Source organism: Thermoanaerobacterium butyriciformans (assembly GCF_017874545.1).
Classification (GTDB): domain Bacteria; phylum Bacillota; class Thermoanaerobacteria; order Thermoanaerobacterales; family Thermoanaerobacteraceae; genus Thermoanaerobacterium; species Thermoanaerobacterium butyriciformans.
The window spans coordinates 1-47,230 of sequence record NZ_JAGGLT010000028.1 but is presented as its reverse complement, the minus strand read 5'-3'; the positions used below and the strand labels follow the sequence as shown (position 1 = coordinate 47,230).

Genomic DNA, 47,230 nt, shown 5'->3' with positions numbered 1-47,230 from the left:
ATTGGCATCACCATTTTGTATAGAGCACTTCTTAGCCTCCTTCTTCCTCTTTTGCTTATGGTGGTTTGCCCTTTATGCTGCCCTGAACTATTCTCGACCAGATTGTAACCCGCAAGCTTCTGGATTTGTTTTGGATGCTCATATCTTGTTATATCGCCAACTTCAGCAATAAATGTTGCTGCTGTTATTACTCCTACACCTTTTATACCTAGCATTTCACTAGCACAAGGTACTTGCATGAAAAGCTCTTCTATTTTGCTTTCTATTTTTTTAAACTGCTTTACAAGCATTTCGTACTGTTCAAGTATAATTTTTATCTCTATCTCTGCCATCTCAATGCCATCCCTTTTACCAACACTTTCACTGGCAGCTTCTACAAGCTTTAAAGCCCTCTTTATACCTACTGCACGATTAACTTCCTTCTTCCAAGCTGCAAGTATTTCCTTGGCTCCAATACCTAATATCTTTGCAGGCGTTGGAAATTCTTTCAATGTTATCAGTGCCGCTTTCCCTTCCCAATCTGCAAAAACTTTATTAAACTCAGGAAAGTATATATCAAGCCATCTTGCAATCCGGTTCTTTATCTTATTTAAGTCCTTTGTAAGCATTTCCCTTATGTTCACTGCAATTCTAAGCTCGCTGTATATACCATCAGGTATATTAGGTTCAACATATCTTCCATCTTTAACTAGCATTGCAATTGTCTTAGGGTCTTTTCTGTCATTTTTAGTTGGCGAGTTATCATCAAATTCCTTACTTCTTTTTACGTGGAATGGATTTACCAGCACCACCTTATGGTTCTTATCTTTAAGAAACTGTGCAAAGCAGAGCCAATAATGGCCTGTTGGTTCCATGCCAACCATTAAATGCTCTTTGTTGCTTTTATTCATAATCTCTGCAGCCCATTTAAAGAATCTTTCCATTCCATCGATGTCATTGCTAAATTCAATACGCTTACCGTATTCTATTCCTCTAAAATCAAAAGCTCTAGCGTGATGTGTCTCTTTAGCAATGTCTACACCTACAATTAATGTCTTTTCTGTTATTTGCAATATCTTTGAATTTTGGTTATACTTCATATTAGGTACCTCCTTGTTATTTGAGAGTCGTGTTCATGAACAATCGACATCTTGTATTTTATCAGGAGGTACTTTTTATTTCAAATCTTATATTTTTTTATTACAGGAATGCTCCATTTCTTATCTTTTGAAGTACACTGTATTTTTCTGTTGACATTTTTTTTAAATAGCTTGCTCTTTGTATTGTTTTTGCTGTTATTAATACATACGCTGATTTCTTTTGTAGCTTTGCTCCACATTTTTCTCTTAGTGGACAATGTTCACATGTTTTTTTATTGAAGGATGGTACTATGTCAAGAAAAAGTACAAATTAAAATGAGCAAGTTATTCCCTAATATTTCCATACGTATTAAATTATGATTTCAAGCAGAGAATGTCTTTATGCATATTTATTGCTTACCCAATAAGTTTTGTTGTTTTCTTCAAGTATTGTGCTTCATACTGATCTGGCGATTTATAGTCGCAGTGGCTATGAGTTCGTACAGTGTTATAAAAGGTCTCAATATATTCAAATACTAGCTTTCTAGCATGATCATAATCTTTGATTTTATATTGATTTAGCCATTCACGTTTGATTAGTGAATGAAATGACTCTATGCAGGCGTTATCCCAAGGACACCCCTTCTTTGAGTAACTGAGTGTCATTTTTGATGCAGCTTTCCTGTATTCCTTCGATACATACTGACTTCCACGATCACTATGGATAACTAGTGGGTTAGTTAACCTTCTAGTTGCCTTTGCTTTATTTATGGTATCTAAAACACATGATACCTCTAGTGTTTTGGAAAGTGTCCACGCTATAATTTTCCGTGAATATAAATCCATGATACTGGTCAGGTATACAAATCCATCTACAGTCCATATATATGTTATATCAGTACACCAGACTGCATTATGAGAGTCCGGATTGAACTGTTGCTGTAAAATGTTCTCAAGAGAACTGCTGAAGTTTGAGTTACGTGTTGTAACTGTATAAGGCTTGATATACCTTGCTTTTAAGCCCATTTCCTTCATATATTTACCTACAGTTCTTTCTGAGATGACCTCTCCAGCTTTATGTAGTTCCTTTGTAATTTTTGGAGCTCCGTAAATATCATGAGACTTTGCATGGATTTCACGAATTTTGTCCTGGACAGACTCTTTCCTTAGCTGCTGTTTTGATGGTTTACGCTTTAACCAAGAGTTATAACCGGATCTGGAAACGCCTAAATAGCGCAGCATTCCGCTGACAGAAACGCGGCGTTTCCCTTTGGAAGCTTCACACTTGCGATAGACTTCAAGATAAATCGCCTCTGTCATTTTCCCAGAATGCTGATGGCTTTTTTTAGCACATCAAGTGCATCCTTTGCATCGCGTAATTCTCTCCGTAGCCTAGCATTTTCTTTTTCTACGTCAGAAGCGTAGTTACCAGAACCACGAGTTGGGATTGTTCCGTTATTGGTGCTATAATCCCTAACCCACTTGCTAAGAGTGCTATAACCTATACCAAGGTTTTCTGCACACCCTCGAAGCCCTAGATCCTTATGCTCAAGGTAATACTCGACAGCTTCCTCCTTAAATTGTTGGTCATGTTGTTTTGCCATGAGAAGTTCCCCCATTCTTTCTATATTTATTGTAATACTTATGCGGAACTTTCTCAATTCAACTTGTATTATTTATATTCTACCATCAATGATTTCAGCAAAGCCTTTTGCCCATGAGTTTAAAACAAACTTTCTTGTTCTTTCATCCAAGTTTAAGAATCTGTCATCCATTGTGATTTGTTGATATTCGTTTGGTTTGAATGCCATGGCTACGTATCGCTCCTTCTATTTCCTTTTGTTTATATTTCTATTTTACCATATTTTCAGTTTATCATGGATGAAAAAATACTTTTGACACCTTAATCAAGTATTTTACAAATACGTTTGCCATGGCTTCCATTTCTTCATGAAGAAGATCTCTTCCTGTTTCCAGATTGTAAAGATATAGCCTTTCACGGAAACGGCTAAAAGTCCTATCGCTGAAAGGTTGACTTTTGAAGCTTGTAATGTGAAGGGCGTATTGGAAACGAACATCACATAGGATGCTTGCTAATAGTTCGTCGTCTGTAAGATTAAACATTTCTTTTAATATTAGGGCTCCAATTATTGCGTTTACAGGACTGTTTGGACGGGAAGCAGGATTGTCACTGTACAATACGGAAAAGCGTTTTTCAATGATTGCTGGAAATATGATTTCAGCAAAGCCTTTTGCCCATAAGTTTAAAACAAACTTTCTTGTTCTTTCATCCAAGTTTAAGAATCTATCATCCATTGTGATTTGTTGATATTCGTTTGGTTTGAATGCCATGGCTATGTATCGCTCCTTCTATTTCTTTTTGTTTATATTTCTATTTTACCATATTTTCAGTTTATCATGGATGAAAAAATACTTTTGACACCTTAATAATAATTGCATAGTATTATTTATTTTATTAAGACATATTATTTACTATGAATGTATAGGCAGGGAGGGATATTTATTGCCACTTAAAAAATATTACAAGATAGCAATTCCTATTTTATTGTTAATATCAGTCAGCATTTGGGGAATATTATTTTTCAATAAAACATTATCTACAGTAGCAGATAACAAAGAGGAAATAAAACCTTTCTTAGATGCGTTCTTTGAGTCCCGAGGCAATGTACTTCTAAGTGGAAACATTAAAGATATAGAGAAATACTACGATGCAGCAAATACATATGGAAAATGGGCATTAGAACATGAAATGAGGCGAATTAATTATGTAAAAGGTTGGTCAGAAAAAAGAAATCTAAAATTCACTGAAGCTCAATCAATATACAGAATTAAAAGCATAAAAGTAGGTGAACAATCTATATGGCTGTATTTGGTAGAAACGATGAAAATGGGATATGAATATAATGTAAAGCCTAACATAATTAACTACATGGGACTAGGTATCCGCCATTCAATACAACTGGTAAAAGTTGATGGGAAATGGGTCATTCGCCGCGATTGGTATTACGATCCTCTGGATGAAGATTCCGCATTCATAGATATCAGCCCAGCCGACGGTATCGCCTCGGAGATATCGCCTGCAAATTCAACTCCGTCAGGTGACAGCCAAAATAAGAAAAAAGGAAATTACGATCGTGAAGGTGCTGTAAGATACGCTGATACATATGCCGGTGCTGCTTGGGGCAGTGGAAACAATTATGAATACAATGAAAAGTATAGAGATTACAATGGTGTTGGCGGTGACTGTACAAATTTTGCTTCACAAGTTCTCCATGAAGGTGGCGGACTTAAAATGGATTACGTGTGGAATTTCAATGGTCGTGATTCAAGCACAGCATGGGCACAAGCTCCAGCATTATTCAATTATCTTATATACAATGGAAAAGGAAGGCTTATTGCACAAGGCACATATACTAATATGGTAAAGCCATCTGACACACATCCATCAGGTGCAATACGAGAACTGCAAAAAGGCGATCTCATATGTTATGAAGAAAAAGGAGAAATTGTTCATTTTGGAGTCGTAACAGGCTTTGATTCTTATGGAATTCCTGTTGTAAACACTCATACATCAGACAGGTATCATGTTCCATTTGATTTAGGTTGGGACAAAAAAGTTATATATAGATTTATCCATATAAATGACTAAAGAGAGGAATAATCCTCTCTTATGTTTTTAGACTATGTCTGATCAAGGCTTGTAAGTACATCATCAAAAACATCTATTCTGCATTTTTGATTTCTTACATCCCAATGGCTGCATATCTCACAGCTTCTTGATAAAGATTCTTCAGTAGACATTGTTGATGTTTTGCTTAAAGAATCATCAAATGTAAAATCAGGACACATTTCACCTACAGCCTTTAATTGCTCACTATTAGCCATTTAAATCACCACCTGTACTTCTTCTTATTTCACTTTCAATGTCTTCCGGAGTCAATCCTGTAGCATCGATTATTGGTGATCTTGTATGAGCAGTCTCATATCCCATCATATCTTTATGCTGTCCTGTTATCACTACCGCATCATAATCGTCTACTCTAATACCACTTAAATCACTATTCTGTTCAAGATTAATTACATCATACCCTTTATTAGACAGATATCTTTTAACATTTGAAAGCTGACTCTCAACTGCTATTCTTTTCCCCATTGAAACACCTCCTATAGCGAATACATAATTAGTATTAGATTAATATGTGTTTTTATTCGTATAGGAGAACTATCAATAGTGAAATTAATATTAAAAAAGCTGATGCTATCAATAATACGCTTCCCCACTCAATCATATATATAAAGTCATTTCTTTTTTCAGGCAGTTCCTGATTCCGAAGTATCTTTTTAATAGTACGCCTATCGTTAAACCAATACGAAATATATAAAAATCCACCAACAAGCCCAACAACACATCCAACTATGAAAAAATAATTGCTGTAGTTAATATACGTCGTATGTATCCCATTTGCAATAATATTAATAATAAGAGTCAATACGGATAAAATTACGCCAAGTACAATCCCTCTCAAAATAACACTCCTTATCATCTTATGTATATTATTTTAGCAAAAATACCTTAAAATATCTATGTATGACCTGTTTACCAGGTCATACCAAATAATACCTTATAATCCTATCAGCATATTCAGCTCTTTTCTCCCATGAATTTTCCTTTGCAATATCGATAAGTCTTCTTCTCTTTTGGTCGTCATAATTTTCCAAAGCTTTTTTTATCATATTAGCAAATTCAGCTTTTCCATCTGCAGTATATATGCCTTCACATCTTAGTATAGACGGTAAATTTGAAGAAACAACTGGTTTACCAGCACTTAAGTATTCATACATTTTTATAGGATCAACACCTTCTGTCATAGATGTTACTTTAAAAGGAATTATACATACATTAAAATACTGTAAATAATTCGGAAGTATGCTATACTTTTTTTCACCTAAATAAAAAATGTTATCTCTTTTTGGCAGCCTCTTCACATTTAAATTCGGACCAATATATACAAAATTGTATTCAGGACATGCTAAACTGATATAGTTAACAATATTCCAATCGATCCACGATGCCAATGCACCAATGTACCCTACAATCGGTTTTCCCTCCGGCAAATCAGATGGCCTTTTTGAAAAGATTCTCTCCGCTTTATTAAAATGTTCAAAATCTGCACCATTTGGCAGTAAGAATGTCTTGTTGTTAACTCTTTTATTTATATTATAAAGTTTTCTAGATGAAGCAAATATAATATTAGCAGCTTTCTGCATTTCTTCAAAATTAAGTTTCCATTCTGAAAATTCGTCTGAGGGATAATCTATGGAGTCAAATATTACATATTTTTTCTTAAACATATTTATATAACTGTAATTGGGAGGATATGAAATCCACAATATAGGAGTTTCTCTTAATTTTATGCTATCAATCCCAACACCGTTTACTAAATATAAATTTTCTTTTAATTCAGTTATTCCTTTCTTGTAACTTGTATCATATGTTTTATTTAAGTAGAATACCGTATAATTTTTAGTAGCCATACAGCTCAATATCTGCTGCGGTCTTTGAAAAAGCCAACTAAAATTAATCGTAGGCGGATATACAATCGTCGCCATCTAAAATCCCCCTATGCAACTTAATTTCTTCTCTATATATCATTGTATTCAAAAAAATTTATTTCGCTCATTATGTCATATCATATATTTTGTATTGATAAAATCACATATTCTAATTATTGTTAATTTATCTACAAAGAAGGATTTTTAAATCAAATGTAGAATATTAATAATTGGCTATTTTGTAAAGGAGGTGTTGACAGAGTAAATGCATATAAAAAAGAAAGATGAATGCATAAATATAATGATTGTACCAAACTCTAAAAGCGACATAAAAAATATTAAAATAAAAAAATCTACTTTTAAAGCTGCTATTATCGCAGCAATGATATTTTTATTGGGGATATTTTCTTCCGCTTTTTATTTTGCCGGTAAATATACATATCTTTATGCAACCATAAAAGAGAAAGATAACATAATAGCTGAGAAAAATAAGACGATTTCTTTGAAGGACCAAAAAATCGCTGAAATGAAAGATCTAAATGATGTTCAAGATAAAAAAATAGCTATGTTAAATGATAATGCAAAAAAAATAAATGATAAAATAAAAAGCCTTGATGAATTAGAACAAAAGGTCAGAAGGATGGTTGGGCTCAGCACACAAAAAACTAGCCGTGGCGGTATAACCCGTGATTCAAGAAGCTTAACGCTTGATGAAAAAACAACAAATGAACTTTCAGATGAAATAGATAATAAGATATATGAATATAAAACACTTATAGATGATATAAATAAAAGATTGGATTATCTTGCTTCACTGCCTTCTGCTTATCCCGTCACAGGATCTATAACATCACCATTTGGAAGTCGTACTTCTCCGTATGGTGAAAGTTCTGAATTTCATCCTGGTATTGATATAGCTGTCGGTTATGGTACTCCTGTTAAAGCAGCAGGAAAAGGAGTTGTAACTTATGCTGGATGGCTTTCAGGATACGGAAATGTGGTCATGATTAATCACGGTTATGGAATCACTTCCGTTTACGGCCATAACTCTCAATTGTTGGTAAAAGTTGGACAAACTGTAAACAGAGGCGATATCATAGCAAAATCGGGTAACACTGGCCGCAGCACAGGACCACATGTACATTTTGAAATAAGACTAAATGGTAATCCAGTTGATCCATTAAAATATTTAGGCAAGTAGAGTACACACAAGTCAAAAGGAGTTATAAGGAGGTGCTTTATGTTTCAAAGGAAAGATGTAAATACATTGGATATTAATACTGAAAAGATTGATACAATAATTGGTAAAAACACTACAATAGAAGGCAATATAAAGTCACAAGGTGCAATGAGAATTGACGGCAATGTAACCGGTAAAATTGAAGTACAAGGCAGTATTATAATTGGTGAAAGCTCAAAGATAGAAGCCGATATAAAAGCTGATAATATTTCTGTATCAGGAGAAATAACAGGAAATCTAACGATAAATAATCAGGTTCAGATAACATCAACCGGAAAAGTATACGGCGATATTGAGGTGCAAAATCTTATTATCGATGAAGGTGCAATTTTTGATGGAAACTGCAAAATGAATAAAAAGATCAATAATAGTGCTGACAACCAACCAAAGAAAAAAGATAATAAATAGGGAGCAAATATATGCTCCTTATTTATTTATAAGTCTATATAATATAGCTGTTGCTTCAGCACGAGTTGCATAATTTTTTGGCATAAAGTGATATGTATCATATCCAGATATTATTCCTCTGTTAGATAATGCCATAATGTCATTTTTAGCAAAGCTATTTCCTATATCTACAAATAGGCTATTTACATATGGTTTATATCCACATGCTTTTGCTATTATAGCAGCAATTTCTTCTCTCGATATATTATTATTAGGTCTAAAACTGCCGTCACTATATCCATTAACTATCCCAAGCTTTTTAGCTGTTGCAATAGCGTCTTTTGCAAAGCTCTGCTGCGTATCCCAAAATCCCTCGCCAGGCTCTTCTTTTATTCCCTTTACTCTTAATAACAAGGTAATGAATTCTGCTCTAGTTATGTAATTATTCGGTCTATATGTACCATCACTATATCCGGAGACATATTTAAGCCTTGCCATATCGTTTATGTCATCTCTTGCCCAGCTTGCAAATATATCTCCGAAATAATCCACCGTATTACCCTCTATAACTTCCCAGAAATCTTGATTCTCATAGCCTAATTTCCAAAAAGATATATCATCAATTCCAATCGATGAAAGATAATCAAGCTTTAATTTAAAACTGTAGGAATTTTCAAACCATACGGTATGTTTTACACCGTTTTTATAGTATATATAATACGGCTCTTTAGATGTATTATCCCACATAACATTCCCACCATAAGTATTTATAAGGCTTTTAACTTTATCCTCCGTCACAGATGTAGTACCACTTAAAGACCAGTCGTAACCATAAGCTGGAAGCCCCATCACTATTTTATCTTTATCTATCGTTGAAAGAGCATACTTGGTGACATTTTGAAGCCAATCGATTGAACAAATAGGACCGCTGTTTCCACCAGACCAATGCTGATCATATGCCATTATAATAATTTTATCTGCTATCTTAGATATTGCCGCATAGTCAAAGCCTCCCGCCCAAAAACTCGAAGGACTATCAGCTGTCATAGCTGGTATTGCAACGGTCAGCAACAAATTGTTTCTGTCTAATTTTGATTTTAGATCTGACAAAAATTGATTATAATTCTGTCTATCAATATACCCAACATTCTCAAAATCGATGTTTACTCCTTTATAATCACCGTCTTTTAAAGCACCAACAATATTATCAATTAAATTATTTCTTGCTGCATTATTGCTTAAAACCGAATGTATCAAGCTGTTATCAAAAGTACCTCCTCTTATGTTATGAACTAACAGAAGAGGAGCAATATTATTTTTTATAGCTTCATCTTTTACTGCATCATCTTCTTCACCATTTAAATTTCCATTTTCATCTATTCCATAGGTAAACGTTATTACATAGTTAATATGTGATTCATTGTTGACAAACGAATTATAAGAGTTATTATCGTTCGAATAATCACGCGTTGCATATGCATATATTTCTCTTGCTGATGCATTTGTTTTAGCAAAATTGAATATAAACAAAGAAAGTATTAAAGAAGATGCTATCAACATAAAAATAACCTTTTTTATATGCATGCCAATATCCCCCTTGTATCATGTTCAACTTATATGATAACATTGGCAAACATATCGCTTCAATAATATAAATTTTCCTTATAAGGAAGAAAGGCCCATAAGGGCCCTCTTTATACTTGAAACATGCTTCTTGTATTATTGATATCTTGTGGGTTTGCATTGCTTACAGGATACCAACCTTTTTGTTTCATTATATTGAATAATTCATAGTGTACATCATGTTCTTCATTTAATATATTTTTTATGCCGGAAAAAACATTTTGATTCGCACTCTCTATACAAGCACTATTATACGACTGTAAAAGCAATATTTCTGATCTCAAACAGTCTGCTGTTATATCTCTTTCAGTTAATGTTTGAGCAGTTCCTGCTGTTGGTTCATTTACGGCATATGCAGTACCATTACTGTTTGCATTGCTTAGATTTTGTCTTGTTGTATTATCAATTGTCTGACTTATGCTACCTGTAGGTGCATAATCATTAGGCATTCCTGTTACATTTATACCGCTTGTTGCTGCAGCATTTGATGATACATTTCTTAAATTCGAATTTGTATACGAATCTATCTGTTTGCTTATGCTGCCACCAGACATGTCCGGCATAGCTGCTGAATTCATGGCAGTAGTATTTACCTTTGCACTTTTTCTAGCCATCTATATCACTCCTATTTCAATAAATTTAATAAAGAGTTGTAATGATTTTGATGCACGTTTATATTTTTTTGAAACACATTTTTAAGCTGTGGATCTGTAACTTGATTCACTGCTGTCTGATATTTCTTTATTATCAATTGCTCTGATGCAAGTTCGTCCGAAATATATCCAAGTTCTTTTTGAGTTAATGCCATATTTTTACCTCCTCTTTTTATATATTTACAGCTTTATTATTTGTAATAGAATCATTTTAATTCAAAAAAAGCGCACAAAGCACCTTTAAACAATTGGTATATATTCGCTATTTTCTTCATTATGAATATCTTTCAAAATATCATTAAGTGTTGAAATACCGCTTTTTATCTTGTCAACTTCACAAGATGCATAACTTAACCTTATATGTGAATCATCAACTTTATTTGAAAAAAACATATTTCCAGGAACAATTGAAACATTTCTTTCTATACATTTTAAATACAGCTTCTTTGCAGAAATATCCTCATTCAACTTAAGCCAGAAATAAAATCCTCCTTCAGGAACATTAACTTCAAAATACTTATTACCTGATAAAAGATATTTCATTTCGTCAAACCGCTCTCTCATAATCTTTTTAAATCTCTCGATATGTTTTTTCCATATACCTTCTCTCAAATAAATCTCAAACGCCCTTTGCATCAAGCCAGATGTTGACAAATCTGAAACATACTTTGCCTCTGCAAAAGAATTTACAAGATTTTTAGGTGATACTATGAAACCTAATCTAAGCCCCGGCATATATATCTTTGAAAAACTCTTGATATATATTACCCTGTCGTATTTATCATACGATTTTAACGGCAAATGTTTGTTTTCACTAAAATTCAATTCATTTGAAAAATCGTCCTCTACTATATATGTGTCGTATTTGTATGCAAGCTCAATCAACTTTTTCATTTTTTCCACAGTATATGAAACTCCTGTAGGATTTTGAAATACCGGCATCGTATAGATTAATTTTGGCTTAAAAATTTTAAGCTTTTCTTCTAATTTATTAATATCAATCCCGTCTTTATCAAGTGCTATATCGACAATTTCCGCACCTCTTGATTTAAACGATGCTATTGCCCATGAATATGTGGGCGATTCAACAAATACACAATCACCAAAATTTATTAAAGCTTTTGAAACAACGTCAATTCCCTGCTGTCCACCTGATATAACTTGAACGTCTTCATAATTAATATTTATCTCGTCTTTCTTTATAAATTCACAAATAGATTTTCTAAACGGCATATACCCTTTTGTATCTTGATATTCAAATGCATATCCTCCATCTCTTTCTAAAACCTTGTTTATAATTATTTTAAAATCATCAACTGGAAACAATTCAGGGTTTGGAGAAGAAGATGAAAAATTTATCATATTTTTACTTAAAAGTATATGTCCATGCTCTAATGCCTTAATATCTTCTCCTGTTAAGTCATTTTGTTTTATGTTTTGTGAAACATATGTTCCGCTACCAACCTTTTTATTTACATAACCGTTTAATTCAAGCAATTTATAAGCGTTAATAACTGTTATGTTATTGACGCCAAGCTCTTTAGCTAGTGAACGTATAGTTGGTAATTTATATCCTTGTGGTATGCTACCATTTTCTATATATTTTTTGAATTGATTGAAAATTTGTATATAAAGTGGTGTATTTTTACTTTTGTCTACCGTAAAATTTACCATTTTAAACACCTCTTGATTTGTTTCGATACAATCTAATAATAACATAAGATATGAAAATTTTGAACAAACTAATATGTAAAAGAAGTTAATTTTTTAGAAGGTGATAAAATGTTTTTGCTTTTAAAAGGCGGTGAAGTCTATTCGCCCAAATACATTGGGAAAATGGATATATTGACATGCAATGAAAAAATTATTAAGATCGGAAATAATATTGCTTTTAAAGATTTGCCAGATATTTCAATTATAGATTTAAGCGGATGCATCGTAGTGCCAGGCTTCATTGATCAACATGTTCATATTGCAGGCGGCGGCGGTGAAGGAGGTCCTGCCACAAGGACTCCGGAAATCAATTTGACTGATCTTACTAAAGCAGGTATTACCACAGTCGTGGGACTTTTAGGCGCTGATGGCATAACTAGAAGCATGTCGGAATTGCTAGCCAAATCAAGAGCCCTTGAAGAAGAAGGCCTTACTACGTATATATACACAGGTGCTTATGAGCTCCCTACGAGAACCCTTACAAATAGCGTGCGGTCTGATATAGCGATAATCGATAAAGTGTTAGGCACTGGCGAAATCGCAATATCCGATCACAGATCGGCTCAACCGACTGTAGAAGATCTCACAAAACTTGCAGCAGAAGCCAGAGTTGGCGGGCTATTAGGAAATAAACCGGGAATTGTGCATTTGCACGTTGGTGATGGCATAAGAGGTCTTACGCCTATCATAGACATCGTTAAAAATACTGAAATACCAATTACTCAATTTATCCCGACTCATGTAAATAGGAACAGCCATCTTTTTTTGCAAGCACTTGAATTTTTGAAAATGGGTGGTCGAATTGACTTGACATCTGATATAAAACCTGACGAAAATTCTAAAACTGCCTTGACACCAGAAAATGCCATAAAAAAAATTATTGAAAATAACCTATCCATTGACAATGTAACCATGAGCTCTGACAGCAATGGAAGTATACCTGTATTTGATGAAAATAAAAAACTAGTCAAAGTCATGGTTGGCAGTACATTGACATTGTATAGAGATCTAAAAGAAATAATAACACAAGGAATACTTCCCCTTGAATCTGCAATTAAAATAATAACTGAAAATGTCGCAAAAGTACTTTTGTTATATCCAAAAAAAGGGTGTATAAAAGAAAATTCTGATGCCGATTTTGTAGTTCTGGACAGAAATTTAAACATTTCATCAGTCATAGCAAAAGGCCAATTTATGATTAAATTTAATGAAATCGTAAAAAAAGGAATATTTGAATAAAAGGACATCTGGCAAGAAATGTCCTTTTACCTTGTCTATGTATAAAATTAATAATTCCTTTTTAAAGCATCATTGGCTATATCTATCATTAAATCTTTTTGTTCACAATCTGGTATAATATCAAGAAACTTGATGGCCTTTTTGACATATTTTAATGCAAGATCTTTAGCAAAGTCTATACCCCCGCTCAATTTCACCTCTTTGACTATACGGTTTACATCTTTTTTGCTTAACTTATTCTTCAACAAAATGTCCTCAATAGCTTTTTTATGACTAGTACTAAGAGCATAAATCAGCGGCAAAGTATAAATACCATTTAATACATCACTTCCTAGTGGCTTTCCTACAATTTTTTCTACTCCTTCATAATCGAGTATATCATCAGCTATCTGAAATGCCATACCAACATTAAGACCAAAGCGCCTCATAGCCCTTGTCAATTCTTTTGACAATCCTGCTTGAGTAGCACCTGATTCACAGCTTATCGCAAAAAGCAAAGCGGTCTTTCTGTAAATTCTCTTTAAATATCTTAATACGCTTATATCTAAGTTATATCTATTGTCAAATTGTTCTATCTCGCCTTCGCATATAGCCTTTACTCCTCTTGCAATCAATTTTAAATTTTCCTTAGAAATGATATCTGCTATGACATTAAAAGCTTGGCTGAATAAAAAATCACCTGTAAACACTGCTGTTTCTTTCCCATATTTGCTTTGAACTGACTCACGGCCTCGCCTCATCTTTGAATCATCAATTATATCATCGTGGACTAATGTGGCCATGTGCATTATTTCAATAGATGCAGCAATTGGAATAATTTTATCTTCGTTGTATTCACCGAGCCTTGCAATCGCAATAACCAGAAGTGGTCTTACTCTCTTTCCACCGGACAATACTAAATCTTCTACAGCTTTTTTTATTGTGGGCGAACTTGTCTTAATATTTGATAAAAGAAAATCATCTATTTTCTTCATATCATCTTTTACAAAGGCATATTTATCAAACAAAATTAACACCTACCACCTAGAATTATATTCTATGTTTTTTATATATTTTCTAAAAAAATTGGCCACAAATCCCGTAAAAATACCCATTATTATTCCTGATATCATTAAAACTGGTAAATATGAGAATATCAGAAAATTATTAATAACAATAGATGCGACTAATAATTGCCCTACATTATGGGCAACCGAGCCAAAAACGCTCACACCAACCAGACTGAAATACCTGCTGTACCTTTTATAAACGATATACATTATGCATGCGCTTAAAATGCCTCCAGATACGCTAAACAAAAATGCTGTTATATTTCCAACAAGCAATTGTGCCAGTAACGTTCTCAAAACAACCACAATGAGAGAATCTTTGAAACCAAACATCAATATTGTTACTAAAGTAACTATATTAGCAAGCCCAATCTTTATCCCTGGAACAGGGATAGGGACGGGAATAAAGCTTTCAACTATATTCAGCACCAATGCCTGTGAAATCAATATAGAAACATATACAATTTTCTTAGCAGACAGTTTCACGACCTCCAATCCAATAAAACACATCATAATTATTATATTTGTTTTTTTATTTTTAATCAACAGATACCAATTATTATGAAAAATTTTTATTTGTTATTTTTATTTGTTAAATAATTATGCTATAATCAAGATGGTAGATAAATTTTAACAGGAGGTTTTTATATGAGCGCTAAAGTAATAGTGTTAGGCGGGGGATTCGGAGGAGCTACTGCTGCGCAAAAGCTTGATAAATATTTACTTAACGACGATGTTGAAATAACGCTTATTGAAAAAAACGATAGTCAGACTTACCTTACAGAACTGCATGAAGTAGCCGGAAACAGAATAAAACCCGAAGGCGTCAAGGTTTCATTAAAAGAAGCGTTAGAATTTACTCGTGTAAAAATTGTACAAGATGAAATAAAAAGGGTTGATATAGAAAATAAAAAAATCTATTCAGACACAGCAGAATATGGTTATGACTATCTAGTGATAGCTTGTGGCAGCGAACCAGCTTATTTTGGCATTCCAGGTATGAAAGAACATGCTTTCACCCTCTGGTCTTTAAAAGATGCTGAAATTATAAACAAACATATTCGCGATATGTTTAAAAAGGCACAGCACGAAACCAATAAAGAAAAAAGAGCAAAACTGCTTACATTCATAGTCGGTGGTGGTGGATTTACCGGAGTGGAAATGATGGGTGAACTTATGGAATGGGTCGATAGATTATGCAAAGAATATAAAATTCCAAGAGACGAAGTTAGATTAACTCTTGTAGAAGCATTGCCTAAGATCCTGCCAACAGTAAGCAGAGAACACTTAGTTCAAAAAGTAGTGAATTTCTTCAATAAAAACGGTGTAGAAATTAAGACAAATTCTATGATTACAAGTGTTACACCCGATAGTATAACACTAAAATCCGGAGAAGAAATCCCTACAAAGACACTGATTTGGACAGGCGGAATTCAAGGAAACAGCTTCGTTGCCAATATCGGCCTTGCTACAGACAAGAAAGGAAGAATTGTTGTAAACAAATACATGGAATCATCTAATCCATATATATACGCTATTGGCGACAGTGCTTCATATGTAGGAGAAGATGGAAAACCTATGCCAGCACTGGTGGAATCAGCACTTCAATCTGCTGATGCTGCTGCATATAATATCGCCGCCTCCATTAAAAATATGCCAAAGAAAGAGCTTAAGCTAAATCTTCATGGAAATATGGTATCTGTAGGAAGAAGATTTGCAATTGCTGAACTGTCTGGCATTGGCGGACTGTCAGGATACCCAGCTACGTTTATGAAACACATAGTAAATATGCATTACTTATTTGGTTTAAGTGGTCTTGGCATGTGTGCTCAATATATAAGAGATCAGTTTATAGATGTACCTGATAAAGGTAAATTAAGCATAATTGAAAACCATGTAGCTGTTACTACAAACATGTTCTGGCTATCCCTCATGAGAGTTTTCTTAGGCTTAATGTGGATCATCAGTGGTATTCAGCACATACAAGAAGGTTGGCTGTCATCAGTTAAATTATCCGCTGGCGCATCAGCAGCTCCAATGCAAAATGTACCTGCATGGTATGGCTGGTTTATGGAAAAATTCATATTCCCTCACGCTATATTCTTCCAGTCAGTAATAACATTGTCTGAAATAGGCATTGGTCTTTTGCTTGTTGCAGGACTATTTACGTTTATTGCTGCACTTGGAACCATATTCCTCCATATTAATTTCTATCTATCAGGTATGGCGACATTCAACAATTGGTGGTACGTCATAACTGCTATAGCAATAATGGGTGGTGCTGGTAGAGCATTTGGCCTTGACTACTATGTAATGCCTTGGCTTTCAAAAGTATTAAAGCACTGGGTTAGAAGGAAAAAACTAAAACTTAATGTATTTTAAAAAAGGCTGTAGGAATTCTCCTATAGCCTTTTTGCTAATTGCATCCTTATGTTAATTTCCACAAAGAAAGCTTACGATAAACAATAAATATCAATAGATTAAGTATTGCCGCACCAAGAAATAAATATTTTGTGTTTATAATACTTGCAATCCAGCCAGATCCAAACATAGACAATGGCACTCCAACCATAAACATTGCACCTGTAATTCCACTGATACGTCCAATAAGATGTGATGGAGTTGTTTCTTGACGATAAGTATATATACATATAGCAAAAATCGAATTAAATATGCCTTCTAGAAACAAAGAAAGTGCTATTAAAAAAATATTACTTGCAAAATACATGATTAGGTAAGCAAAGCCAATAGAAAATATGGCTATCCCTATTAATTTACCAAGCTTTAGCTTTTTAGAAATATAATCTGTAGATAGACTTCCTATTAAACCACCTAATCCAGCAATCGAAAATACCAGTCCAAGTTGAAAACTGCTTAAATGAAATGAGTCTTCTGCAAAAAAGATTACCATTGAATCAAACAAACCACTAGTAGCATTGGTGAAAACAACTATTAATGTTAACAACCAAAGAGAATGGTTTCTCCTAAGCTCAATCCAACCTTCCTCAATATCTTCCAAAATTGACTGATTTTCCCTTTTTGCTTCTACTTGTTTTTTATGACTCTTTAAAAAGGAAAATACAATAACCCCTCCCAACAAAGCAAACATAGTAATTAGCAACCCGTCTTCAAGATTAGAAAGTACTAAAATAAAGCCTGAAATCGCAGGTCCGATGATCCCTATAAATGTTGAAATAAAAGAAAACTTTGAATTGGCTGAAGTAAGCAAATTATAAGGAATAACATCTTTAACTATACTTGTCATAGCATTATCATAGCAGTAAAATAATGCCATAAAGAAAAAACCTATTACATAAAAGAGCGAAATATATTTATGTCCACTTTTTATTGAAATGTACAGTGTGCTTAATAATATTATTTGTATAAATAGCGTATATATTAAAAATCTTTTTCTATCTGTTCTATCAACTAACACACCTATAAATACTGCTAATAAAAGATTTGGCAAAAATTCAACTGCCTTCATAGTTCCCATAATAATCGATGATTTAGTTAATTTATAAATTAATAAAGGTAATACTAATTCATAAACTTTACTGCCAAAACTGATTAATAAATCTCCTAACAATAGAATTAAAAAATTTTTTTGTCTCCATAATAGTTTTGTTTCATCCAGGTTAAAATCTGACAAGTCTTCTTTTATGTCATCATTGTTCAAATATATCACCACCTTAATAAACTATATTAAATTAACTCATTAAGCTAGAGAATTATTGCTTAATGAGTTAATTTTTAACTTAATATATAGTTAAAGTCAAAAATAATAGAAACACATTTGTATTATATTAATTTTTCGTAAGATCAGTAAAATAATTTAATACATCTTTAATCCTTAGTAACACTTCATCTTCATCCTTGCCGGTTATTAGAACCTGCCCTGTTCGCTGAGTAGTATCTATCTTAGTGTCAGGCATTTCCTTACTAGGATCCCAACTGTATTCTACCTCTAAGACTCCTGGCATATCCATTAATAATGAACTATCTGGTAACGACTTTATAGTAGGTGAAACAGAGGGAAGAAAAGTCCAACCTACGCATTGCGAAGTTTTAGCTGGTGTAGATAAAACTTTTTCGCCAAGGGCTAATCGAACAAGAACTTCATATAAATTAATATCATATAAATATTGAAATGCCTTATAAATAAACCCTCCTCCAACACGAGCTCCACATTCACTAAATACAAGTTCGTCATTTTCATCATTTTTAAATAATTCCATATGAAATACGCTATTTTTTAATCCAAGCTTTTGTAAAGCCTTCTCAACAAATTGATGAAATTTATTATAAAGTTCTTTATTTGTTTCGGGATGTAAAGTCACACTGCCTACTATTCCTCCATTTCTTATTCCAATTAAAGGAAAGTTGTACTTTGATGCTGTAAAGCTTTGAAGTTTACCTTCTAAAACCCATCCATCTATATGCCATTCATCACCATATACAAAGCGTTCTATTACCATACTTCTTGGAATTTCAGCAGGATTTTCATCCAATTTTTGTTTGTGAAGTTCTATGCATTTTTCTAACTCTTCTTGGCTATAAGCTATATAAGTATAAGAAGTAGCAGCACCTGCAACTGGTTTAAGTACTACAGGATATGGATATTTCTCGTCAATAACAAAATTTTCGATATCATCGATCATCCAAGAATCAGTCACTGATACAACCCCACGTAATAACTTCTTTTGATAAAATTTGTCTCTAAATGCTACCGCAACATGTGGTTCAATATATGGCTTAGAAACAATGCAGCTTAAAATTGAAGCATTTACTAGAAAATATTCCTCCGTTGTTATAACAGCATCAAAATTGGTTTCATTTGATCTCATTAATGAAAAAAGTGTAGTTTCATCTTTAGAAAGATTCTCTACAAAAATCCTTTTTTCATTATCACCACAAGCCGGAAGTTCACTTATATCTTCCCACGGATCAATAAGAATTGTACTATGTACACCAAGCTTATTGCAAGCATCTACTAAACCTTTGCGATAACCTAACATGAGAATACGATATTGTTTAGTCATAAGTAAAACCTCTTTTCATAATGAAAATAGCGTCATCTCCAATTGAGATGCATAACTAGACAAGAAAGGCAAGCCCCTGAATTGTTTGCCAATTCAACAATAAATGATTTAGTTTATTTCTACCAAATTCATTCATCAAAATTCACCCACTATCATTTAACACATTTCTTAAATAATTTATTATTTCTACAAAATTGTTAAAATTCCTTCTTGATTTGTTAAATTAATCTCATCTTAATGCTATATTAATCCCAAAGAAAAAAACTTAAGCACAAATATGTTTATGTGCTTAAGTTTTTTTACGAGTATTTTGTCAATATCCTCTCTGCTATGACTTCCATAGGAAGAGTTGAGTCCATGCTCATCTTCCTCATCAGTGTGTAAGCTTCATCTTCATCTAATTTTTTTACTTTCATTAAAAGACCTTTAGCTTTCTCTATTTTCTTGCGGGCTTCTATTTGCTTTTTTAAGCTTTCTATCTCATTTTTTAAAGATAAATATTTTTTGTGATTTTCTATCACAAATTCAGTCAAACTTAATAACACCGCTTTATCGATTGGTTTTAGCAAATACGCAAATACTGAATAGTTTTTTACTTCCTCAATAAAACCTCTTTGAATGGTCTGCGTCATCAATATGACAGGTGCCACATTGTCGCTATCTATAATATGCGCTACTTCATAAGCATTCATTCCCACAATACCCATATCTATCAAAACAAGATCAGGCATCAATGAGCGAGACAGCCTAACTGCGCTTCCACCATCTCTCGCTTCATAGACTAGATGACCACTAGACAACAACATTCCTTTTAAAATATTTCTGCTGTAATCATTGCTATCAGCTACTATAATGCGCCACTGGCTCATGTAAACACCTCACTTTAAAACTTAGTAAGGTATTGGTCTATCTCCCACCTTGTAACGTAAGTCCTGTAGGAATCCCACTCAGACCATTTTGCCTCAACATATTTATTGTATATGTGCTCACCTAAAGCATTTTTTATGACTTCATCTTTTTCTAAAATTACTAAAGCTTCCTCTAACGAATCAGGTAATTTATCTATATTTAACTTTTTTAGTTCCTGCTCATCCATTTCATATATATTCTTGTCAACAGATTGTGGTGGCATTACTTTATTTTTTATGCCGTCAAGACCTGCAGCTAACGAACATGCCAATGCTAAATACGGATTGTTAGAAGGATCAGGTGATCTAAGCTCTATTCGTGTTGAATTTCCTCTTTTAGCAGGTATCCTTATCAGTGGGCTTCTATTTCTCCCAGACCATGCAATATAAACAGGAGCTTCAAAACCCGACACAAGCCTTTTATAGGAGTTAACTGTGGGATTTGTTATACATGTAAGTGCCTTTGCGTGTTTCAAAAGTCCGCCAATGTAATAATAGCAATCTTTACTAAGTCCCATTTGATCAGCAGGATCGTAAAATGCATTTTCGCCATCCTTCATAAGCGATTGATTTAAATGCATACCGGAACCAGCAATGCCATATACAGGTTTAGGCATAAATGTAGCATGAAGTCCGTGTTTTTGTGCAATTATTCTTACAACCATCTTAAACGTCATGACATTATCCGCTGTTGCAAGTGCATCATCATACTTAAAGTCTATTTCATGTTGTCCTGGTCCTACTTCATGATGTGATGCCTCTATCGCAAAGCCCATTTCTTTTAATGTAGAAACCATCTCCTTGCGAGCACTTTCGCCTAAATCAACAGGTGCCATATCAAAATACCCTGCTGCATCCTGAGTAATTGTAGTAGGATTTCCTTTTTCATCAGTCAAAAACAGGTAAAATTCACATTCTGGTCCCACATTCATTGTATAGCCAAGCTTTCTCGCCTCTTCTAAATTTTTCTTTAAGACATATCTGGGATCTCCTTCAAATGGTGTACCATCTGGATTATAAATATCACAAATAAGCCGTGCTTCAACACCACTTGTTGTCCTCCATGGAAATATCACAAATGTATCAGTATCAGGTCGCAGATACATATCAGATTCTTCGATTCTGACAAAACCATCGATAGAAGACCCATCAAACATGATTTCATTATTAAGAGCCTTATCTAATTCTTCTATTGGTATAGAAACATTTTTCATTACACCAAAGATGTCGCTAAATTGCAAATGTACAAATTCAACACCACGCTCTTTAGAAATTCTCAATACATCTTCAGCACTATACTTGTTCCCCATAGCCATCCTCCTTAAATTAAAAATAGGTGTACTCAATTAAAGGACCCAATCTCCCTTCATTGAGGACACCATTGCCCATCTAAATATAAGACTTTACAAAATTATAGCACATAAATTGCCACATAACAAGATGATATTTTTATGACACAGTTTCATTTCATTCGTCCTTTTTAATGAGTTCCACGTCTATACCATCTATAATACCAGAGATTAGGTTAAAAAGCCATGTGCCAAGTGCACTGAAAAGTGACAATATTATCCCATAAATTATACCAAAAATGAGCCCTCCAAATATGCCCATCCCAAAAAACTTAGCATCTCCTATGCTCCCGAATAGACCTCCAATTAAACCTAAAACAGCTCCAATTATAATACCATACAACAATGTGAACTTAAAGACAGAAAAAACAGACACTTTTTTGATTTTATAATTCCACATACGCACTCTCCTTTCATGTAGCTTTCAGCTGCTACATTATAATTATATTATACCATAATTTTCTTATGCAAGTACAAAAATTTATAATCTTATAAATTTTTAAAAAAATTACTATATCCATTCAAATTGAATCGAACAAGTCATAATGGTAATACTATTCTTTGAGGTGATTGTATGAAAAATTATCACAAAATATTGTATTTCTTATTAATTGTTGTAGTAATATTTCAATTATCAGCCTGTAAAAATAATCAGAAGAAACCAGTGCCACAAAAAAAGTCAAATACGACTCAAAAAATGTCTACGCCAAAAGAGCTTACAAAAATAGAAAATGATACTGAGACAATAATAAAAGAATGTCAAAAACTTCAAGAATCACAAAAAAGTGAAACTGACAAATCGTCTGTATCAACATTAGCACCTAAAGGTAAGCAACTAAGTACATCAAAAAATCAGCAAGAAGGAAAATCTACTGGACAGGAAGGGAATAAACAAAAGCAACAAAAAGAATCACCTGAGAAAAAATCATGGAGTACAATTGATAAAACAGTCAAGGACATACATACTAATTGGAATGTCTTAAGTCCTATAGCAGCAAAAGCAGGTGCAAGTGCAGATTTATTAAACAATGTAAGCACCGCCATAAATACTTTGACAACAAAATCTACAAATAAATTATTAAATGATACGATGATTGCTGCCAATAATGTTTACAAATATATACCTGAAATTGAAAATTATTTTAAGACAACCTCGCCACCTGACATAAAAAAACTTAGATTCTATAACAGGGATATTGAATTTAATTCAGCTACAGAAAAATGGGACATAGCAACAAAAGACATAAACGAACTAAAAGCAATTTGGAAGGTCTTAAGAGTAAAGCTTCCAAAAGACGCCAAAAACGCATCAGACAAGTTCGATACTGGACTTAGCGAATTGGAAAAGGCAGTACAAGCAAAAGACAACACTATCACAAAGATTAAATCAAATGTTCTAGAGTCAGATATTAAGTCATTAGAAAAAGCTTCAGTGTCAAAAAAATAACCTCATTCTGGGGTTATTTTTATATAACCTTATTTTATTGACTTCATATAATAATAATGATATATTTTATATAACAAATGTGCTTTATTACATTATATTATTGAATTCATATATTTAAGGAGGATAATAATGGGAGTCAATGTAGCAATTGTAGGTGCAACAGGCCTTGTTGGCAGAACTTTTATAAAAGTTTTAGAAGAAAGAAATTTTCCAATAGATAAATTATATCTATTCGCATCGAAAAGGTCTGCTGGTCAAAAATTATTATTTAAAGAAAATGAATACACAGTTGAGGAATTAACAGAAAATAGTTTTGACAAAGATATTAAAATCGCATTGTTTTCGGCAGGTGCAACTGTAAGCAAAAAATACGCACCTATAGCAGCCGAAAGAGGCGTTACAGTCATTGACAACTCTAGCGCCTGGAGAATGGATGATAATGTACCACTGGTAGTTCCGGAAGTAAATCCACAGGATATTAAATGGAATAAAGGTATAATAGCAAATCCCAACTGTTCAACAATTCAAATGGTAGTTCCCCTGAAACCTCTTCACGACAGATACAAAATAAAGAGAATTGTTGTATCAACGTATCAAGCTGTATCAGGTGCAGGTAAAAAAGGTGTTGATGACCTTGAAAGAACACTAAAAGGCGAAAAAAATCAGTGTTTCCCATATCCAATTGCAAATAACTGTATTCCTCACATCGATGTATTTTTACCTGACGGTTATACAAAAGAGGAACTAAAAATGATCAATGAGACAAAAAAGATAATGGGAGACAATTCCATAAAAGTGTCACCTACTACAGTGAGGGTACCTGTAAAAAATTCACACAGTGAAAGTGTCAATATAGAGTTTGAGAAACCGTATCAGATGGAAGATTTAAAAGAAGTTTTGAAAAATGCACCTGGAGTCGTTCTGATGGACGATCCTGAAAACAATATTTATCCAGTTGCAACAATCTCAACAGGCCATGATGAAGTTTTTGTGGGTAGAATTAGACGTGATGAAACAGTCTACAGCGGATTAAATATGTGGATCGTAGCAGATAATATCAGAAAAGGTGCTGCTTCCAATGCTGTTCAAATTGCTGAGTTACTAATAAAGGAAAGCCACTCATTATAAGAAAGGATGGTTAATTATGCCAGTATTTAAGGGTTCGGGTGTCGCCCTCGTTACTCCTTTCACTGAAGATGGAGTTAATTTTAATAAGTTAGAAGAACTTTTAGAATGGCATATAAAAGAAGGTACAGATGCTGTAATAATATGCGGTACTACTGGTGAATCGTCAACGATGACAGATAAAGAAAAAATGGATACAATTAAATTTGCAGTTGATAAAGTAAATGGTCGCATCCCGGTCATAGCTGGAACTGGCAGCAATGATACGCGGCACAGCATTGAACTAAGTAAATATGCTTCATCTGTCGGTGCTGATGCTCTGCTTGTCATTACACCATACTACAATAAGACTACTCAAGCAGGTCTTGTTAAGCATTTTACGGAAATCGCCAAAAATGTCGATAAGCCAATAATAATATACAATGTTCCAAGTAGAACAGGAATGAACGTAAAACCAGAAACATACTTAGAAATATGCAAATACGTTGACAATGTTGTAGGTGTAAAAGAAGCCAGCAGCGATATAGTACAAATAGCGGAAATATCTCGGATAATGGGCAATAAATTTGAGATATATTCAGGAAATGACGACCAGGTTGTGCCAATACTTTCATTAGGTGGAATCGGTGTTATTTCTGTCACTGCTAATATCGTTCCTAAAAAGATACACGACATGGTAATGTTATATTTAAATGGCGATATAGAAGCTGCAAGAAAGTTACAATTGGAATTAAATCCTTTAAACAGCGTCATGTTTATAGAAACTAATCCAATTCCAGTCAAAACTGCAATGAATTTAATGGGTTTCAATGTCGGACCGTTGAGGCTTCCTTTAGTCGATATGTCCGAAAAGAATTTAAATGCACTGAAGACTACGTTAAAAGAATTTGGACTGATATGAGGAGGCTGTATTGATGATAAGAGTGATAATAAATGGTTGCTGTGGGAAAATGGGCAAAGTAATCGCAAGCATGGCTTCACAAAACCCTGAATTTGAAGTCGTTGCTGGAATCGATCAAAATACATGCCAATGCGAATTCCCTGTATATAAAAGCCTCGATGACGTAAAAGAGACAGCGGATGTGGTGATTGATTTTTCATATCATACTGCTGTTCCACATCTTCTTAAAGCTGCAATAGGTAAAAATTTACCTGTCGTAGTTGCTACAACAGGTCTTGATGATGAAGAAATTAATTCTGTTATTGAGGCATCAAAATATATACCTGTGTTTAGATCTGCTAATATGTCATTAGGTATAAATGTGCTTCTCAGCTTAGTTAAAGAAGCTGCAAAAATTTTAAGCAATGATTTCGATATAGAAATATTGGAAATGCACCACAATATGAAAAAAGATTCACCAAGCGGAACTGCCCTTTTAATAGCTGACGCCATTAATAATGTACTTAACGATAAAAAGGAATATGTATATGGCAGACACTCCAAGACAGATTTGCGAGATAAAAATGAGATAGGAATTCATGCTCTAAGAGGTGGTACTGTTGTTGGCGAGCATGAAGTCATTTTTGCAGGTCATGATGAAATCATAAAAATCAGCCATTCAGCAAGGTCAAGAGAAATATTTGGAAATGGCGCTCTTTTTGCAGCAAAATTTTTGGTAAATCAAAAGCCTGGATTGTACAATATGGAATCACTTGTCAAGAAAGGATGATAATATTTGAGTTCAAAAGATGAAATGACAAATCCATATGAGATAGCAAAATTCATAAAGGAGTCAAAAAAATCGACTCCTGTAAAAGCTTATATAAGTGGAAACATCCACGTTGATGAGACAACATTTAAAGTATTTGGCAGCGGTGATTTTAAGATAATTTTCGGAGAACTAGAAGATGTAAAAAAGCTTCTGGATGAAAATAAAGATAAAATTAAAAATTATCATTTAGAATACGATAGGCGAAATTCGGCAATACCATTGCTGGATATCAAAGACTTAAATGCCCGCATTGAGCCCGGTGCAATTATCCGAGACAGAGTTAAAATAGGCAAAAACGCTGTAATAATGATGGGGGCAATTATAAATATAGGAGCTGAAATTGGTGAAAACACAATGATAGACATGAATGCAGTTGTTGGCGCAAGAGGAATAATCGGAAAAAATGTACATGTTGGTGCTGGCGCTGTCATCGCAGGCGTACTTGAACCTCCCAGCAGCATACCAGTAATTGTTGAAGACAACGTGTTAATCGGGGCAAATGCCGTACTTTTAGAAGGTGTGCGGGTGGGGCATGACGCTGTAATTGCGGCAGGTTCTGTAGTTACTGAAGATGTACCTCCAAACACCGTAGTTGCTGGTGTTCCCGCAAAGATTGTTAAAATAAAAGATGAAAAAACAAAAGAGAAGACTAAACTTTTAGATGATTTAAGAGGATAAAAAACCCGGTTTTTGCCGGGTTTTAAAATTCTATGCCATATCTGGCTGGAATACCTTTTTCATATGGATGTTTAATGAGTTTCATCTCTGTAACAAGATCAGCATTCTCGATTAACTCTTTTGGAGCATTTCTTCCTGTCAGAACCATTTCCATTGTATCAGGTTTTTCCCTCATAAGTTTAAGTACATCATCTACAGAATATATGTTATTTTGTATTACACCCATTATTTCATCTAATATGAGCATATCACATTCACTATTTTTTAGAACGCCTTCTATAAATTCATAAGCTTTATGCATTTCATCTCTAAGTATGTTTTTTTCATCTTCATTCATTTGAAAGAAAAATTTTTCACTAGATTGAAATCGAAATACTTTAAAATTCTCATAATTTTTTAATATATGAAGTTCTCCAGTATCACGTCCCTTTAAAAATTGTACCATATATATTTTGTAATTCCTTCCCAATGCTCTAACTCCAAGTCCAATAGCTGCAGTTGTTTTACCTTTTCCATCTCCTGTATATATTTGAATGAAACCGTTTTTCAATACTTATCTCTCCTTTTGTTTATAATGTTTATTGTTCTGTTGAAATCAACTCATCTTTATTAGCCTTTTCCATTTTTGTTATTGATACCTCATAGGCTGTTCTCGTTATAATCTCATTATTTTCTCCTCTTTTTTGATATTCTCTGCTTTGCACTCTTCCCCACAGCTTTATGCGATCGCCAACTTTTAATTTTTCACAAAATCTGGCATTTCTTCCCCAGGCAATTACAGGAATGTAGTCAGACTTGCTGTATGGTCTATTGACAGCAATAAGCAAGTCAGATATCTCCCTTCCAAACGGAGTTGTTCTATAGATTGGATCTTTGCATATAAATCCATCTAAAAATATCTCATTGGGATTCTTTATGTATTCATCATCACTTACAACCATAATATCCCTTGCAAAAATAGTTAGTATTAACCTATTTTTCCCTCCATTTGGTGATTGCCTATTATATGATCTTAACTGTCCTTCGATTTTTACTCTAGTACCAGGGCCTAAATTTATTCCTTCGAATAGCCTGTTTGATATAGTGATCGGAAGCATATCTTTTGCATCACTTAATCTTGGCACTTCAAGCGTAAAATTATAAAACTGCTCACCATAAAGCTCGTGACTAAACTCCAATTCGCTTACAATTTTACCAGATACATTAACCATATTATTCCCCAATATATTACCTGCCATCTGTTTACTCTCCCTTCCATCATGTGTATCTTCTTAAAATATAGATATTAACAAAGAAGAGCATTTATGACAGGTTTATTAAAATATTTAATCGTTTTACATAAATAAACTTCATTGAACCACCCAACCTCAATACGAAGTATTGCAAAAAATTTGATATTATTTTTCTCAACATTATCAAAATAATATCATTAATTTTATTTTTTTGCAATTATTATTGCATAACTTAATAAAATTTTATTGTTCTTTATGTTGCCTGCCCTCATGATCAATATAGTAATTTTCCTTATATATCAACTGACTTATAGGAACTATTTGATATCCATTTTCTTTCAGCTTATCAATGATGTACGGTATCGCCTCAGGTGTAAATTGACCATTATTGTGAAATAGAATAATGGAACCTTTTTTAACGTTCGGCAATACCCTGTTTATTATTGCCTCGGTGTCAAGGCCTCTCCAGTCAAGCGAATCTACATCCCATTGTATAGTATAATATCCTAAACTCTTTGCTGTCTCAATGACTCTATCGTTGTAGTCACCGTATGGAGGTCTAAATAAATAAGGCTTTTGTCCAGTGATCTTTACAAGTTTCTCCTCACAAGCTTTTATCTCATTTGCCATTTCCGAATCGCTTAACTGCGTCATGTGTGGATGTGTATTGCTGTGATTTTCCACATCATGTCCTTCTTCAGATATCTTTTTCACCAAATCGGGATATTTGTCAACCCACAACCCCGTCAAAAAAAATGTAGCCCTAACGTTTTTGTCCCTAAGTATTTGCAATATTCTTTCCGTTTTATCGCTTCCCCATGATGCGTCAAACGATATGGCAACCCTTTTATCAGGAATATCAACACTGTAAATCGGAAGCTGTCTGTTTATATTAAATAGCGTACTTATAACAGGTGGAACACCGTAATTTGTGTATAAAATAGATATAAATGCTAGTACGAAAACCGCTAACAAGTTTATGATGATGCTTTTTTTGATATAATATATCTTCACAAAAAATAACCTCCCAACTACGAATCTATAATAAATTTATTCCTTTGGGAGGTTATTATTACTATTTTATAGTAAGTTTAATATTGGCAATGGATCGCTTAAGTCTTTTAAGACAATATCTGCCCCTTTCACTGTCTCATAATTGCCAACTCCGATAGATAGCATCCCTGCTCTATTTATGGCTTCAATACCAGCTTTAGAATCCTCTATTCCTATACATAATTTAGGTTCAACGTCAATTCCATAAGCAGCATTTAAAAAAATTTCTGGATCTGGTTTGCCATTTTTTATTTTTTCTGCATCCACAATGTAGTCAAATGTCTCAATAAGGCCAAGGTTTGAAAGAACGGTTTTTGCATTCTTGCTTACAGAAGCCACAGCTATTTTTATTCCTCTATCTTTTAATTCTTTTATTAAGTCTACTACACCAGGAAGTAAATCCTTAGGTGTCATTCTCTTTATCATCTCTTTGTAGTATTCATTTTTTTTATCTGCCAGATAATACTTTTCTTCTTCACTAAAGAATTTATCGCTTTTCTTCAAAATTATTTCCAATGACTCAATTCTGCTAATACCTTTCAAATTTTCATTTATTTCTCTGTCAAAATATACATTTAATTCATCAGCCAACTTTTTCCATGCCAAATAGTGGTATTCAGCAGTATCCGTAATCACACCATCTAAATCAAATATCACGCCTTTATGTTTAACACTTTTGTTTATCAACTTTTTTCACCTCTTTTTCAACTTTATCGCCATTCAAAAGCGTTATTTCTTCATCGTAAACATGAATTTTCAACATCTCACCTTCAAACAATAAAAATGACGCTTTTTCTTGGGTAATGCTCACATGTATTTTACAATTTTTATATCTAATGTTGTACGATAAAGACTTCCAACTTTTAGGTATATTAGGCATAAAATGAAGTCCATCAGGATATGTCATCATTCCACCAAATCCACTTATGATTGCGCTCCAAGCACCAGCCATGCAGGCAGTGTGTATCCCATCTTTCACATTCCCATTGTAATCATCAAGATCCATTCTCGCCGTCATCATAAAATATTCATAGGCTTTATCATAATATCCGATCTCATTTGCAAGAATACTGAATATGGCTGGTGAAAGCGATGAATCATGAGTAGTTATTGGCTCATAGTAATCGTAATTTCGTTTAATTTCGTCAATGCTAAATAATTCTCGTCTTAGGTACATAAGCAATAGGACATCAGGTTGTTTGCATATCTGATATCTGTATATATTTAAATAGTGCCTGTGAAGCAAAAGCGGCTTTTCATCTTCTAAATCTTTAGCATTCAATCTCTCTTTATAAAGAAAGCTATCATCCTGTGGAATAATTCCAAAATCATCTGAATAAGGCAAATACATGTTCTGTGCTGCGTAATTCCATTCATTTAGCTCTTCATCAGCAAGTCCAATCTTTTCTTTAATGTTAGCATAATATTCCGGAGCTTTTTTAGCCATTTCCTTGGCAACAAAGTATGCATACTCTAAGTTCATCTGTGCCATGTAATTTGTATATGCATTGTTGTCAACTAACGCCGTATACTCATCAGGTCCTGTTACGCAATTCAAGCAAAACTTATTATTTTTTAAAGGAATATATGCACCTATGCTTATCCATAGCCTTGCAGTTTCAAATACAATTTCTGCACCGTACTTGTACAAAAATTCGTAATCTAAAGTTGCTTCAAAGTATTTTTTTATAGCCAAAACTATATCAGAGTTTATGTGATATTGAGCTGTTCCAGCGGGAAAATAAGATGAACATTCCGGTCCATCTATCGTCCTCCATGGATAAAGGGCACCTTTATATCCCAATTCTTTCGCCCTTTTTCTGGCCGCATCTAACAATTTGTATCGAAACATTACAAAGTTTTTGGCGATCTCTGGTTTTGTGTAGAGAAAAAATGGCATGATATAGACATCAGAGTCCCAAAAATAGTGTCCTTCATATCCTTCACCAGTAAGACCTTTGGCACATATATTCGCGATATCATTTTTGGCTACAGACTGCAACAATTGAAATTCGTTGTACCTTATGCCTTGTTGCATAGAAATATCGCCGTCTATTTCCACATCTGCATCCGTCCAAAATTCATTTAAATAATCAAACTGCTCCTTAAATATGATATTTACTCCATCCGATTTAGCATTTATGACCTCATGGACCGAACTATCAATAAGCTTATCCTCTAAACATTCTCTTGATGTGTAGTACGAAATAAACTTATCAAGCTGAAAAATTTTATCTTTTTCAGCATCAATAGAGAATTCAAAACCTATTTTATCATCTGAGTTGTAATTTTTAAGTTCATAATGGCAATCAGTTTTTACATCATGGTTTACAGAACAAATGTATTTTAGCTTACTTCTTTTTGTAGTTTGCATTAACCATCCCATATATCCGTCAATGTGACTGTCAATGGTATTTACGACTTTTCCTCTCATGTTATTTCCTACTCGCATGTCATCTGTCTCATTCCCGTAATATACATTTCCATCAATTTCGGAAATCAATTTTATCTTCCCACTAAAATTTAACGGTCTAAAGCTAAAAACTATAACACCTAAATGTTGCCTTTTAAAAGAGATCAATCTTTTTACAGTTATGTCCAGCTTTTTCCCTTTTTCAGTCTCCCAAACAATCTTTCGCTCTGTAAAACCTTCCTTCATATTCAGTGTTCTTTCGTATTGAATTAGATTGCCTTTCAACAAGTCAAATGGCTCATCATCTACTAACAATTTTACAATTTTGCTATCAGCAACATTTACCATTGCTTCGCCGTAACTTGGAAATCCATATCCACCCTCTGCATAATTGATATCATAAATTTCATAAAATCCGTTAATATATGTTGCATTAAATGATGTACCATTAGGACCTGAATAACCTTCTTCAAATGTGCCCCTCATGCCAAAATACCCATTTCCCAAAGAAAAAATAGTTTCATTGCGGTAATTCGTTTCTATATCGAATTTGCTTTCTCTTATCTTCCACTCGTCATAAGGATATATTGATTTTTTCATTTGAACCTCCACACTTTCTAAATAAAGTCGACAACTTATTTTATTGCACCAGCCATGACACCTTTAATGATATATTTCTGTGAGAACAGGTAAAATATAATTACCGGTATTATCGTCAGCACTAAACCTGCTAATGCCAAATTCCACTCTATAGTAAATTCTCCAAAGAAGAAAAACGTCGACAGAGGAATAGTCCTAAGGTTAGGACTGCGTAATACCAATGACGGAAGCAAATAGTCATTCCAAAGTGATATAACATTTAATATAGCCACAGTCACAATAATAGGTTTAAGGTTAGGAAAAACTATTCTCCAAAACAATTGAAACTTATTGCATCCATCAATTGTTGCAGCTTCCTCCATTTCCAGCGGAACATTTTTAATAAATCCATGAAACAAAAATGTAGACATACCTATGCCAAAGCCTATATTCATAAAAATAAGCCCATATCTCGTATCAATCAGCGAAAAATTCGTCCCCGGAATCTGCCATTTACTTAAATACTGCACTAATGGTATCATGACAGATTGAAATGGTATCAGCATTGTTGCCACCAATGTATAAAATATAATATTTGAAATAGTCGTTTTATTTCTTTCAAGAACCCATGCCGCCATTGACGACAATACAATTATAAACACAACACTCGTAACTGTTATAAATAGAGAATTACCTAAAGCAGTTAAAAAGTCCATTTTTTGTATTGCTTGAACATAATATGTGAAATTTAAAGCCTTAGGTAGACTTAATTCACTTGTAAATATTTCTTTTCTATCTTTAAAAGAATTAATAATCATAATATAAACAGGAAATATAACAAATAGTGTTAATACCCAACCGAATATTTCTAAAATAGTCATATTCTTTTTGGCTTTTTCCATCACATCTCAACCTCTCTTTTCTTTGTTAAATACACCTGAACAAGTGTAATAGCCATGATTACAACAAAAAATACAACAGCTTTTGATTGAGCTATGGCATATTGATTGTGCTTATACGCCGTCTGCACTATATTCATCGTCAATAATTCTGTCGTGCCATAAGGTCCGCCGTTTGTAAGCGATAAATTTGTATCATATTGCTTAAATGAATTTGACAAAGTTATAAAAAGGCTTATAGTAAAAGAAGGAACAGTAAGTGGCAGTATTATGTTAAAAAGTCTTCTTACAGGACCTGCACCATCAATAAGAGATGCTTCGATTATGTCCGGGTTAATGCTTTCCAATCCTGCAATATATATGATCATTACGTATCCTGACATTTGCCATGCTGATACAATCACAATGCTCCAAAAGGCCATATTAGGATCATTTATCCAATTAAAGAATATATTTGAGGCGTGTAACACAGTCCCCAACTGAACAAACAGTTTTGTAAATATAAATTGCCATATAAATCCTAATATCAAGCCACCTATTAAATTAGGCATAAAGAAAATCGACCTTAAAATATTTCTGGTTCTCATTTTTCTGGTAACGAGAAGCGCTAAAGAAAAACCAATTATATTTGAAACTATCACCATAATAATCGCATATTTAAAAGTCAATAAAAATGCACTTAAAAAATTCTGATCTCTAAACACCTTTAAATAGTTGCTAAATGCTACAAATTTTGAACCAAAAAACGAAAAACCATCCCAATCTGTAAAAGAATAAATTATGCCTAATATAAAAGGAATTATTACTACATTTATGAAGATAAATAGTGATGGTATTAAAAATAGCCAAAACGTCAATGTATTGCTATTTTTTTTCATATTTTCACTCCTATCGTATACACATTGATTTAAATTAGGACATACTTCTCGACCATGTGCAAAAGAAGTATGTCCTATAAGCTAATTATTTGCCAGCATCTTGAACCCAAACATTTGTCAATTCTGATAAGAATTGATCGTCATTTTTTATAAGTCCAGCATAATACTTTTGAATGACATTAGAACCATCAACATCTATTCCGTTAGGGAAGTAGTTGTTATACACCCAAGGAATGATTTGGCCTTTATCAACATACTGAGCAACTTCCGCTGCCAGTGGAGCCTTTGGAGCCTTTACTCCTTTATATGCTGGAATAAACTTCAAAGTGTCTGCAGAATATTCTTGTCCTTTATCGCTTGTAATCAACCAATCCAAAAATTCAATTGCAGCTTTTTGTTGTTCTGGCGTTGCATATTTATTTACACGCCATGCAGTAGCAGTACCAACAGCTAATTTTGTATTTCCACCTGTCGGGAATGGAATAATTCCATATTCAAAATTTGGTTTGTCTTGATCCAAAACTGATTGTACCCAGTCACCTTGGTGTATCATAGCATATTTGCCGCTTGCAAATCCCGCCACTTGATCGTCGTATGAATCAAGCGCCTTATTTGTATATGGTTTTATCTTGTCCATATCTTTTATCCATTGCACTACACTTGGTATGTCTTTCATAGTGATTTGTCCTTTGTCAAGTTTCTCTATATCTGTCTTGTAATTTGGATCAACTGCAAAAGCCCAGTTAAAAGGATGTATAAATGAGAAGTATGTCTCTTTCGCAAAAGCAATAGGTTTAACAACGCCATTTAATTTCGACAATTTTTCACATGCATTAACCAATGCATCGATGCTTGTTATTGATGCTGGATCTATGTTTGCTTCTTTAAACAAATTCTTATTGTAAATCAAACCATAGCCTTCAACTGCTGAAGGAAGACCATATAACTTGCCATCAACAGTAACATCGTCTTTTACTCCATCTGCCAACATTTCAGCAGCCTTTGAATTTTTTATTTCAGCCATATATGGTTGAAATTTAGGAGTATCTGGTCCTGCAATAGTAAATATCGTAGGTGCTTTTTCTGGTGATGCAGAAAACTGCGATTGTAATACAGTAGCAAAATTATCTCCTGAAGTACCTAAAAGTTTCACTTCTACTTTATCCTGTGATTTGTTGTAGTCATCAATTATAGTTTGGAGATCAGACTGTATCTCGGTTTTGCTTTGCATCACTGTTATGGTTATCTTGCTATTTTGGCTGGAAGCTGTTCCATTTTGACTAGTTTTGCTATTATTGCTTGATGAACATCCTGTCACTAAGGCAATTATTAAGATCGTCGAAATTAATAAGCTTAATATTTTTTTCATACAAACGCTCCTCCTATTTTTTAATTTTTATGATGATTGTAAAATCACAATTGAAGTTTTTTTAGCACCTCCTTTTAGTTTTTCCAAGATGAGCAATATCGACTTATTATACATAAAGTAAAATTTGACTTAAATTCAGCAAGCATTGATACGACAAATATTCTGTTAAAAAATATATTTAACAATTTTAATGTTTTACTCGATTGCTTGCCAAATTTAAGCTTAATAAAGCATAACTGTAACCGCTTACAGTTATATTGTAACATCTTTTTAAAAAATAATCAATAGCTTTTAAATTATTTTTTTAATTTTTTTGTGCATTTCTTTAAATGCAGGACTGGCGAATAATCAATCTGTGCTTTAAAATAACTCTCTTTTCAGATATTTTTTTATTGTCTATTATCTTTATCAACATGCGAGCTGCAACAGCGCCAATATCGTACATAGGCTGCGCAACAGTAGTTAAAGCTGGCCTCGTTACCTCTGCCAAATCGAGATTATCAAATCCTATTATAGAAACATCTTCCGGACATCTTAGACCAGCGTCATAAATGGCATTAATAGCACCCATAGCCATTACATCACTGAAGGCAAAGATAGCATCTGGTTTAACACTGCCTTTTAGTATTTCTTTTGCAGCTATATAGCCACCTTTTGCTTTAAAATTACTTTCTTTTATCAACTCATCATATACTTTAAGACCAGCTTCTTTCATAGCATCGAGAAATCCGTAAAGCCTATCAACACTATCAACAGTTTCTTTCATACCGTTCAAATCGCCATGGATGACACCTATTTTTTTGTGACCTTGCGATATCAAATATTTTGTAGCGTCATAAGCAGCTTTTTTATTGTCTATTACTACATACGGCACATCATAATTCGTCGCTCTTCCAGCTAATACTAACGGTATTTTTCTGTCTTTGAAAATATTATATATTTCATCTGAAAAATAGTCGCTATGGAATATTATACCATCCACCCATCTGCTTTTCAACATATCAATGTACTGTATTTCTTTATCTCTGGAGTTATCGGCATTACAAAGAATTATATTGTACTTATATATATTGCATACATCTTCTATTCCGCGAACAACTTCACTATAATACGGGTTAGATATGTCAGGAACTATTAAACCTATAGTGTTTGTCTTCTTCATTGCCAAACTGCGAGCCAATATGCTTGGCTCATAGCCAAGCTCTTTTGCCGCTTTCAATACACTTTCCCTTGCCTTTTCGCTGACGTATGGACTATTATTAAAAACTCTTGAAACAGTTGCTGTTGAAACGTTCGCCAGTTTTGCTACATCATCTATATTTGCCATACAGACCACACATTCCCTTCGCAATTAACTTAGAGTCATAATGCATATAAAATAGTAACCGCTTACAATTATATCACATTAATTTTAATACATCAACACAAATCATTTAAGACCTGTTGTAGAAATCCCCCCTATTCGCATTATTTATCTTTAATAGGCAAAGCAGCAATTTCTGCTTATGCCTATTACACATCTAATTAACTTCAAAATCTTTTCCTTTTATTTTTACTTTTATCTTCTTTCCATTGCTTTCGAGAATTTTTACATCAACGCTATCTTTAACAATATTGATTTGAAGCAAATTGCCTTTCCAATAAATTTGATACGACAACTTTCGCCATTTCTCTGGCAACCATGGATTGATATTCAAGGCACCCTCTTTGTCAACGTACAAACCGCCAAATCCAAATACGGCAACTTGCCATGTACCTCCAGCAGAAGCAGCATGGAGACCCTCTTTTGTGTTGCCTTGATTATCTACAAGGTCCACATTAGCACTCCTTAAGAAAGAATAATATGCATTCTTATAATCCCCAACTTTCAGTCCCATGATAGCATACATGCTGGGACCTAACGAAGATTTATGCATCGTTCTCTTCTGATAGTATTCGTAGTTTATCTTTTTCGTCTCATAATCAAATTCTTCACCTAATAAGAGCATAAGCATCACTACATCAGCCTGTTTTACAAGCTGCGTATCATTTAATTTTGTAATATCTACACCGTCAGGCCATATCGGCATATTATTCTCATCAAACTTATCTATTACATAATCTTTTCTTTTAAAATAACCTTCAAACTGCTCTAAAATCTTTTTTCTTTATCAAATGGTATATAAATTTTAGGAATAATATCTCCCCAGTTTTCCAGTTCATCTTCTGTCAAACAAATCTTAGATGACAACATTTCGTACGTCGACGGATAGTCCTTTTTCAAAATCTCAACGAATTCAATTGCTTTTTGAATATTCCAGCGCGCCAGATAATTAGTATATGAATTATTGCTTACATGTTCGTGAAACTCATCAGGTCCAATTACATCATTTATTTCATACCTATCTAAAGAACTATTGTACTCACATCTTGATATCCAAAATCTGGCAGTTTCCAATATCATTTCTATCCCGTATTCAAGCATAAAATCTATATCATCTGTGGCTCTGTAGTACTCAAAAACAGCGAAAGCTATATCAGCAGTTATGTGGTACTCTATATCTCCTGTCCATATTCTTACAGGATTGCCTTTATAATCAAGACCCCATTGTGGTGTCTCTTCATTTCCTGTGTCAGCAGATTCCCATGGATATTGAGCCCCTTTATATCCATTTCGTATGGCATTTTGTCTTGCCGCATCCAAAAGATTGTATCTATACATAAGAAGTGTCTTAGCTGCTTTTGGATATACATATATAAAAAATGGAAGCATAAATATTTCTGTATCCCAAAAAACATGGCCTTTGTATCCTTCCCCATGGAGAGCTTTTGCTGCAATGCTTACCCTATGGTCACTTTCGTTAACAGAGCTCATCAGATGAAATACATTGAACCTCAAAGCCTTATCTGCCTCATCATCGCCCTCTATTTTAATATTTGCAACATTCCAAAGCTTTTCGTATATTTCAATGTGCTTTAAAAGTTCATTATCTATACCCTCTGAAGCAAAATTGTAAACATCTTTCTCAACTTCACTTTTAATCTTTTCCTTTGATACATCCCTTGACGTGTAAGTTGAAACAAATTTATCTACTTCGACAGTTTTATTTTCAGTTACATCAAACTCATAGTATTCTGAAGATATTTCACCTAACGGAGCAAATCTTTTATGCTTTACAATATTGTTTCCATCATCGCTGCGATAAATTTTTACATAAAAGCCTGTTCCAATCCTGGTGTCATCATCTCTTGTAGCCGTTTCAAGGTAACAGCCACCATTGACAAAGTTAGTGTTTTCAACAATGCGTAAATGCTTTGTCTTTTGAGCTGGATTTTCTTTTGAATTTAACACAGATCCATCAATTATGTTTTCTATAGCAATGGTCCCACTATAATTCACAGGTGTTATAAATAGCTTTATAGCAGCACGATGAATGTTATGTTTGCTTAAAAATCTGTAGCCTTCTATATGGGTAATCATTCCAGAATCATCTTTTAATGTAATGCCTCTAAACAAGATTCCATGTTTCATATCTAAAATTCTGATAAAATCTAAGATTTCACATTTATCAGGATTTAAATTTTTTCCATTAACATATACCTTTATGCCAACCCAATTTTGTACATTGACCAATTCCCTTACCTGAGCTTCTGACTTATCAAAAATTCCAGCAATATAGTTGCCTGGACATTCATCATCAGAGCCTTCTTCAAAACTTCCTCTTACTCCCATATATCCATTTGCAAGAGTAAAATTTGTTTCATACCTTTGATTTAATTTTTTGTCATATCGGTCCTGCGAAATAAGCCATTTATCATCGCTTAACAACTTATTTATATTGTCAACAAATGTGTATCTAGTCACACGTATACCTCCTGCTAAATGATGTATCCGAAACGTTTTGGTGACTTTCTAAAAAAATTATATTTTTTTTGCTGATTGGCGAATAACAAGCCTATGGGGTACTACGATATGTTTTGGTTTTTCACCTTTTATTATAGACACAAGATGTCTGGCTGCCATATAACCTATTTTATAATTTTCCTGCCGTATTGTTGTCAAATCTGGTGTTATCAATGATGATAATTCAATATCATCAAAGCCAACTATAGATATGTCATCAGGAACACGCATACCAAGATCTTGTGCAGCCTTTAATGAACCTATGGCCATCAAATCTGAAGCGTGAAAAACTGCAGTAATTTCAGGATTTTCAAAAATCATCTTCCTAAAGCAATTATATCCTCCATCTTGAGTAAAATCATCAAAGACAACATATTCGTCTTTATAAGGAATATTGTTTTTGTAAAGCGCCTTTTTATATCCTTCCAATCTTTCAAAACTCACTGCAGCATCATTATGTCCATTTATAAAGCCAATATTCTTATGCCCCAATTTTATTAAATAGCTTGTTGCCTCAAAAGCAGCTTGCACATTATCTGAACTGACATAGCCTACTTTATCATTTAATATAGGAATATCTATCAACACAGTTGGAATATCTGTGTTTTTTATCTCCTCTATATACGGATCGCTTAATTTTAAACCCTCCACAATAGCGCCATCAACTTTCCTGTCATTGCATAATTTTTCATAAGGCGTCACATCTTGTGAAGCCGGATCAACCGTATACAATATAAGGTCGTATTTATCTTTTCTTAAACCCGCCTTTATACCTGCCAATATCTCCAGAAAAAACGGATGGTACGCACCTGGTTTAATAAGTTCTGAAACAACCAGACCTACTGTATGAGTCTTATTGGTCACTAATCCTCTTGCAATAGAATTAGGAGAGTAATTTAACTCCTCAGCTATTTTCTTGATTTTTTCTCTTGTTTCTTCACTTACATCCGGATATCCGTTTAAAGCTCTGGAAACCGTAGTTACAGAAACACCTGCGTATTTTGCAATATCTTTTATAGTAACTGCCATTACATATCCACCTTTTCCAAAACGTTTTGATTTAATTTTATTGTATACCATTTCTTTTCATATGTCAAGATACATAATAATAACTTTCTTAAAACAAATTTTTAAAGAATTTAAGTCATACAATAACTATTTAGATGTATATCTGAAAATATATTTTATGCCAAGCGAAAATAATATTAACATAGAAACAAGTCCTATAAATCCTGCAATTGTTGTAAGAACTTCATTTTTATACCTAAAACTGTCTAATATAGAAACTATCCATAATATAGATAAAACACTCTCTTCAGCAAACAAAAAATAAATCATAATAAAATTCATTAATATTCTCTTAGCAAATATATTGTTTAGATATACAGATAAACAAACCAAAATAGATAAAAATATAAATACACCAAATTCTTGAACTGTCATGTATGTAGAATGACTTCCAGCAACAACTGCATACCAAATGTATTGTATAAATAAAAGGAAAGAAATAAGAATATATATAAAAATATTAATCAAATCCTTTATAAAACTGATCATTATACAGGCTCACCTCACTATCTGCATGAAATTAGCAATTCTGTCTATTGTATAAAAGGGATCTGCATTATCACCAATGCCTAATACACAAATGTAGTCAAAAAGCACTTTTCTGTATGAGTGCTTTTTGACAAATAAAAGTTCTAATAACTTAAAGTTTTATCAATTCTCTCTCATTGATACTGCCATTTGCAAAGCATCTATCGGTTTAAAATTGTAATTTATATAGTAAACACTGGATTCTTTTGCCCAGTAAATATTAGTTGTCGTTTTGTTCTTAGATACATTAACTACAATCAGCCCTTTATACAGTGGAATAGGCAAATTATAGTTTTGAAGATATTTGACCATCTGCTTAGCAATGTCTAATTGCGGCTTTTCTTCAGAATTAACCTCAACAGTCCATCTGCCTTCTTTCCATTGAACGCTGTATTTACCTTTCTTATAATAGATATGCCCCCAAATGAAATCCTTATAATTAAGTTTCTGGCTTTCATCGTCAACTATAAATCCATTGTTCTGTTCAATGGCGCTTATATAATTTTCGGCGTCGATATCAGAGCTGAAAAGAAGGCCTCCAAAATCTCCAATGATATTATTAGCATCATTTAAATTAGATTCTATTTTAGAACTTTTTACATTAAGGGGCTTATCAGTTATTATAAGGTCCACATTGTAATTATCATTAAATTTACCCATTTCAGGTACTGCAGTTATATACAGATTCTTCTTGTCTTCCGGCAATGGTACAACAGAAGGCGCGTAAATTTTTATGATTGCGTTTCCCGTAATGTCTTTCAATGCATCAATAATGACAGGATTTATAAATTCACTGTTCTTTTGGTTATTATCCTTTCTTGCAGGATATTGCTGCTGCCATGTTTGACCACCATCTAATGTATTTAATATTATGCCATTACCGTTTTTTGTGGAAGCAATCCATCCATTATAAGTATCTACAAATGATATTGGAGTAGGTCCTTCAATCAAGCTTTCCAAATCAAGTTGAGGTATAGTGTAACTGCTCCAAGTATTTCCACCATCTGTCGTCCTGGAAATTATAATTTTGTCGCTTTCATTATCTGGATTCAAACCAATAGCAAAAGCAGTGTCTTTATCAACGATGTTGATTGTACTTAAATACGAGCCTAAAAAATTGCTCGATTTATGGCTCCCATATAAATCAGCAAAATAATTTTCTTCTGCTAGTGTACTCCACGTTTTGCCACCATCATTTGTCTTTAAAATAAGATAAGGGTGTTTATTCATTGATGATGATTTACCTCTATAAATGACCCATATATCATTTAAATCAATTGCGGAAATTTCAACACTCCATTCCCCTTGCAAATACGGATTAAACAAAAAATTCCACGATATTCCACCATCTTTCGTATAATATATGCTTTTATTGTATGATGCGAAACCATGGTACTGATCGACAAAATCATATGAATCTATTTTTATTTTAGTGGTTATACTTTCCCAAGTTTGTCCGCCATCATTTGTAACGTAAAGCTTATCGCCTGAAAGTCCATAACCTTTATCAACAGTTACAAATTTTATATTTGTTATATTTACACCCAATTTCGGCAATTCAGTCCAAGTCTTGCCACCATTGGTAGTTCTTAATATTGATTTATCCGATATTGCCCAACCATAAATCGAATTAACAAAATCAAATGCCAATATATTAAAAGAACCAGTATGTTCTACACTCCAATTCTTGCCTCCGTCATTTGTTGAAAGAATAATCCCTTGACCACCTGCCCAGCCATCTTTTCCATTTATGAAATAAATAGCCTGAAGACCAAACTTAGGAACGTTATTTAAATTGTAACTATATTCAGCATTTTTGTTAATCTTAGCTATTTCGTTATTTATACCACTTTCTTGCGTTTTATTTATGCCGCAACCAGACAAAAAAAATAATAATGTTATAAATAGCGCCATTATTTTATAAGTTATTCGCCACATAGTAGTGACTCCCCTTTTTTATTTCTATAAATAAATTTTAGCAAATATTTAGATAAAGTTTATTAAAAAATTATTAATTTTTAATACCATATGGGCAAACTTTAATGCAAATACCGCAAACAGAGCCTCTTCCTATATGTTTAAAATTTTTATTCATATATTCACTGCACGCCTGTGCATCAACAATTTCTTTTCTTTCTATTCCGGCTTCCCATAATTTCCCGTAAAGTGCCATTGCAGGGCAGCTTTTAACACATAAGGTACAATTTCCGCACTTGCTAGTCTCTATCGGTTTCCCAGCATCTAATTTAAAATCTGTCAATACCGTACCAAGTCGTACTCTTGGTCCATATTTCTCTGTAACCAAAAGATCATTTTTGCCAATCCACCCCAATCCTGCTTTTGTTGCAGCCGTCTTATGTTGAAATAATCCCCTGTATTCCCCAAGTTCTTTTATTGATTGGGATGCAGGTACTGCCAGAGCATTATATCCCCACTCTTCCATCATCAATACAGTTTTCAATGTTATCTGATCTATCAACGTATTTACTGAGCGATAATGATGAAAATAAGTATAAGTAGGCTTATTATTGATTTCATTTATTATTCTATCTGATAATTTAACTGCCACCGTTATTCCATACCTTAAATCTTTTAAATCATCAGGGAGTACATCTAAAAGATCTGAAAATCCAACAATTGATGCACCCCACTCTTTTATTTTTTCTTCAATAATTGATTGTCTATTCACATAAATCACCTTTTACTTTTTATTTCAACATCATTTTAACATAAAATTGCAATTTGTAAAAAGAATAAATTGCATATTTCTACACAAATTAATGATGGGAATAATTTTTAGGAGGAATAAATATGGCAAGAGGAAGTTGGAACGATAAACCAAAAGTAGTACCTGAAGCCCATCAAGCACTAGATAATTTAAAATATGAAATAGCTAAAGAACTAGGCTTGCCAGTAAAACAAGGTTCTGAAGATTATTGGGGAAATTTATCAAGCCGTGATTGTGGCGCTGTTGGAGGTCACATGCTTAGAAGAATGGTAAATTATGCCGAATCTGCAATGTCAAATGGCATAAGTATAAGTGGTGAAAAAGCAGCACAAAGAGGCAACGGTGCAGCAGGAAGCGAAGCAGAATATATGAAATAAATGCAAAAGAGAGTATTCAAGATACTCTCTTTTTTTAATATATATTTTGTGGTAGAATATAAATAGCATACAATATATTGTGAGGGGTGTAGTGCTTTGAGCTATGAAATTCAAGAATTAGCTGAGAATAAGCTAATAATATTATACATATTAAATAGAATAGATATGCCTATAACAGGCGAACAAATAAACAGAATAATCTCTGATAATAATTTGATGAATTATTTCTATTTACAGCAATATTTAAATGAATTAGAAGAAAGTAATTTTATCAAACTTAAAGAGAATAAATACTTTTTATCCGAATCTGGATTAAATGCATTAAAATTATTTTTCAAACACATACAAGAGGATACAAGAAAAAAAATCGATGAATATATAGTAATAAATAGAGAAAAATTCAAACAAGAATCTCAATATGTTGCAACATACTATAAAAAATCAGATAATGAATTCATAGCTAATTTACAAGTCATAGAAAATGATATCGTCCTTATCGAAATAAATCTAAATTTAGTCGATGCACAACAAGCTAAAATAGTGTGCGATAACTGGAAACAAAAATCAAATGATATATACAGCTATATCATAAAAGCCCTTACGCCTCAAAAATGAGACCATCGGGCTCTTTACCAACTTCTACTTTTTTTTCAATTTTAAAATCATTTATATTCACGATAATCAACTTATTTTCACCTGAAACTGATACATATGCGAAGTCTTTAAATACTTTAATATAAACTGGCATATAACCACAATAGAGTTCTTCACATTTCCGGGATTGTAAATTGATTTTCATCAATGTGTTAGAACATGAGTTTACCACAAATATAAAGCCATTATGGAATGCAATGGATATTGGCAATCTTCCGCATCGTATATTTTCAACAATTTCATCATTTATTATATCATAGATTGTTATAGAACCATCAAGCCCTGTTTCAAGGTATGTGTTTGCTATAAATAAAAATTTTTCGTCATCTGACAAACACATTCCATATGGTTTTGAATAAACTGATAATGTTTTTTCAATGCGCAAATTAAGTGGATTTATTAAAGATATCGAATCAGAATTCATATTGGATACAAAAATTTTTTTATGTTTTTTGCTGTAAAGTATAGATTGCGGTTGAAAACCGACTTTAATTTGCTCCAATATTTTACTAGATCCTATATCAAAAACACTTAAACAATCTGCATCACCATTTAATACATAAATAAGATTATTTAATATTATTCCATCATTTGGGGAAGGCCCTACATACACTGTATCAATTAATTGGAAATTCTCAATGTCAATGATACTTATTGAATCATCAAACATGTTCAGTGTATACAATTCTTTTTTGTATTTGTTTATAAGCAATCTATGAGGCCCTAATTGCGGTACATGACTTTTATCACCTTTAAAAGTAAATTTATCTTTCACCAATTCAAGAAATGCCTTCGTTCGGTTATCTTTTATAAAGCTTATTGTGTCATCGCCTTTGTTAGCTACAAATATTTTCAAAGTGCATCCCTCCACGCATATGCTACTTTATAATATGCATGGAAGTAATTAATGCCACAAAATGGTCGGGGCAACAGGATTTGAACCTGCGACCTCACGGTCCCGAACCGCGCGCGCTACCTCTGCGCTATGCCCCGACGCATTTACAATTTTATCATAAACAAATTATTATATCAAGTAATCAAGTAAGATTTTTTAATCTTTGGAGTAATTTATTACTTAAACAAATGCAAAATCGACAATGTTTAATGTACTGCTTTTGTTCATCATGATAGCTGTATTCAGCACAACAATATATTTTTATTAATTATGTATGAAGGGCTTTAAAGCCATGCTGACATATATGAAATGCTATCTGTCCCATAGATAAAGTGCCAAAATAAGCCCAAATATCCCTGCAACGAACTTGGACACCATAAATGGCACCAGCATGCTTGGTGCTACTCCTGACACAAACCCCATCTGACCTCCAAATACAAAAGCACCACTTATAGCAAAAGCCGAACAGACCACTTTCCCTTTGCTATTCATGTTTTTAAAATTGCCAAATACCAGCAAATTAGTAGCAAGATTGCCCAGCAAGCTCACAACAGATATGTCGTCTAGGCCACACCTGTCCCCTATTTTTTTAAAAAAATTGCTAAAAAGTCTCTCAAGCATAGCCAGCATTGGGTATGCACCAGCCAGTATAAAGGCAATTTTCCCTACCACAAACATAACTTGTTGCAGTGGAATAATTTCAAAGCCAAAGTTAATGCCAAAAATGGAGTAACTTCCTTGTGCCAGCAATCCCACAGCACTTAAGCCTATTATCACCTTTCCAAAGACATCAAAGCAGCTCAATAAAATATCAGGTGTCAATAATAAACCTATCCCTATAAAAGCTGAAATAACCAATATAGGCATCATATTTTTCAGTAGTTCAAGTAGATTTAGGCCAAACCACAATCCAGCGGCAAAGCAACCTATTGGTATCGCTATTATTCCTATCATCACACCTTTAGAAAAATATTTTTGCTCATCTTTAGATATCATACCCATAGCTACGGGAATGGAAAAACTTATGGCTGCACCTAGACTAGAAGCCACTACAATCCCGGAAAACAACCCCATTTTTTCATCAAGCGCCAGATCTCGTGCTATCTGATATCCACCCATATCAACTGCCAAAAAACTAGCGGCAATCGTAGAAGGGTCTATGCCAAAAAACTTAGATAAATGAACTATCGTTATTGATAGAGCTTGAGATATAGTAGGTGATAAAGAGTAAATACCTATCATGCCAAGTCCCACCGTTCCCATTGCTTTGATTCCTTCTTCAAACTTTTTACCCAATCCCAATGGTGAGCCTATAGCGTAATCAAATCCACCTATTGCAAAACACACACCTATCAAAAACAACACTACACTTCTCATTCTCTTTATCCTTTCATATTTTAGCCTTATTGTATCATTAGCACATGTATTTCTCAAGAATATTACACCAAATATTATACCAAATACATTTAGCGGCCTTTCGGCCGCTTTCATCACACGTCTATAATCTTTTCATACAAATCCTGCATATCGTACTTTATATGCTCATCTCGCGCAATTTTCAAAAGTCTTAAGTATTCCTCCCTTGCAAAGTCATATTTCAACTGTGCAAGTTTTGTTTTAAGGTAGTTGTCTTTTTCAACTCTTTCAAGATACAATTCGCTTTCCTTAAGTCGCTTTAGTGCATTATCTATCTCTTGTAGAAGTTGTGCACTGTTATATTCCATACAACCACCTTCTGGAGACTATAGTTCTCTATATTATATTATTTAAATATTTATTTTATGATTTGAGTGTCATAAGTGACATTTTTTAAGCTACTAATAACAACTCTGCTTGGATTTTACCTGTTTTTGTAAGAATAAATTTGATTTCGATAT

At 33.4% G+C, this 47,230-nt stretch carries 48 protein-coding genes, 1 tRNA gene and 1 pseudogene; 12 read left to right on the top strand and 38 right to left on the bottom strand.

The window, feature by feature from the left end:
• From J2Z80_RS11630 to J2Z80_RS11615, 5 genes are all read right to left on the bottom strand, one after another.
• The coding region (locus J2Z80_RS11630) for an IS110 family RNA-guided transposase (RefSeq protein WP_209454541.1) at window positions 1-1,079 on the bottom strand (1,079 nt) is incomplete at its 3' end.
• A gap of 396 nt (window positions 1,080-1,475) precedes the next feature.
• Window positions 1,476-2,378 (bottom strand): IS3 family transposase, encoded by a 903-nt coding sequence (locus tag J2Z80_RS11625; protein WP_209454540.1) that lies wholly within the window; start codon window positions 2,376-2,378, stop codon window positions 1,476-1,478.
• Window positions 2,375-2,719, bottom strand: coding sequence for a transposase (locus J2Z80_RS11620; protein WP_209454539.1), 345 nt, complete (start codon window positions 2,717-2,719; stop codon window positions 2,375-2,377). The genes J2Z80_RS11625 and J2Z80_RS11620 overlap by 4 nt, the downstream gene beginning before the upstream one ends.
• A 15-nt stretch (window positions 2,720-2,734) precedes the next feature.
• Window positions 2,735-2,869 carry a hypothetical protein gene (locus J2Z80_RS15205; protein ID WP_280953192.1) on the bottom strand — a complete coding sequence of 45 codons (135 nt, stop codon included), beginning with the start codon at window positions 2,867-2,869 and terminating at the stop codon, window positions 2,735-2,737.
• Between the two features lie 64 nt (window positions 2,870-2,933).
• Window positions 2,934-3,410, bottom strand: coding sequence for a transposase (locus J2Z80_RS11615; RefSeq protein WP_245301294.1), 477 nt, complete (start codon window positions 3,408-3,410; stop codon window positions 2,934-2,936).
• Window positions 3,411-3,582: 172 nt separating this feature from the next.
• Between J2Z80_RS11615 and J2Z80_RS11610 the strand changes: the two genes are divergently transcribed.
• On the top strand, window positions 3,583-4,728 hold the full coding sequence (locus J2Z80_RS11610; RefSeq protein WP_209454538.1) for an amidase domain-containing protein: 1,146 nt from the start codon (window positions 3,583-3,585) through the stop codon (window positions 4,726-4,728).
• Between the two features lie 32 nt (window positions 4,729-4,760).
• On the opposite strand, the gene J2Z80_RS11605 is transcribed toward J2Z80_RS11610, so the two are convergent.
• The 4 genes from J2Z80_RS11605 to J2Z80_RS11590 form a co-directional block, all read right to left on the bottom strand.
• A complete protein-coding gene (locus tag J2Z80_RS11605) occupies window positions 4,761-4,964 on the bottom strand; it encodes a hypothetical protein (RefSeq protein ID WP_209454537.1) in 204 nt (67 codons plus the stop codon).
• The gene (locus J2Z80_RS11600) at window positions 4,957-5,232 is read right to left on the bottom strand and encodes a YkuS family protein (protein WP_209454536.1); all 276 of its coding nucleotides are present in this window, start codon (window positions 5,230-5,232) and stop codon (window positions 4,957-4,959) included. Before J2Z80_RS11600 ends, J2Z80_RS11605 begins: the two co-directional genes overlap by 8 nt.
• A 52-nt stretch (window positions 5,233-5,284) precedes the next feature.
• Window positions 5,285-5,605 carry a hypothetical protein gene (locus J2Z80_RS11595; protein ID WP_209454535.1) on the bottom strand — a complete coding sequence of 107 codons (321 nt, stop codon included), beginning with the start codon at window positions 5,603-5,605 and terminating at the stop codon, window positions 5,285-5,287.
• 79 nt (window positions 5,606-5,684) lie between these two features.
• A complete protein-coding gene (locus tag J2Z80_RS11590) occupies window positions 5,685-6,689 on the bottom strand; it encodes a glycosyltransferase (RefSeq protein ID WP_209454534.1) in 1,005 nt (334 codons plus the stop codon).
• Between the two features lie 208 nt (window positions 6,690-6,897).
• On the opposite strand from J2Z80_RS11590, the gene J2Z80_RS11585 reads away from it, so the two are divergent.
• Together J2Z80_RS11585 and J2Z80_RS11580 are read left to right on the top strand one after the other, a co-directional pair.
• Window positions 6,898-7,833 carry a peptidoglycan DD-metalloendopeptidase family protein gene (locus tag J2Z80_RS11585; protein WP_209454533.1) on the top strand — a complete coding sequence of 312 codons (936 nt, stop codon included), beginning with the start codon at window positions 6,898-6,900 and terminating at the stop codon, window positions 7,831-7,833.
• A 39-nt stretch (window positions 7,834-7,872) separates the two neighbouring features.
• Window positions 7,873-8,280, top strand: a complete 408-nt coding sequence (locus J2Z80_RS11580; protein WP_209454532.1) for a bactofilin family protein — start codon at window positions 7,873-7,875, stop codon at window positions 8,278-8,280.
• 18 nt (window positions 8,281-8,298) lie between these two features.
• Here J2Z80_RS11580 and J2Z80_RS11575 read toward each other — a convergent pair whose 3' ends face one another.
• From J2Z80_RS11575 to pdxR, 4 genes are all read right to left on the bottom strand, one after another.
• Window positions 8,299-9,843, bottom strand: coding sequence for an S-layer homology domain-containing protein (locus J2Z80_RS11575; RefSeq protein WP_209454531.1), 1,545 nt, complete (start codon window positions 9,841-9,843; stop codon window positions 8,299-8,301).
• Between the two features lie 110 nt (window positions 9,844-9,953).
• Window positions 9,954-10,496, bottom strand: a complete 543-nt coding sequence (locus J2Z80_RS11570; RefSeq protein ID WP_209454530.1) for a spore coat protein — start codon at window positions 10,494-10,496, stop codon at window positions 9,954-9,956.
• Between the two features lie 11 nt (window positions 10,497-10,507).
• On the bottom strand, window positions 10,508-10,690 hold the full coding sequence (locus J2Z80_RS11565) for a spore coat protein (protein ID WP_013788410.1): 183 nt from the start codon (window positions 10,688-10,690) through the stop codon (window positions 10,508-10,510).
• Window positions 10,691-10,775: 85 nt separating this feature from the next.
• On the bottom strand, window positions 10,776-12,209 hold the full coding sequence (gene pdxR / locus J2Z80_RS11560) for a MocR-like pyridoxine biosynthesis transcription factor PdxR (RefSeq protein ID WP_209454529.1): 1,434 nt from the start codon (window positions 12,207-12,209) through the stop codon (window positions 10,776-10,778).
• 108 nt (window positions 12,210-12,317) lie between these two features.
• Here pdxR and iadA point away from each other — a divergent pair, with 108 nt between their 5' ends.
• On the top strand, window positions 12,318-13,487 hold the full coding sequence (gene iadA, locus J2Z80_RS11555) for a beta-aspartyl-peptidase (protein WP_209454528.1): 1,170 nt from the start codon (window positions 12,318-12,320) through the stop codon (window positions 13,485-13,487).
• Window positions 13,488-13,534: 47 nt separating this feature from the next.
• Here iadA and J2Z80_RS11550 read toward each other — a convergent pair whose 3' ends face one another.
• Both J2Z80_RS11550 and J2Z80_RS11545 read right to left on the bottom strand, forming a co-directional pair.
• Complete coding sequence (locus tag J2Z80_RS11550) at window positions 13,535-14,503, bottom strand: polyprenyl synthetase family protein (protein ID WP_349292601.1); 969 nt, start codon at window positions 14,501-14,503, stop codon at window positions 13,535-13,537.
• Window positions 14,504-15,022 (bottom strand): Gx transporter family protein, encoded by a 519-nt coding sequence (locus J2Z80_RS11545; protein ID WP_349292600.1) that lies wholly within the window; start codon window positions 15,020-15,022, stop codon window positions 14,504-14,506.
• 162 nt (window positions 15,023-15,184) lie between these two features.
• Between J2Z80_RS11545 and J2Z80_RS11540 the strand changes: the two genes are divergently transcribed.
• Window positions 15,185-16,918: an FAD-dependent oxidoreductase gene (locus J2Z80_RS11540; protein WP_209454526.1), complete on the top strand. Its 1,734-nt coding sequence runs from the start codon at window positions 15,185-15,187 to the stop codon at window positions 16,916-16,918.
• Window positions 16,919-16,964: 46 nt separating this feature from the next.
• On the opposite strand, the gene J2Z80_RS11535 is transcribed toward J2Z80_RS11540, so the two are convergent.
• From J2Z80_RS11535 to J2Z80_RS11515, 5 genes are all read right to left on the bottom strand, one after another.
• Entirely contained in the window at window positions 16,965-18,215 is a 1,251-nt protein-coding gene (locus tag J2Z80_RS11535; protein WP_209454525.1) for an MFS transporter, read from the bottom strand.
• A gap of 127 nt (window positions 18,216-18,342) precedes the next feature.
• Entirely contained in the window at window positions 18,343-19,554 is a 1,212-nt protein-coding gene (locus J2Z80_RS11530; protein WP_245301293.1) for an ATP-grasp domain-containing protein, read from the bottom strand.
• 323 nt (window positions 19,555-19,877) lie between these two features.
• Window positions 19,878-20,447, bottom strand: a complete 570-nt coding sequence (locus J2Z80_RS11525; protein ID WP_209454523.1) for an ANTAR domain-containing response regulator — start codon at window positions 20,445-20,447, stop codon at window positions 19,878-19,880.
• A 14-nt stretch (window positions 20,448-20,461) separates the two neighbouring features.
• Window positions 20,462-21,796 carry a type I glutamate--ammonia ligase gene (glnA, locus tag J2Z80_RS11520; RefSeq protein ID WP_209454522.1) on the bottom strand — a complete coding sequence of 445 codons (1,335 nt, stop codon included), beginning with the start codon at window positions 21,794-21,796 and terminating at the stop codon, window positions 20,462-20,464.
• A gap of 157 nt (window positions 21,797-21,953) precedes the next feature.
• A complete protein-coding gene (locus J2Z80_RS11515; RefSeq protein WP_209454521.1) occupies window positions 21,954-22,235 on the bottom strand; it encodes a hypothetical protein in 282 nt (93 codons plus the stop codon).
• Window positions 22,236-22,409: 174 nt separating this feature from the next.
• Between J2Z80_RS11515 and J2Z80_RS11510 the strand changes: the two genes are divergently transcribed.
• The 5 genes from J2Z80_RS11510 to dapD all read left to right on the top strand — a co-directional run bounded on the left by J2Z80_RS11510 (window position 22,410) and on the right by dapD (window position 26,797).
• Window positions 22,410-23,282 carry a hypothetical protein gene (locus J2Z80_RS11510; RefSeq protein ID WP_209454520.1) on the top strand — a complete coding sequence of 291 codons (873 nt, stop codon included), beginning with the start codon at window positions 22,410-22,412 and terminating at the stop codon, window positions 23,280-23,282.
• Between the two features lie 129 nt (window positions 23,283-23,411).
• Entirely contained in the window at window positions 23,412-24,410 is a 999-nt protein-coding gene (locus J2Z80_RS11505; protein ID WP_209454519.1) for an aspartate-semialdehyde dehydrogenase, read from the top strand.
• A gap of 16 nt (window positions 24,411-24,426) precedes the next feature.
• The gene (dapA, locus tag J2Z80_RS11500) at window positions 24,427-25,308 is read left to right on the top strand and encodes a 4-hydroxy-tetrahydrodipicolinate synthase (RefSeq protein WP_209454518.1); all 882 of its coding nucleotides are present in this window, start codon (window positions 24,427-24,429) and stop codon (window positions 25,306-25,308) included.
• A gap of 13 nt (window positions 25,309-25,321) precedes the next feature.
• A complete protein-coding gene (gene dapB / locus J2Z80_RS11495) occupies window positions 25,322-26,077 on the top strand; it encodes a 4-hydroxy-tetrahydrodipicolinate reductase (protein WP_209454517.1) in 756 nt (251 codons plus the stop codon).
• 24 nt (window positions 26,078-26,101) lie between these two features.
• Window positions 26,102-26,797 carry a 2,3,4,5-tetrahydropyridine-2,6-dicarboxylate N-acetyltransferase gene (gene dapD, locus J2Z80_RS11490; RefSeq protein ID WP_209454542.1) on the top strand — a complete coding sequence of 232 codons (696 nt, stop codon included), beginning with the start codon at window positions 26,102-26,104 and terminating at the stop codon, window positions 26,795-26,797.
• Between the two features lie 22 nt (window positions 26,798-26,819).
• On the opposite strand, the gene J2Z80_RS11485 is transcribed toward dapD, so the two are convergent.
• The 14 genes and pseudogenes from J2Z80_RS11485 to J2Z80_RS11420 form a co-directional block, all read right to left on the bottom strand.
• Window positions 26,820-27,347 carry a cob(I)yrinic acid a,c-diamide adenosyltransferase gene (locus J2Z80_RS11485; protein WP_209454516.1) on the bottom strand — a complete coding sequence of 176 codons (528 nt, stop codon included), beginning with the start codon at window positions 27,345-27,347 and terminating at the stop codon, window positions 26,820-26,822.
• A 28-nt stretch (window positions 27,348-27,375) separates the two neighbouring features.
• On the bottom strand, window positions 27,376-28,035 hold the full coding sequence (locus J2Z80_RS11480) for a single-stranded DNA-binding protein (protein WP_209454515.1): 660 nt from the start codon (window positions 28,033-28,035) through the stop codon (window positions 27,376-27,378).
• Between the two features lie 237 nt (window positions 28,036-28,272).
• Complete coding sequence (locus J2Z80_RS11475; RefSeq protein ID WP_209454514.1) at window positions 28,273-29,043, bottom strand: polysaccharide deacetylase family protein; 771 nt, start codon at window positions 29,041-29,043, stop codon at window positions 28,273-28,275.
• A 66-nt stretch (window positions 29,044-29,109) separates the two neighbouring features.
• Window positions 29,110-29,769 carry a beta-phosphoglucomutase gene (pgmB, locus tag J2Z80_RS11470; RefSeq protein WP_209454513.1) on the bottom strand — a complete coding sequence of 220 codons (660 nt, stop codon included), beginning with the start codon at window positions 29,767-29,769 and terminating at the stop codon, window positions 29,110-29,112.
• Entirely contained in the window at window positions 29,750-32,095 is a 2,346-nt protein-coding gene (locus J2Z80_RS11465) for a glycoside hydrolase family 65 protein (protein WP_245301292.1), read from the bottom strand. Before J2Z80_RS11465 ends, pgmB begins: the two co-directional genes overlap by 20 nt.
• Before the next feature lie 35 nt (window positions 32,096-32,130).
• Window positions 32,131-32,976 (bottom strand): carbohydrate ABC transporter permease, encoded by an 846-nt coding sequence (locus J2Z80_RS11460; protein WP_013788429.1) that lies wholly within the window; start codon window positions 32,974-32,976, stop codon window positions 32,131-32,133.
• Entirely contained in the window at window positions 32,976-33,851 is an 876-nt protein-coding gene (locus tag J2Z80_RS11455) for a carbohydrate ABC transporter permease (protein WP_209454511.1), read from the bottom strand. Before J2Z80_RS11455 ends, J2Z80_RS11460 begins: the two co-directional genes overlap by 1 nt.
• Window positions 33,852-33,936: 85 nt before the next feature.
• Window positions 33,937-35,220, bottom strand: a complete 1,284-nt coding sequence (locus J2Z80_RS11450; protein WP_209454510.1) for an ABC transporter substrate-binding protein — start codon at window positions 35,218-35,220, stop codon at window positions 33,937-33,939.
• Window positions 35,221-35,545: 325 nt separating this feature from the next.
• Window positions 35,546-36,547, bottom strand: a complete 1,002-nt coding sequence (locus tag J2Z80_RS11445; protein ID WP_209454509.1) for a LacI family DNA-binding transcriptional regulator — start codon at window positions 36,545-36,547, stop codon at window positions 35,546-35,548.
• A 193-nt stretch (window positions 36,548-36,740) separates the two neighbouring features.
• Window positions 36,741-39,064: pseudogene (locus J2Z80_RS11440) on the bottom strand (kojibiose phosphorylase).
• Window positions 39,065-39,121: 57 nt separating this feature from the next.
• A complete protein-coding gene (locus J2Z80_RS11435; RefSeq protein ID WP_209454508.1) occupies window positions 39,122-40,132 on the bottom strand; it encodes a LacI family DNA-binding transcriptional regulator in 1,011 nt (336 codons plus the stop codon).
• 126 nt (window positions 40,133-40,258) lie between these two features.
• Window positions 40,259-40,660, bottom strand: a complete 402-nt coding sequence (locus J2Z80_RS11430; protein WP_209454507.1) for a hypothetical protein — start codon at window positions 40,658-40,660, stop codon at window positions 40,259-40,261.
• A gap of 162 nt (window positions 40,661-40,822) precedes the next feature.
• Window positions 40,823-42,637 carry a WD40/YVTN/BNR-like repeat-containing protein gene (locus tag J2Z80_RS11425; protein WP_209454506.1) on the bottom strand — a complete coding sequence of 605 codons (1,815 nt, stop codon included), beginning with the start codon at window positions 42,635-42,637 and terminating at the stop codon, window positions 40,823-40,825.
• A 73-nt stretch (window positions 42,638-42,710) separates the two neighbouring features.
• Window positions 42,711-43,388, bottom strand: coding sequence for a 4Fe-4S double cluster binding domain-containing protein (locus J2Z80_RS11420; protein WP_209454505.1), 678 nt, complete (start codon window positions 43,386-43,388; stop codon window positions 42,711-42,713).
• Between the two features lie 122 nt (window positions 43,389-43,510).
• Here J2Z80_RS11420 and J2Z80_RS11415 point away from each other — a divergent pair, with 122 nt between their 5' ends.
• Together J2Z80_RS11415 and J2Z80_RS11410 are read left to right on the top strand one after the other, a co-directional pair.
• The gene (locus tag J2Z80_RS11415) at window positions 43,511-43,804 is read left to right on the top strand and encodes an alpha/beta-type small acid-soluble spore protein (protein WP_209454504.1); all 294 of its coding nucleotides are present in this window, start codon (window positions 43,511-43,513) and stop codon (window positions 43,802-43,804) included.
• 96 nt (window positions 43,805-43,900) lie between these two features.
• Window positions 43,901-44,419: a DUF4364 family protein gene (locus tag J2Z80_RS11410; protein WP_209454503.1), complete on the top strand. Its 519-nt coding sequence runs from the start codon at window positions 43,901-43,903 to the stop codon at window positions 44,417-44,419.
• Here J2Z80_RS11410 and J2Z80_RS11405 read toward each other — a convergent pair.
• The 4 genes from J2Z80_RS11405 to J2Z80_RS11390 all read right to left on the bottom strand — a co-directional run bounded on the left by J2Z80_RS11405 (window position 44,403) and on the right by J2Z80_RS11390 (window position 47,077).
• The gene (locus J2Z80_RS11405; RefSeq protein WP_209454502.1) at window positions 44,403-45,314 is read right to left on the bottom strand and encodes a YncE family protein; all 912 of its coding nucleotides are present in this window, start codon (window positions 45,312-45,314) and stop codon (window positions 44,403-44,405) included. The genes J2Z80_RS11410 and J2Z80_RS11405 overlap by 17 nt on opposite strands.
• Before the next feature lie 62 nt (window positions 45,315-45,376).
• Window positions 45,377-45,451 (bottom strand) — tRNA-Pro (locus tag J2Z80_RS11400).
• A gap of 214 nt (window positions 45,452-45,665) precedes the next feature.
• Window positions 45,666-46,844: an ethanolamine utilization protein EutH gene (gene eutH, locus J2Z80_RS11395; RefSeq protein ID WP_245301295.1), complete on the bottom strand. Its 1,179-nt coding sequence runs from the start codon at window positions 46,842-46,844 to the stop codon at window positions 45,666-45,668.
• Window positions 46,844-47,077: a hypothetical protein gene (locus tag J2Z80_RS11390; protein WP_209454500.1), complete on the bottom strand. Its 234-nt coding sequence runs from the start codon at window positions 47,075-47,077 to the stop codon at window positions 46,844-46,846. The genes eutH and J2Z80_RS11390 overlap by 1 nt, the downstream gene beginning before the upstream one ends.
• Window positions 47,078-47,230: the final 153 nt, after the last annotated feature.

Coding starts and splice junctions, on each gene's coding strand:
- J2Z80_RS11625 (WP_209454540.1), bottom strand. CDS start 2,378: ATGACAGAGGCGATTTATCTTGAAGTCTATCGCAAGTGTGAAGCTTCC.
- J2Z80_RS15205 (WP_280953192.1), bottom strand. CDS start 2,869: ATGGCATTCAAACCAAACGAATATCAACAAATCACAATGGATGACAGA.
- J2Z80_RS11615 (WP_245301294.1), bottom strand. CDS start 3,410: ATGGCATTCAAACCAAACGAATATCAACAAATCACAATGGATGATAGA.
- J2Z80_RS11605 (WP_209454537.1), bottom strand. CDS start 4,964: ATGGCTAATAGTGAGCAATTAAAGGCTGTAGGTGAAATGTGTCCTGAT.
- J2Z80_RS11600 (WP_209454536.1), bottom strand. CDS start 5,232: ATGGGGAAAAGAATAGCAGTTGAGAGTCAGCTTTCAAATGTTAAAAGA.
- J2Z80_RS11590 (WP_209454534.1), bottom strand. CDS start 6,689: ATGGCGACGATTGTATATCCGCCTACGATTAATTTTAGTTGGCTTTTT.
- J2Z80_RS11585 (WP_209454533.1), top strand. CDS start 6,898: ATGCATATAAAAAAGAAAGATGAATGCATAAATATAATGATTGTACCA.
- J2Z80_RS11580 (WP_209454532.1), top strand. CDS start 7,873: ATGTTTCAAAGGAAAGATGTAAATACATTGGATATTAATACTGAAAAG.
- J2Z80_RS11575 (WP_209454531.1), bottom strand. CDS start 9,843: ATGCATATAAAAAAGGTTATTTTTATGTTGATAGCATCTTCTTTAATA.
- J2Z80_RS11570 (WP_209454530.1), bottom strand. CDS start 10,496: ATGGCTAGAAAAAGTGCAAAGGTAAATACTACTGCCATGAATTCAGCA.
- J2Z80_RS11565 (WP_013788410.1), bottom strand. CDS start 10,690: ATGGCATTAACTCAAAAAGAACTTGGATATATTTCGGACGAACTTGCA.
- pdxR (WP_209454529.1), bottom strand. CDS start 12,209: ATGGTAAATTTTACGGTAGACAAAAGTAAAAATACACCACTTTATATA.
- iadA (WP_209454528.1), top strand. CDS start 12,318: ATGTTTTTGCTTTTAAAAGGCGGTGAAGTCTATTCGCCCAAATACATT.
- J2Z80_RS11540 (WP_209454526.1), top strand. CDS start 15,185: ATGAGCGCTAAAGTAATAGTGTTAGGCGGGGGATTCGGAGGAGCTACT.
- J2Z80_RS11530 (WP_245301293.1), bottom strand. CDS start 19,554: ATGTTAGGTTATCGCAAAGGTTTAGTAGATGCTTGCAATAAGCTTGGT.
- J2Z80_RS11525 (WP_209454523.1), bottom strand. CDS start 20,447: ATGAGCCAGTGGCGCATTATAGTAGCTGATAGCAATGATTACAGCAGA.
- glnA (WP_209454522.1), bottom strand. CDS start 21,796: ATGGGGAACAAGTATAGTGCTGAAGATGTATTGAGAATTTCTAAAGAG.
- J2Z80_RS11515 (WP_209454521.1), bottom strand. CDS start 22,235: ATGTGGAATTATAAAATCAAAAAAGTGTCTGTTTTTTCTGTCTTTAAG.
- J2Z80_RS11510 (WP_209454520.1), top strand. CDS start 22,410: ATGAAAAATTATCACAAAATATTGTATTTCTTATTAATTGTTGTAGTA.
- J2Z80_RS11505 (WP_209454519.1), top strand. CDS start 23,412: ATGGGAGTCAATGTAGCAATTGTAGGTGCAACAGGCCTTGTTGGCAGA.
- dapA (WP_209454518.1), top strand. CDS start 24,427: ATGCCAGTATTTAAGGGTTCGGGTGTCGCCCTCGTTACTCCTTTCACT.
- dapB (WP_209454517.1), top strand. CDS start 25,322: ATGATAAGAGTGATAATAAATGGTTGCTGTGGGAAAATGGGCAAAGTA.
- dapD (WP_209454542.1), top strand. CDS start 26,102: ATGACAAATCCATATGAGATAGCAAAATTCATAAAGGAGTCAAAAAAA.
- J2Z80_RS11480 (WP_209454515.1), bottom strand. CDS start 28,035: ATGGCAGGTAATATATTGGGGAATAATATGGTTAATGTATCTGGTAAA.
- J2Z80_RS11465 (WP_245301292.1), bottom strand. CDS start 32,095: ATGAAAAAATCAATATATCCTTATGACGAGTGGAAGATAAGAGAAAGC.
- J2Z80_RS11460 (WP_013788429.1), bottom strand. CDS start 32,976: ATGGAAAAAGCCAAAAAGAATATGACTATTTTAGAAATATTCGGTTGG.
- J2Z80_RS11455 (WP_209454511.1), bottom strand. CDS start 33,851: ATGAAAAAAAATAGCAATACATTGACGTTTTGGCTATTTTTAATACCA.
- J2Z80_RS11450 (WP_209454510.1), bottom strand. CDS start 35,220: ATGAAAAAAATATTAAGCTTATTAATTTCGACGATCTTAATAATTGCC.
- J2Z80_RS11445 (WP_209454509.1), bottom strand. CDS start 36,547: ATGGCAAATATAGATGATGTAGCAAAACTGGCGAACGTTTCAACAGCA.
- J2Z80_RS11435 (WP_209454508.1), bottom strand. CDS start 40,132: ATGGCAGTTACTATAAAAGATATTGCAAAATACGCAGGTGTTTCTGTA.
- J2Z80_RS11430 (WP_209454507.1), bottom strand. CDS start 40,660: ATGATCAGTTTTATAAAGGATTTGATTAATATTTTTATATATATTCTT.
- J2Z80_RS11425 (WP_209454506.1), bottom strand. CDS start 42,637: ATGTGGCGAATAACTTATAAAATAATGGCGCTATTTATAACATTATTA.
- J2Z80_RS11415 (WP_209454504.1), top strand. CDS start 43,511: ATGGCAAGAGGAAGTTGGAACGATAAACCAAAAGTAGTACCTGAAGCC.
- eutH (WP_245301295.1), bottom strand. CDS start 46,844: ATGAAAGCGGCCGAAAGGCCGCTAAATGTATTTGGTATAATATTTGGT.
- J2Z80_RS11390 (WP_209454500.1), bottom strand. CDS start 47,077: ATGGAATATAACAGTGCACAACTTCTACAAGAGATAGATAATGCACTA.